Genomic DNA, 57671 nt, shown 5'->3' on the forward strand with positions numbered 1-57671 from the left:
TTGCCCATCCTGATAAAGACATCAACATTAATCTAGGCGTCCAGGAATGGTTTCCTGAATTAAAATTACTATAAGAATAAGTATTAAGATCTCTGGGAGCATTATTCATCAGTTTATATTTTAGCGTAAGGACATGTTCTCCCGGTGCAGAGACCATAACAGCTCCCGACAAATAAGTTTGCCAATCCAGGGATTTGAATACCTTATCTGTAACAACAATCCCCGTTGCAATGCCATCGAGAAAAACTTCCGCTGTTACAAACTGAAAGTTTCGTATTAAAACAAAATCGCTTGTTGTTAATCTCCCGTCTCTTTCCTGTTCATTGGTATTGGGATCTACTCCTAAAGGGATGTCCAGAGCAGAAAGGGAATAAACAAAAGGAACATTTTTATTGGGGGTAGCAGTGGTAAATACAATCTTACTTACGTTATCTATATTTATATCCTGAAGAGTTCCATTGATATTTTCTTTATAACTAACCGAAGGAAAGTCCTGATAAACTGAAGTGGGAGAGCTCAGTAGCTTCGCAGGCCTCTGCACACCAGATGTGCCATAATCTATCCCATTAATACCATTTGAAAACCAAGAAATTGTAGACACCTGCTGGTTAGCAGTTTTAAATCCCTGAGAGGCATAAACATGACCTTCAGGATCTATATAAAGCTGAGCAACAGAGGAACCTGCAGTTCGGGGAACATCGTCCAGCTTCAAAATGTTTGTATCGGGTGTATTTTTTTTTACCTCCAGTATTTCCTGAGGATTTGTAACTCCTATCCCTATCTGAGCAAAAGCAGCTGAACCAAGAGAAAGTAATACTATTGAAATGTTTTTTTTCATAATTTATTTTTTCATTGTATTTTTATTCATGATATATTCCTAAGCTGTAAGACCATGCATGGGTGTCAGCACGCATTCCATCCCATCCCATCTCTAAATTGGGAGCTCCAGTCCCCAACCAATTCTCATCTGAACAATCCATCCTTTCCATTTGGACAATAGTATAATAACCAGGATCTACATTTCTGATAACTCCAGATATGAAATAGTTCCCAGAATGCACTCTGGGCATAGTAGCATTATATGTTTTAAGTGAAATATAAGGTTCATTAGATGATGCTGTATTTACTAGAGTACCCGTACTTGCATTATAACTGGGACTGCTGAGCTTTACCAGACCTAATGATTTTGCACGACAAGTCTGTAAACCGGTTCGTGATGCTGCCGGAGATTCTCTGATAGCCTCATCTGAAAGTGTACTGGTTACAAATACATCCACAGGAGAATCACCCTCTATCATGAATATTTCCGACCATTGTCCCTGCCAACTCTGTACAGGAGCTCCCCTGCTGTCTGAAAATGAATTCAGATTATTGATGGTTATATTAAAGTTTTCTGAAACACTGGAAATGGTAGCTCCTGAAGTATTCTGATAAGGCAAAATCCATCTCCCGCTATTGGTTTCCAATCCTGTGTTTATTCCCTGCGAACCATAACCACCATAACCTACTCCATCTGCGTACCACCATCCAAAATGCGGGTTAAGTTTATTCGTACCTGTAACATTTCCACTGGTAATTGAAGTTTTGGGATCATCATACAAATGATTACCATAAGTTCTGTATCCTAGAGAAAGCTTGGTTGCAATAACTTTAGAATCTTGATTCACTCCAAGAACATTATAAGATTCTCCTTCTGCAAAGGAAACTTCTTCAAGATCATTCAGTTTCATAATATAAGATGCATCAGTTTTACCTGGCCCCCTTATTTCCAACATTACTGCTGGATCTGGTGATACTGTATTAATGCCGACTTGGGCATAATTACAAAGGGAAAAAAAAGTTATCCCTAAAGCATAATAATTTCTTTTCATTAGTGCATAAATTTTAATTTGTATACGATTTCTTTAAGAAATGTGTCATAATCCCCGTGAGAGGGCTGGGAAAATAATATTCCCAGCTATATATTAAGACATTTGTGTTTTGTTTCAGAAAATTCAATTATATCTGATTTTCCAGATGAGTGCAATATTAAATAAAAGGATGTTCCAATGCTAAAAAGTCTCTTTTCATATCTACTTTCTAACCTACTCACATATACTCTAAAATACTAAAGAACTGAATATCAATTAGTTTCAAAAATGGTTTATGATATATAAATTCAGATCAGCTTCTGAAGGAAGATCAATTTTTTTACGGATTCTATGTTTTTTGTTTTCTACGGCACGGATAGTTGCATTAGTTGCAATGGCAATTTCCTTTGTAGTCAGGTTCAGTTTTAACAAAGCACATATTTCCAGTTCTGATGAAATGAGATTTGGGCAAACTTCTAAAATCTTTTCAAAAAATTCAGGAAATTCAGATTTAAAATAGGTAATAAAAAGTGAGTTTTTACTCATCGCTAATTCATATAATTCATTGGAGGAGCTTATCTTGTCCGTTTTCTTTATAAAATCATTAAGCTTTTCCTTTTCTATATAATATTTTATGATCATTTTTTCTTTCCTATGTATGATATACATCCCAACAAAAGTACAAAAGGAAATCTCCATAGCTTTGTAAACCCTTATATACCAAAGCTTTACAGGAGAAAGATTTTGATGAAGAGGTGAAAATATAGAATAATCTGTAATGATATTGATCAAAAAAAATATGATATAAGTGGCTACCAGTATAAAAATAATATACTTATCCTTATCATAATCAAAAAAAAATGCCACAGCGATGGTAAGAGAAATATATGACAAATAATTCATAGCTCCGTTTCCGCTTATTATATCGCAATAAAAAATAATCAATCCCAAAAACCAGAAAAGAAGCATTAAAAGATACCGGTTAAACCTTATCTTATCTGGCCACAACAAGGTGCACAACATAAAAAGAGCCATTCCGAAGAATATACCACTATACACTGGCTGATCTAAAAAGAAAAAATTCAGTATGACATTGCAGGAAAGAATAAATACAAGGACAAGAGTATAAATATCAAAATAAAGACTTTTCTCATATTCAATCTCATCAGTGGCCAATTGCCTTTTCTCTTTTATATAATTTAACATAATAATTTATAAAAATCTAAAATAAGATAATTATTCACCAAAATATTGCTCAATTATTTATTATAATTCAAACTAACGAGAATACACTTACAACACATTAAATACCAGCAACTTAAACCATATCATTAGTTGTAATGATTTCCGAAAATAACAGGTTTTCTTATTAAGAATCTCAATTAAAATCGAGATTAAAGACTTGTAAACAACTGTATTAAGATAAAGTATATTTTTTTTGTAAAAAGCAATTTTACTTTTCCTGTTATTATTTTTAAGCTTCTGTTATAGATACTTAAAACTTGTTTCGCCCTTCTTTCAATAGTTTTTAATATAAATTTCAATAACATTCTCAGAAATTATACCGTGGGAAGTTCGAAAGCGCCATTCTCATCACAGGTGATCCCTATAACTGAACAAACATATAAATGTCTTTGGCAGGCTGGCACTGGCGCCAGGATTCATCAAAAAATGGATAGCTTATCAAGTCGTGAAACATTTTCAAAACAATGAGTTAATCGGCTGTGTAAAAATGTCTCTATCAATAAAAATCCAACGAATAAACAGAATAATCCAAGAATGAGTCCTTTGTAATATTCTTTTACAGTAAATAAAAAAATAAGTACAGAAAGAATAAGCAAAGTACTCCAAACAATTTTTAGAATAATATAGATCTTATGGTCATTTTGAGCTTTACCCAAAGCCATTTTTACTGTTTCTTTTGGGTTATTCCCGTATTGTTCTGTAAGCGTTTTGAGGTGTTTTGTTCTGGAATAGGTAATAAAACTTCCATACCCCAGAGAAGCAGCTGTTAGCAGGCAAATAGGAATGAACATCCCCTTTAACAAAGGATTTTCATATTTGAAGCCCAATAGCAGGCACAGTACTAAAACAAGTCCTATGCCTACCATTATTTTGCCTTGCAACTCATCTCCTTTTGTCCATATACTGAATTCTTGCAAAATTTCCATATTATAACCCCATACTTTGTTTTATCATAGCTAAATAACTCTCGTCATTCAGCTGCTTACGGGCTTCTATAATTTTCTCTGCATCCGCCCCTGCAATGTAACGAAGCTGTTTTTTACCATCTGTGGCTGCTTCATAGATTTTCTCAGCTACTACAATAGGCTCCGAATTCTGGCTTCCTGCCTGCTGCATTCCTTTCATTACCTTTTCCAGGAATGGAGCATACTCAGTCTGGGTAGGATCCACATTCATATTCTGCATTACCGTTTCCTCAAAATTCGTATTGATCATTCCTGGCTCAATCATTTTTACCTGAATACCAATGGCTTCCAATTCAAACGAAAGGGCTTCACTCAACCCTTCCACTGCAAATTTAGAACCGTGGTACAACGTCCCTAATGGGAAAGAAATTTTACCTCCCATTGAAGAAATATTGATAATCGTCCCTTCACCTTGCTTTCTCATGATGGGAATGATATTTTTAGCTACCAGCAGCGTCCCAATTACATTGACATCAAACTGCATTCTGATAGCCTGTTCAGGGGTTGCTTCCAGGATACCATAAGAGCCATATCCTGCATTGTTGAGAAGTACATCAATTTTTCCGAACCGTTCAACGGCTTGTTGTACGGCAGATTGAATGGTATCTTCTTTGGTAACATCCAGTGCTATGACCTGTACATTATCCAGGCTGTTAAGTTCTGTGTCTTGTTCCGGATTAGAGCGGACAGTGGCTGCCACATTCCATCCTTTTTGTTGGAAATATTTGGCAGTCATACGCCCGATACCGCTGCCACATCCTGTAATTAAAATTGTTTTTCTCATTGTATGTATTGAGGTGCTAAATTAAAAATCTTTCTTTCTTAAGCCGTCTATCATTGCTATTCCGGCCATTTTTGTTAAGTTTCTCCAGGTAGGTTCCATGGAATAGCTTGCCATATTTTTTGCAAGATGGTCAAATGCTTTCTGGTTGGTACGAAGCATATGTCCAGGAGATACAAATTTGTCGTAAACAATTGATTTTTCAATATTTTCAAAGCCCAGCAGATTTCCGAAATTACCGGAACCGGATACCATTTCTTTACCCTGCTCATTTCCGCCCCAAGTCAGATAAGGGCTTAAAAATACAATTACAGGAATAGTGTTTACAGCTATCCCTCCATATTTCAGATGGGTTACTGCGGTGTCTAATTCATGCTGATGAGCCTTTTTGGTGTCTTCATCTATAAGAAGCATACATCCCAATGAACCCAATAGTTTATCATTACAGAATGCAGTAGCTTTTGGTAAAAAATCTTTGGCATTGGCTGGTATGTCTAATGCAACTTCATCCATAATTTGGCAGAATGCTTCGTTTTGTGTGGCATAGCTGTCCTCTTCACAGTCTGTAATAAGCATAAAATTGGCATGTTTGAATCTGCCGTTTTCAGGTTTTAAGATTTCTGCATTCGGATAGGCTTTTTTGAAACCTTCCTCTGCTTTATCTGTTCCCGGATAATAGGCCCCGGCAGCCGGAGTATCTTCAGAAAGAGCTTTTCTCAGAGCATTTAAAAATTCATTTCTCTGCTCCCAATGTCTGGAAGTTACCAGAGTTTGCGGGCGGCCACATACAGCACCGCCATTGAGCTTGGCAACAGTAGCAATCTGATTAGCCTGGTGTTCCATTTCTTTTTTCGTCCAGGGTCTGTCTCCGGGAACTATAACGCAAGGGTTATTGCCACCACACTCTGCTACCATAGGGGTATTGGTATTGCTCATAATTGCTTTGGCCGTTCCCGTCCCCCCTGTGAAATAGATGGCCGTTAAACCATTAATTGTTGTAAGTTCACGTCCCTGATCTGCTGAAACAAAGCGTAAGGCATCAAAATCAATAATAGGCTTGAAAATCTTTTCCCAGATCGCATCAGTTTCTTCGTTCAGATGATGTGGTTTGTGGATGACAGCTTTGTTATCGTAAAAAAGGGCTTTTACCATTTCAAGTGATGAACTGTAATTTCCAGCTCCCAAAATGGCAGTTACCCCGGCTGGCTTTTCTAAAGGATTTACTTGCTTCGGAATACCTTTTATACGCAAATGTCCACTTTGTGTTCCACTGAGTACTTTGTCCTTGGCATCCATTGGGAATACATGTACATCATAGGTATCATCATCTACTTTGGTAACATTCAATGGTTTTGGCATTTCACCTTTCGCGATGGATTCGTAAAGCTGGATGCAGGCTGAAACATTTCCTGCCAATGGAACTGCTGTGGCAAATACTGATTCGGCATGCGTGTAAATGTCTTCACCCATGATGGTGTTTTTCATTTTTTGATCAGAGGTGCCCAAATCGTCTGCATACTTTTTCAGATTATTCTGTACTTCTTCCAGTAGATGAAGTTTTTCCACTACTGAAGTTTCTGCCCATTTCTTTGGGTCTAATTGATTAAAAGCTTCTTGTGCTGTCATTGTAAATAATTTTTTTAAATCATTATGAATTAATGATATTCACGTATAAATGAATATTCATTCGGTTTTTGTGTTAAATTTTTTTTATGAAATAGCTTTCCATATCCTTTCAATATTTTGGTCTATCATATGTTCTGTAACTTCAATATTATCCTTGAGCTGTATCTGAACTAATGCAATCACTGCATTATAAATAAATCGGATTAACAATACAATATTAATAGGCCGAAATGATCCGTTCTCAAGCCCCTCAATCATAAGGTCTACAGATTGTTGATAATAGGTTCTTCCCAATTCTGTAATTTCTTTTGATATGTACGGTGAATAATTCAGGGTATTCACAACAAAAAAATGTGTAGGATTGTTTACGTAATAATGATGTACTTTTCTTCCTAAAATAAAAAAACGATCCTTGTAAGGAGCTTTCATTTCTATGTCAGAAAGATCAATCGCTTGACCGAACGATTCTTGAATATACAGAAATAACCCTTCAACTAACTCATCTTTACTTTTAAAATGTAAATACATGGTTCCTACGGCAACTCCCGACTCTTTTGAAAGTTGTGCCATTGATGTCTGCTGGAGACCTTGTTCTGAAAATAGTCTTAATGCTGTCTTAACAATCTGAGTTTTTTTTTCTATTTTCTCTCCCTGCATAATTTAGTTAACTGAATGTTCATTCATGAACAAATGTAACAAAATTTTATGAATACTCAATTTATTTTTTTGTAGCTATTAATACTGCATAAATATTTAATCTTATAGTTTGTTCTTCTTTTTTTACACATGAATTATAGATGGAATTACCATCTTTCTTAGGAAATGATTCTTGTACTCTTTTGACTTGAATGTTATAAAAAAATTAGTTTAGAGTTTAGAAATCTTTTTCATCCTACAAATCTCAGCCTTTCATTATTCCTGAATTGAGTTCATCACCCATTTTCCAAATTCAGCCTAATGCACAAAACCAATATTTATCAAATCATTTAAAATCATAAAAAGAGTTGGTCATTTCTTCAGCAAAAAAACAATTATGACCTTTCATAATGTTGTAATAAATTGGTAGTAAATAATAATTTCTTTATCATCTATATGTAATTTGTGTATTTGAAACTTTTTCGACAGCAGATACTGAAAAATATCAAAGAAGGTTTACACAATATTATAGATATATTAGTTTTAACAACAACAATTTGTATTAATAAATATAGAATTATTGTATAAAATTAACTAGTTTTTCTTGTTTGTTAAAATGTTATATTTTACAAATAAATCGTATTGATAATCAGTATATTAATCATTATTCAAAGTTATCAAATTTGGAAATAATTAATTATAAATATCAGAAAAAAAGAAACAAAGCTTATAAACATTTATATTTGCATCCAAAATAATAAAAAGATTTCATAATACTTTTAGCTCCCACTCACAAAAAGTATCCAAACTAATTAAATAAAATTTTAGGACTTATAATTTCTCTTCCTAGATCTCCAAAAAAAATTTTAAAATAACCACCTGTTATCATTACAAAAACACAACAATGAAAAAACTATTATTATTTTCATTTTGTTTGATTTTTTTTGCCTGCAAACAGCAAAACTCAGAAGCAAAAAAACAAGAAATCGACAAGATGATCATTCTGGCTACAAAACTGTCTTCACCAGCCAACCCGGCAATGGATTTGGATAAGGGAATAGCCCTTTATACAGAAGCTGAAAAAAGATCAGAAGCCATAGGATATAAAGAGGGATTGATGTCCAGTTGTAAATATCTGATGAAAAAGCTTATTGATGGCAATGGAGATAATGAAAAATCCCTTACCTACGGAGAAAAAACAGAAAAACTGGCTCAGGAACTTAATGATGATGAGGCTCTTGCAGAGGTTCATGAATTTAGGGGGTCAGCTTACCGGAATTTAGGGCTGAATAGCGAAGCTTATAATGAATTTCAAATAGCGCTTTCCTATTATAAAAAAAATAATCAGCATCTCAGATCATCAAGTACTTATTTAAAGTTAGCAAGCTATGCCGAGGCTATCAAAGCCCCGCAGGATACACTTCTGTCTTATTTCAAGAAGAGTTTATACGAAATAGAACGACTACCTGATAATGATAAAAATATTCTTAGTATGGATGAAAAATATTATATGCTTTCTTTTATCCATATTCAGATAGGTATGTTTTATACCGGCATTTATAAACCACAGCAGCCTGAATTGGCAGAAAAATACCTTCTGGAAGCTTTACATATTCTGGAAACTAAAAAAATTAAAACATTACCCAGCAAAATAATTCTCCTAAATGCATTAGGAAGCTTTTATGAGTATACACAACAGCCCCAAAAAGCAATCCCTTATTCCACTGAGGTATTGAAGCTGGAAAAGAAAAGTAAGCATGTCAATGAAAGACTAACTGCCTATATGGTACTGGCTAACTCCTATGAAGCCCTTAAGAGTAAAGATTCTACTTTACGATATACCCAGCTGTATTCAGACCTTTCCGACAGTATCTCGGTCACTCAGAAAAAAATAACAGATAACACTCTCAAAGATATAAGTACACAAAAGGACATTTCTTACAATAACAGTATTTTCAAAATTCTTACCAGCGCCATACTAGCAATTTTTGCGGTTATTTTTATCGGGGTATTATATCTGAGGCAAAAAAACAGAAAGATCAGGGAGAATTATGAAAAGCTGGTTGAAAAGCTCAATGTAAATACATCAAATACTGAGAACACTAGTAAAGTAGAGAAAAAAGGACCTACATTTACGCCTATTTCAGACGAAACGCTGGCTTCTATACTTTCCAAACTGAATAAGTTTGAAAGTTCTGACAAATACTTAAAAAAAAATATAAACCTCAGCTCCCTCGCCCATTCATTGAATACAAATCAGAGATACCTTACCGAAATCATCAAAATTCAAAAAGGGAAATCATTCAGTAATTATATTAACGGATTGAAAATTGAATATATAACCCAAAAACTGTATAATGATCCTCAGTACCTGGAATATAAAATAAGCTATCTTGCAGAAGAATGCGGTTTTGCATCCCACCAGGTATTTATAACAGTATTCAAGAAAGAAACCGGGGTCACTCCTTCCTATTTTATAGAAAATCTAAAAAAGAACAAACAAACTCAATTATAAAATTCAGAAAGCAGTATTCATAAAATTTAAATTCTCATTTACAATGAGTTTTTGACAGTTAAAATAAAAACCAGAGCCGAAAATTTCGGTTCTGGTTTTTATTGATGTTTTTATCTTTTGTGGTTTTTAAGACTTGTTTGTGTTTATTTTGAATGATAAGGAAATGATAGAACGAACACAGATGAAAAATCTTAAATCATCTTATCCTTTTGATTCATATTAAACATCTTCTTCCACTTCGTTACCGAATTTCTGCTCAGCATAAAGTAATTTGCCAGTTCTGTATTATTTAAATTATTTTTTATTTGATAATCTAAGATTTCCCGGATTGTAGATGTGTCATAAGAACGATGCTTTTGATTGAAGATATTTTTTTCCTTGTTTTCTTTTTCAAATAGTAGTTTATTTAATTTTATAATATCGAACGTTGATAACTTTTCTTTTCCTAAAATGTTTTGGCATAATTCTTTTTTGTGAGGAAATTGTTCGGTAATGATATCAGTGAAGATCATTTTGTAATCAGGGCTTGATTCTTCCATATTTTATTAATTGTGTTTTTCAGACTAGGTTGTGGTAATTATTTTTCTTCTAATTCCCAATATTTAATGATCCATTCATAGAGGGTTATCTTATGAATTCTATATTCCGTTATGGTCTGTTGCTTCATTTTTCTACTGTTTTATTACTAATTCTAATATAAAATCAAAAATTTTTGTGTGTATTTTTTCTAAAAACAAACAGAGAAGCTGTATTTTATTTTTTACTTTCAGCAGTAATCGATGAAGAAGATAAAAAGAGAATATAATCTGAAAAATCATAGTCCAAGAATTTCGACTACTTCATAAGAACATCTGCAAACACAGCTTTTATCTATTCTTTTTGACATTTAAAAAATTGAGATGCCTTCTCTACCCGTTCTCCCCATTTTTTCTATTGGTCATCCTATGTGAATCTCTTGTCAGGTCTATCATTTAAAACATTTTTTAGTCTTTTGGTGTTTAAGAATAGTACCAGTTCTCGTAACAGTTATTCTACAAAAAACAGGTATTGATACTTTGGATCTATAACCGGATTTTACCATTATTTCTAAAAGTTCTTTTTTACTTTCTCCAACAATCCTGTTATATTTTTTCCATGGCATAAAGCTTCGGCCAAAGCAGAGTTGTAGATAAATATTTCCTATCCAAACTGCCTGGCCGAAGATGGTATCAATTAAAGTCTATGGTTTCCAAAATGTCCATACTTTGCCATTATAAACCGCCAATTGTTTTTTGACAGTATCATAAGCCATCATTCCCGCGCTTGGGTTGATAATATTCAGATGAGGGCTGGCAACTTTGGGAAGTATCATTGCCTTATCTGCATCACCAAGCACAAGAATCCCCTGTAGAGCATCATTTGCACTTGCAGTGGAGTAAATAGTTACTTTAGCGCCCGGCTGCTCTGTTTTTTCACTACCCTGAATGCTTAAATCAGCTGTTCCTGTGGGATCAACACTTAAATCAAACCAGGTGTTGGTATCCTTTAGGTATTTAATTTTAAAATCAGAAGCATCATAAATTATTGTCCCGTTTTCTGTAATCCCGCTTTTGGAGGTAACATAAGGAAGAATTATTCCCTTGTTCTCCGTATCACCAAACTCCAGAGAAACAGAACCATTCGTTACGTTCGCTTTATCTATAGCGACCTGTGACTGTACAGCTATCGCGGTGAACAGAATGATTGTTGTTATTGTTTTTTTCATTGTTGCTTTATAGTTACACAATTAGTTTTTCAGCAATCTCATCGACAGCATATTAATTCCGGCCATACTCTTCAGTTCCTTATCAGCAGCAGTAGTCCCGATACTTAATATATCACCCTTTTTTAGCTCTTTTTGAAAAGACAGAACTCCTGTAGGAGGTGAAGGAACTTCATAGCCTTTCATCACTTCCGTACCGTTGATATATACAACATATTCTTCTTTTTGCTCAAAATTGTCATTTTCCCGCATATTGCCAGAAAAAGAAATCTGATATAATCCGCTTTCCCCGACTACTATTCCTTTATCATTAAGGGAAGCTCTTTTGTTATCAGTACGTTGCAATGAGGCCCCTGAAAGTCTCATCATTTTTGTTCCGGGATGAAAGCCCGTTCCTTCAAAATTTAAAACGCTGTTCGTTAAAGGACTTTTTTCCTGTGCAGAGATAACCGAAAGGCACCCTGCTAAAAATGTCACTATTAAAAATATGACATATTGATGTGTGTATTTCATTTTTTGTTTTTTTAACAGTTAAAATCCATTCCGGAATGGCCATCCAACTTCTGGGTTCCGGAATGAATATTTATTATTAATTAATCAGGACATGTCTGTGTGTTCATACATTGCCAGCTGAATGTAGTTCCACCATCTGTTGAGGTATACACCTTCAGGCATTTAGTTGTTGTATCATACACCATCATCCCTTCTACGAAATTAGCAGCAGGAATTCCCACAGGATTACCTGAAGCATCAAAAGCCAATCGGTTAGGTACAAAACCTTTGGTTTTAGCTTCCAATACAAGCCATGCTCCGCTACGTATTGCAGGCCAGTTATCAGCTTGTGCCATTGATCTGTCTAACGAGGTGATTCCTACCTTGCTAATTAATGTTGCTCCACCAGTCGTAGCACCTGGTTTATAGCATGGTACTCCTGTACAATCATTTATAATAACATCTACCGAAGGTGAGGTTGTACTTCCATTATCATCTGTAATCACTACGTAGTAATAATTTGTTACCGGAACAGAAGATGCTGGCGGTGTATAACTTGCAGATGTAGCCCCAGCTATTATTGTTCCTCCAGTATTGGTGTTAGTTGCGTTACTGTACCATTGATAATTCAATGTTCCTGTTCCTGTTGCAGAAACTGCAATCGCTGCAGGTGTTGTATTTGTACATACCGTTTGGTCATCAGGAGTAAGTTGCTTAATAACAGGCGGCTGCGGCGTAATACTTGCCGAACACATTGCTATTAAGGTACCATTGGCACCGCCTCCACCATTGATCGTTAATGTTGTAAAAGCATTTGGTGCACTGATTTTGAAAACACCACCACCTCCAGTACCCGGAGGCGAACCCTGACCAGAGATTATTTTATTTCCATTAATTGTTGAATAACAAGAATTATTAGAGAAGAGAGATACTGCTCCCCCATTGGAATTGAAAATAAAATCTTCATTATAGGTATTTCCTGAACCTGATAATAGAATTACCAAATCATTAACGGGCTTATCAAAGGTAAAAGTAACAGACCATGCAGAAGCTGGCGTAGCAGTAGTCTGCGAGCCATTACCCACCCATAATGATCCTGGGCTAATAGTATCTCCACTACAACTTCCATAAGCAGGAGTATAATAAGTAACATTACCTGAAGATGAAGAAGTTACCTGTATCCCATTAACTGTTATTGTTCCATTAGCAGGGATATTGGCAGTACCTGAACATGCAATTGGAGAAGTAACATGAAGTCTGTAATCTTCAATCTCTCCACGATATGCATTGGCTGCATAAGCTCCTGTAGTCTGACCATCACCAACAGCTCTTTCGTCATATGAAGCAGTACCCGGATTATCAGTAAGAACCCCGTCTGATAATCTCAGGCGCAGATACACATTTGAAGCTGCTATATCAACAGTATTTGCTGCTGTCCATGTAAGCATAACGGTTCCATTTACAGTATTATTAGGAACTGAAACAGAGGTTGCTTCCTTGCTTTCAAATACTCCGTTATTATTTATATCGATCCAGCCATATAATACTTTTGCTAATCCTATAACGTCCGTTACTTTCACAGGTAAAGAAAATGCTGTTCCTCTTATTACTTCATTTGCACTAGGGTTTACTCCATCTTCGTCCAGTCCATCACCATTCGTTGTGTTGTTATCAGTATCTGCAACTACACTTTGTACAGAAGGTTCTATGTCCGGAGTTGTTCCTATCTGTAATGCTGCACTTGAAATTTGTCTGGCAGGAATCAAGACTGCACCTGGTTTTTCATAACTCACAGGAACATCACCATAATCTAAATCAGTGGTTACCGGAATAGTATAGTCTTCAATCTCACCATTGTATATTACAGGACTAGCAGCATATTCACCTGTACTAAGGCCATCAGCAAGTGCACGTTCATCTACTACAAGTCCCGGAGCGCCAGTTATAAAATCAGTCAATACACCTTCCGATATACGTAAACGCATATATAGTTGGCTTGGATTTCCAACAATACTAGTGGCAGTTGTTGCCCAGTTCAAAACTATATTTCCTTGACTAACTCCTGCAGGAACTGAGGCCATAGTTGCTTCTGAGGCTTCAAAGCTGCCATTGTTATTAAAATCAATCCAGCCATATAGTGTTTTGGCAGCACTTGTACTATTTGTTGCCGTAACATTTAAGCTATAACCACCGCCAGACACTACAGGTCCCGGTACTGTTCCATCTTCATCGTCTTCCCCATTAGTATCATCTCCTAAAGCATTCCCTGCCTGTATTTGTTTTACCGCTTCATAATCTGCCGGATTATTACCAAGATATAATCCCTGACTGGATGCCTGTCTTGCAGGAGCTACCGTATTAGTCCGGCTTGTTTCATAAGAAGCCTGAGCAGTATCTCCATAATCTAAATCAGTAATTACAGGTAAAAGATAATCTTCCACCTCACCACCATAGGCTATATTATAAAGACCTGTATTAAGCCCATCTCCTATAGAGCGTTCATCCACTAATGCACCTGGTACACCTGTCACAAAATCGCTCATAGAAAGATTTTCAGATACACGCAGACGCATATACACCTTAGTGGTACCTGTAGGAATAGTATTGGTACTGGTTCCTGTCCATAAAAGTGTTGCTGTTTGTTGAGATGCAGAAGTTGGTACTGAAACTGAAGCTAACTCAGAAGCTTCAAATCTTCCATTATTATTAATATCAATCCATCCATATAGTGTTTTTGCAACACCTGTATTATTCAGTACACTCACTTTAGAATAGTAATTAATTCCTTTATAAACGGGCATTACTGAAGTAATACCATCTTCATCCGTTCCATCTCCATTGGTTCCGTTATTATCAGCATTAGCTGCCACGGTATTTGGAGCAGATTCAATATCTACTGTGTTACCCAATCTTAAGGTAGAAGAAGAAGCCTGACGTGCGGGCTGGTATACAGGCACTGCGTCTTTGGTATATTCGTACAAATTAACAGGTACATCACCATAGTCATATAAGTTACTCACCTGAAACTGATAATCTTCAATTTCTCCTTCATCAACACCCTGTCCAAAGCTTCGTGTATCTATCAATACAACATTAGCACTGTTGCTATTGGTAAGAGCGGTTCCTGAAAGACGTAGTCTCACATAGGTTTTTCCGGCTGAAATTACAGAAGGTGATGCATTTGTGGAATTCCAGGTTAGAGTAAAGTTACTGGTAGTACCTGCAGTTACTGATACAGAAACTGCTGAAGCTTCATTTCCGTTAAATACGCCATCTCCGTTAAAATCAATCCATGCATACAGATTCTTCGTCCCGGTAACGGTTGTATTAACGGGTACAGTCAGTGTAAACGGAGTACCGCTTGTAATAGTTTGAGGTGTAATCACTCCATCTTCATCTGCACCGTCTCCATTGGTCCCGTTATTATCATCTCCTGAAGCTACCGCATTGTTAATAAGCTCATAGTCTACTGTCGTCCCAATAATAAGTTCAGGAATTATACTGTTGGTATGAGATGCAGGAATTCCATTTTCGTAACTGCCGGGCACATCTCCGTAATCTTTTGTGATGATCAGCTGATAATCCTCTATTTCCCCTAGAGAAGCAGAAGTATACAATCCTGTACTAAGCCCATCTGCAATAGCTCTTTCATCCACTACCATTGCATTAGTGCCTGTAGTAAGATCTGCTATCGTTAATTCGGCATTGGGCTGTACCAATCTTAATCTCATGTATACTTTTCCGGTGGAAGCTGCAATAGTATTCACCTGAGCCGCTGTGAAGCTGACATTCGCAGATACGGCATTATTGGCAACCTGTGCTGTAGCAAACTCACTTGCTTCAAATCTTCCATTGTTATTAAAATCAATCCAGGCATACAATGTAGCCGCAGCTCCTGTAGTATTATTTACTCCTACAGTATATGTATTTATAGCATTGGTACGGATACGCAGTTGATCCAGGGAAAGGCCGTCATCAGAAGCTCCATCGCCATTAGGATTATTATTATCCGTTCCGGAAGCAGCAGAAGATGGACCTGGTTCCAGCGTGTAAGACATTCCTAAAAACAAAGCATCTGTTGCAGAATTCCTTGCAGGTTTTAAGTTCGCAGGATTTCCCATACCGTCCTTATCCATTTCATAGCTTTCCGGAGCATCTCCAAAGTCTAGATTTCTGGTTACCATAAAACGATAATCTTCCACTTCTCCATTAACCGGAATCGTATAGATCCCCGTATTAGCACCATCACTTATGGAACGTTCATCCACAGCTGTTGTAACAGTATTATCTGTACCTGCAGTTTGTGTAAGCCTGATCCTTACATACAGATTATTGATTCCGTCTGGTATTGTATTCGTCTGTGTTCCTCTAAACCAAAATGTTTTTACAGAATTACCAACAGCAGCCGACTGATAACCTGTAACAGAACCAGTTGCCAATGTGTAAGAAGCTTCACTGGCTTCAAACTTTCCGTTATTGTTAAAATCTATCCATGCAATAACCGATGATGCAGTCTGAACTGTAACCGGTACTGAAAAACTAAATGAAGCCGCTTTTGTAATAACAGGAAGGGTTCCAGAAAAGCCGTCTTCATCAATACTGTCACCATTGGTTCCATTATTATCATTACCAACTGTTACACTCTGCACAGCACCCTCGCTATCTATAACAGAGCCAATCTTATACTGAGGAGTAGCAATCTGTCTTGCAGGGTTTGAAACACCTGTATTATTGATCTCATAAGAAGCAGGAACATCTCCGAAATCATATAAATCCACAGGCAGCTGATAGTCTTCCACTTCTCCAAAAGCAGTAATAAGAGCATTAGCCGCATTATTACTGGCCGTAGCTCCATTTCCTATACTTCTTTCATCAATGACAGCACTATTACTCCCTGAATTAAAGTCAAGAAGCGACAAATTGGAAAGTCTCAGCCTTGCGTATACTTTGGAAGTTCCTGCTGGAATCAAAGCCGTTTGAGCCGCTGTCCATGTTAGTGTGGCATTTGTAGCACCCGTTACAGCTATGGTAGCAGTGGTAAATTCTCCTATCTGGAATCGTCCGTCTCCGTTTATATCCAACCATCCATATACGTATTTGGTTCCTGTCAGGGTTCCCGGAACATTCACAGGAACAGTGATACTGTAAGCCACATTACGGCTTACACTCGTTAACGATGTAATACCATCTTCATCTGCTCCGTCTCCATTGGTTCCATTATTATCAGCTCCTGCAGCAGCACTGTTTGGAGAAATTTCTGTATCCAGAAGAGTTCCCATAGTAAATCCTGAAAGCGGAGCATGCAATGCCGGCAAAGGATTTCCATCCTTATCATTCTCAAAGGCAGCAGGTACATCTCCGTAGTCGAACGCATTGGTTACTTCTATCTGATAGTCTTCCACTTCTCCTCCGGCTACTATACCGTTGTCCGCTGCATTACCTGTGGAAACAGCACCGTTTCCAATACTTCTCTCATCAATAACAGCACCCCCACTCGCCGCTGTCGTAAAATCCTGCAATACCCTGTCAGAAGTTCGAAGCCTCATATAAAGCTTAGTAGCTCCTGCTGCAATGGTAGAGGTTTGTGCCGGAAGCCAGGTAAGAACCTGGGTACTGCTTCCTGTAGTACTGAAAGCAACCGTTGCAAATTCTCCGGCTTCAAATTTTCCATTGTTGTTGAAATCGATCCAGCCATATAGATATTTTGTTCCGGATGCATTACTAACCGGTACGTTTAAAGTATAAGGTATTCCTTTCCTGATTTGATTAGTTGCAATATTGATCGCGTCCTCATCGGCACCATCTCCGTTTGCTCCATTGTTATCTGCCCCTGAGGAAACACTGTTAGGAGCAAGCTCAGAATCCGGAAGCACACTTCCTAATGAAAAATTAGGAACAAGGGAATGTGCGGCAGGTGCATAAACTCCGTCCTTGGTGAAATCATAAGAGGAAGGGACATCACCATAATCATAAATAGCTGAAGTAACACTTGCCCATGTTGTACCTACTGTGATCCCATCAACTTCAAGGGTCGGAGCATTAGCCGTCGTTCCCTGCATTAACGCAATATATGAAACTGAGGTCATATCTGCAGCTGTCCCGGTGTGGGAAATATCAGCTGTAGAAGGTTCTATTCCTGATGCGGGATCTGCATATAGCTTAACGATATCATTGGCTGCTCCTGTTACCTGCTCATACTTTAAAACCACCCTGATATTAGTATTGAAAGGTCTTACAGTTGATTCATAAGCAACAGTTCCGGAGGATCTCATCACTCCAAAACTGAACCCTGTGCCATTTGACCGGATATATAACCGGGCAATATCATTCAGGGAGATCATGTAATCTCCGGTAGCCTGTGCAGCAGATACATTCACCACAGCACTGGCATATACCGCCGGTGTTGTGGTATTAAGTGCTACTGCTGTAAAGCTACGGTACACATCCTGCCCGCTGCTTGCCAAAGATACTTTATTCCCAAAATTATTGACAATAGTACCTGTGCTGGGGAGGTTTCCATTGAATACGGCTATTGTAGGTGTTCCTGCCGCAAACTGTAACCAATTGGCATTCGTAAGCAATGTACCAGAAGCATAATTGAAACTCTCTGTCAGCAGATTCTGAGATTTTACAGCAGTCAAACTACTGAAAGCCATCAAAATAATCCATGCCGACCGAAAAGTATATTTTCGGGCATTATAATAGGTTGATTTTAATTTCATAGAAAATAAATATTAAATAATTTTTTTAGTCTGAATTTCAAAAAAAGACAGCCAAGAAACAACTCGCTAATAATGAATATTTTACAAGTTGAATCCCGTTATTTTGAAGTTTAGACCTGCGTTTTTCAATCATGAGATAACCCAAATCAGAAATGTCTATAATATTGATTAATAGACTTCCGTCGTTGAGATATGTGTTTTTCAGGCACTTATTCTTTGTAGGCCTGTAGTTGATTTTAGGGACTTTGTGTATGAATGATACCTGTCCGGATGTTGTCGAGAAATTATAGTAGGTATGTTTTCATCTTTTTGTGTTTTGTATTTTTTAATATGTCTAAAAATTTCTGAAAGGTTTCTTAGAATTCTCAGTAGCCGTGATAGGCGAAAACTATGATTATATCAATATATCCAAAACTACATTGAATTCTACAGGAATAATCAGGGGTATTCGAAACAATAATTTTTGGCAAAGGTACATTGAACCCTATCAAAATCATAAATATATACTGAATGATTTCGGAAATAACAAAATACTAATCAAACATCAACATACTGATTATGTGACAAATACAATACAAATTCCTTTTACTTTTATTACATCAATCAATTTTTATATAATTACTTTTTCAATCCTTGATTGGAATAAAAAATAACATAGTAAAATTGATTTACAAATGAAATTAATAACTATGTAAAACAGATTTATTTAATGATCAGATTTCAGAAAAAAGAAAAAATACTGAAAACCCTTTAAAATATCAATCAACATTTTCCAGATTCTACCCTATTTCCTTTTTCAATTTTATATGATTGGGGTTTTCTTGTGTTAAAATGGCATCGTAAAAAGTATTAAATGGATTAATACAATTTAAGATATTCCGAATTTCTTACTCTATTTAATGTTTTTTCTATTTAAAATTTCCTCATCAATATTGACATTTCAAGAAATATTAATATTAAATTTCAATTTTATGTGAAATAAAACACAATTATAACACAATACGATTGTATATTAGTGTGAGAACAAAACCAATAATCATCACAATATGAATACTGAAAATTTTAATACCCTTGAACTGCTTCGAAAACAGTTCAGGTATCCGTTCCCTACCTTAAAAAACCCTAATGCCGAGCAATTACAACAGCTCACTGAAAATCAGTGGATCGATGGAGAATATCTCTGGCTGTATGAACAAAACCCCGATCTTCGAAAAAAGTACAAAAAAACCAAAACGGCGCATATTGCGGCGCAATGGTTTCCAACAGCATCACCTGAACGGTTCAAGCCCATCTGCAGACTGATGTTGTGGACCTTGTACAATGATGATCTGTATGAAGAAAGTGAACCTGAAGATATAGGATATGTACACGCCCAATCTGTTGCCATACTAAAGGGCGAGATCAATGCTGAGGACTCAGGAATACCTTTAGGCCCTATGTTGGCTTCATTAAGAGCTGAACTGTTGGAGTTTATTCCGCAGGAATCAGTGGCCCGCTTCACCCAAATGATCAGCAGGTATTTTACAGGATTAGAAACCGAATTAAGATACAAGAAAAATAAAGCTTATCCCAGTGTGAGCGAATGCATTGCTTTACGTGAAAATTCTATTTGTTTGTATCCTTTTCTACAGCTTACAGAACTAGAAACAGGAATTGTACTTCCACAAGAGATCCACGAGCATCCCGTGATCATTCGTTTACAAACACTGGCATGCCACCTAGTTACTTTTTTCAATGAAGTACAATCTGTATTGAAAGATGAAGCAACCGACAGTATCTATTACAATATTGTAAAGGTGATTCAGCATGAACGCCAGATGTCCCTAAAGGAGGCCTGTCTTGAGGATTTGCGTCTTCACAACGAAGACCTGAAAGAATTTGTAGAATTACAAACCTCTCTCCCTGATTTTGGAATATGGCAGGATGCAGTGGTCAACTGGGTTCATTATATGAGCATGGTACTTAGTGGATGGAAAAATGTATCTACAAAGCTGGACCGCTACAATGCCATGGAATTTCCAGAAGCAAGCGAGCTAAAGGAAAAGTTGAACCAAGTTCGATAAGACTTTAAGCAAAAATATTTTTTAATCTAAAATACACAATAATGAAACAATTGGACATACCTGTTTTACAATATTCCTGGGCTTATAAAGTTGCACCTTTTGCAGAATCATTCTATGAAGAACAGAATGACTGGATTGATAGAGACTACCAATTCATGCCTGAAGCAACGAGAATTAAATACAAAAGAAATAATCTGGTACAAGCAGCCTCATATATGTTTCCTGCCACCAAAACAATGGAACAGATGAGACCCATTGCAAGATTTATGGTTTGGCTAACACTGTATGAGGATTATTATGAGCTTTGTCCTGTAAAAGAGTTAGCTTCCGTCAGAGATGACATTATGAATGTAATGCTGGGCGATAATCCCAGACCAGGTGGCATCGGGCTACTGAGACAGGTTGCATTGAGCAGGGATGAGTTCCGTCCTTACGTTAATGATAATTGGTTTCAACGTTGGGCAGAGTCTTTCCATGACTACACCACTTACGGAATTATGGAGGAAACCCCCTACAAATTAAAACAGGAATTTCCAACATTAAGCCACCTGCTCCTCATGCGAGAGTATTCAATCTCTATGTATCCTTATGCTGACCCGGTTGAACCATCTATGGGCTTTATTGCACCTGATTCTGTTTCAAAACACCCTGTTATTAAACGACTGAAGACACTGATGTCCCGTATTATGGTCATCCAGAATAGTTTTGCATCCATAGAAAAGAAATTGGTAATGAGCCCGGATGTGCTCAATATTATATTTGTGATGAAACAACAATACAAAATTTCATTGGAAGAAGCCTGTATGGAAGCTATGCAGATGCATAATGACTATGTAAGAGAATTTATGGAATTAAAGGTTAATCTCCCTGAATTTGGTCCTCTCCAAAAGGATGTAGAAAACTTTGTACATCATATAACGTTGATGATTTCAGGATTGGGTGCCTGGTATCATTTGGGGAAATCACCTCGCTACGAAGTCCCGGGAGAATATCCTAGACCGGAATATGCTCAACAGGGATAAATTTTTAATTAAAATAAATATGAAACAATCAGATGCCCCTGTTTTATAATACCCTTGGGATTATAAAATTGCTCCTTTTGCAGAATTATTTTTATGAAGAACAGAATGACTGGATTGATAAAGACTACCTGTTTATGTCCGAAATACTATACCAATGCTGAGGTGAAGGATAAACGAGAAAAATATAATAACCTCAGTAATATGATCCATAATTAATCAAACAATAAAAATTTAAAACTGAAAAAACTCAATCATGCAAAACATCATTCACATCCCGAAGCCTTCTTATCCCTGGCCTACAGTATACAGTCCGATCAGTGAAACTTTTTATAAAGAAGAAAGTATCTGGTATGACACGGATTATGGTTTCATGAGCCCGGAATCTATAAAAAGATACAAAAAACAAAGACTTGTTCAGGTAGGAGCTTTTATGTCCCCTACCACTTCCGACCGGGATATTTTCCGTCCCATTGGCAGATTTGCTGTCTATGTAACTACCTTCGATGATTATGTTGAACTTATGCCTCTGGAAGAGTTAAAAGTTTTCAGAGACCGGATTTTTGAAGTAATGACCAGGGAAGATCCCCACCCTGAAGAAAGGGGGATACTCCGCCAGATGGCAGCAGCAAGAAAGGAATTTATGGACAACGGAATGCCACAGTTCTGGATCGACCGAATTGCCACCAATTTTCATCGTTTCATTACGTATGGTATCATGGAAGAAACTCCTTTTAAATTCAACAAAACCTATCCATCACTTGCCCGCTATCTGATGATCCGTGCCTATTCTATAGGTATGGTAACCTATGGAGACCTGATAGAGCCGGCTACCGGCTTTGCACTTCCTGTTGACATCTATAATCATCCGGTTATTCAGCGTCTGATAATACTTCTTGCCACTATTATTGCCATTCAGAATGATTACGCGTCGATAAGAAAGGAAATGACTATAGAATCGGAAAGATTCAATATCATGTTTATCTTACAGAATGAACAGAACATATCATTCGAAGAAGCTTGTATTGAAGGATTGAGAATACATGATGAATTTGTAAAAGAAATGGAGTCTTTATCTATATGCCTACCCGATTTCAGCCCTTATCAGAAAGAAGTGGAAAATTATGTCTATCACATGAAACTGATGGTAACTGGTTGCAATGCATGGTATTATGAAGGAGGGACGCAAAGGTACTTCCCTGATGGCTTTGCAGTAACCCCCGACGGGCAAGCCCCAATACCTTTGGATTTTGAGGTAAAACATATCTCCCGGGAATAGAAATGCTATAAGTCTTAGAACAAATAATTAAAACACACCATAATACTATAATTAAGTTTTTAATAATGTAAAATAATAGATATGAAAGAAGAATTAATCCTTCCACAATGCCGTTATCCGTGGCCAACTATTCCCAGCCCAATTGCCAATGCTTTTGACGATGAAGAAAAAGCATGGTACGATAATGACTATACCTTTATTTCTGAAGAGGGAATAAAAAGATGTAAACCTCAGTTTCTATCCAGGGTCGCTACTTATATGAACCCAACATGCGACAGCATGGACCGCATGCGTCCCTGTGCCAGATTAATGATCTATATTACAATATTTGATGATTTTTTTGGAATGACCCCTGCAAATGAATTGAAAATAATGGCAGACCGTGTATATGAAGTGATGATGGGTCAAGATCCACACGAAGATGAAATTGGCATTTTGCGCCAGATGGCACAAGCCAGAAAAGAATGGGAAACATTTATGCCTCGTTTTTGGATAGACCGTGTCTCCATTAACTTTTATGAATTTATAATGTATGGTATGATGGAAGAAATCCCCTTCAAACAAGCTGAAAATAGAACATATCCCTTACTTGCCCACTATCTTAGTTTCCGAAAATATTCTATAGGAATGTGGCCTTACGGAGATCTGATAGATCCTTCAGTTAATTATGCATTACCTGTCCATATTTACAATCATCCTATTATACAGCGTTGCAGAGAACTATTATCTCTGATTATTGTGATCCAGAATGACTTCGCCTCTATTAAAAAAGAACTTGAAATAGAAAATGAATCTTTAAATATTATTTTTATTCTAAGAAATCAATATAAAATTTCTTATCAGGAAGCCTGTACAGAGGCTATGAAACTACATGACGCATATGCTCAGGAACTGGATGATTTGCATCAATCTCTTCCAGACTTTGGCTCTTTTCAAGAAGAAGCATATAATCATGTTTATCATATTAAATTGCAAATAAGCGGCTGCGCTGACTGGTATTATAATTCAGGTACAAGCAGATACGAGCATAAGGCATTTATTGTACCTCAGTATGGTAGAGAAGGTGATGATATTATTATTCCACACAGTATTTTTATAAAGGAATAGCAAAAAAATGATTCTCTTATACAATCCGTTAAATTGATAAAGACCTTAAGTTTATACAATTGCAAGCCTCTCTTCCTGATTTTGGTATTTGGCAGGAAGCTGTGGTTAATTGGGTACATTATATGTATATGATGCTAAGTGATTGGAAGAATATTTTTACCAAACTTGATCCTTATAATACCAAGTTTCCCCACCTTTCAGAATTAAAAGAAACTTTCGGGCACAATCACCTTTGATAACCAAGGAAATACGATTGTTAATAATAGAATAACTAAAAATAAAACCAATTAAAATGGAACCTGAAGTTAAACATTTCGAACAACCTTATGCATTAATTTTTGAATATCCATGGCCAGATTTGGTAAATCCTCATTTTGATCAAATGAAGGAAGATTTAGAAAGCTGGTTGGATACTGACTTTACCTTTTTATCTGCGAAAACCCGTGAAAGTTATAAACGCATGGGCCTACACGGGGCCACCGCAAGGATGCTTGCTATAGCACCAACTTATGAGCATGCAAGTGCCTGTAATCGCTTCATGATCTGGATTACCACTTTCGATGATTATTGCGGATTATGTACTGTTGATGAGGTAGATGATATACATAAAAGAATAATTGGTATCCTCAAAGGTAATCAGCCACTGCCTGATGCGCATCCTCATGATAAAATAATGGCACAGATCAGGGATGAATATCTTGCAGTTACCTCTCCCGAATGGCTGGAGACATTCACCTTTTTTATGGATCGTTATATAAAATACGGAATGCGTGCTGAAGCCCCTTATAAGACAACAGGAACATTTCCTCCGCGGAACTATTATATGATATTCCGGGAATATAGCATTGCCATGTATGCCTATGAACCCTGGGCTGAACTTGGGCTTGGATTTGTTTTGCCTAAAGAGATTTCTGCCCATCCTGTAATCCAGCGAATTCAGGCATTAACGAGTAGAATAATGAGCTGGCAAAATGATGTGTATTCATTGAAAAAAGAAATTGCTAGAAAAGGAGAGGTGATTAATTTGGTACTTATTATACAGCATGAAGAAAATATTTCATTGGAGAAGGCGACACAAAAAGTAGTATCCATTCATAATGAAGATGTAGCTGAATTTGTTGCTCTGCATGAAAACCTGCCAGATTTTGGTGATTGGAACGACAAAGTATATCAATATGTACTTTATCAGGGAATGATGATTCAAGGATTGAATACCTGGTACATAAAGGATACTTTGCGTTATCATTCCAGTGATCAATATGCTGAAAAGGAATACACTCGGCTGAACAAATAGTCTTAAGGAAGTACTAACGGGCAAGACACAATACCTTTAGATTTTGAGGTAAAATTGAGGTAAAACATATTTCCAGGGAGTGGAAATGCCACAAAATTTCTTGGAACAAATAATTAAAACATACGATTTACTATAATTTAATTTTTAATAATATATACAATAACCATGAGAGAAGAATTAATTGTTCCTAAATGCCATTACCCCTGGCCTACAGTGAATAGCCCTATTGCCAATGCTTTTGATGATGAAGAAAAAGACTGGTATGATAATGACTATACTTTTATTTCCGAAGAAGGGATAAGAAGATGTGAACCTCAGTTTCTATCGAGAGTTGCCACCTATATGAATCCTACCTGCGACAGCATAGAACGTATGCGTCCCTGTGCCAGAATGATGATCTATATCACCCTTTTTGATGACTATTTCGGGATGACTCCTGCAAAAGAACTGGAAGTCATTGCAGATCGGGTGTATGAAGTAATGATGGGTGAAGATCCTCGTGAAGATGAAATTGGCATTTTGCGCCAAATGGCGGCGGCAAGAAAGGAATGGCTGGCTAATGGCATGCCACAGTTTTGGATAGAGCGCATTTCCATCAATTTTTATGAATTCATCATGTATGGTATCGCAGAAGAGATACCTTTTAAGCAAGCTGAAAACAGAACATATCCTTTGCTTGCCCACTATCTTAGTTTCCGAAGATATTCAATCGGGATGATGCCTTATGGTGATCTGACAGATCCTGCTATTAATTATGCACTACCCGTTCATGTTTATAATCATCCCATTATGCAGCGTTGCAGAGAACTTCTATGCCTGCTTATTGCGGTGCAGAATGACTTTGCCTCTCTGAAAAAAGAAATTGAAATAGATCATGAATGTCTGAATATTATCTTCGTTCTAAGAAATCAATATAAACTTTCTTACCAGGAAGCCTGTACAGAGGCAATGAGAATACATAATGCCCATGCCCAGGAACTTGATCACCTGCATAATAATCTTCCTGATTTCGGTGAGTTTCAAGAGGCGGCATACGATCATGTTTATCATATTAAACTGCATGTTAGCGGCTGTGCCAACTGGTATTATAACTCCGGTACCAGCCGATATGAACATAAAGCATTTATTATCCCGCAATATGGTAAAGAGGGTGATGATCTTATTATTCCACACAGCATTTTTGTAAAGGAATAATAAAATACTTCAACCGGTTATACAATACAGGATTCAGGAAGCTACAGGACCTATTGTGAGCAACAAGGATCTGCAGGCTTTATTCACTATGAATGATCATACACCATGATAACCCGTTTGACAAATTTATTTTAAAAAAATCTATTCATCAAACCTATGAAAACAGAGAGAAAATTAACAATTAACCCCAAGGATTTTTTCCCTCCGGGATACTATCCCTGGGCCGATGGTATTTCAGCCCCTACAGAGCTTATGAAAAAAGCTGCTGATGACTGGTATGATAACGCTTACACTTTTTTGACTGAAGAGGTAAGAAAAAGATACAAACTGCAAATGCTTCATATGGCTGCTGCAAGAATGACTCCTGAAGCATTATCAATTCCCAACGAACATATTATACCCTGCAACCGCTGGATGATCTGGATCGCCGTCTTTGATGACACCTATGGACTTTGTCCTATAAAAGAGTTGGAAAAAATAAGAATACAAATGCTTTCTGTACTACAGGGAAGAAATCCGTCTGCCCATGAGAACGGACTGTTTCATGAGACGGCTATTATGCGGAATGAATTCATGTCTTTTCTTCCCGATGAATGGATACAACGATTTGTAGAGCGAATGAGTACTTATATGAAGTATGGCCTTATGGAGGAATGCCAGTATTCAAGACTCGGGAAAACACCTCCTCCTTACTTGTTTTAATTTCATTCTCACGATATCTATAATAGTATGTATATGTGCACCATTCACAGACTAGCTTTATTTAGAAAAAATTGAGAATCAAACAGCCTAAGGCTTTGTATCAGAAATAAAATCTAATACAAGATATTCTAGTAATATTTTTATGTCCGCCATAGATTAAGAATGATGAAAACAAAAATAAGATCTTCAAAGTATTATAAGTAATGTTTTCAGAAATATTAACGGGGAAAAGAGTGGAAAATGACTTTATTATCGGTAAATTCGACAATAAATAAAATTCTTTTAATTCTTCAGTTTTATAGAAACCAAATGGATTAATAACTTTCGATCTAATGAAAATATTTCAAAAAAAATCAACAAAAATAACATAATCTTATTCCCTAGTTAAAACAAATACAGCACTACATTTATAATTTTATCATATATTATTGATGTGAGTATCCTATATGTAAAACTAACAATGATGACAACAAAAAAGGAAGTTGTTATTAAAAGAGCTTTCCTTACATTGTTTTTCTGTAAGTAATTCATATCAATAATTATGGTAGAAGCCTGCGGCCAACTGTTGGCTGACTTTCGTTATCTCTGCATATCAATCTGTTTAAGATATTTTTTCCAAAATTGAATTCGATTGCAATAGTACTAAAGCATAGGTAAGGTAAGCATTAGTTTTAATATTAGTATTTATAGAAAAATAGTTTTTTTGATCATTAAGATACATGAAATATTATCATTATCGTCTAGTTAATATTTTCTTTGACAAACAGAAAAAAAACTATACACATAAAAAGTCTACTGTCATTTATTAAAAAATTAATGTTATAAATTCAAAAAAAAACACGATAAAAAAAGACAGCCTCTTCTCCTATACCTACTTCAATATACTTACAGAAATACACAGTAAAGTATATTCCATTTACAACAATTCAAAACTTCAACACTTATATATTACACAAAGTAAAATATCAACATATTTCAAAAAACTGAAGCAATAATACAACATTACTAACATATTATTATTGTCTACACCATGCTGTCTTATGATTCAAAAATTCTAAAATAAGTACCAAAGAAAAATTACTTTTTTTCAGAAATTATAACACAATACCCATATAGCTATAGCAGTAAATTTATAATTTCGCAGAGATCTTACCACAGATAATTCAAATTTCGATGATGTATTAAAATAAAATTTAATTCCAAATAACAATCCCTCTTTAAAACACAAACAAATGTTAAAAATTAACCCGCTTATTTTCCAATACTTCCCGGTAGATAAATCAAGAGATATAGTAATCTTTTCTAGATAGAAAAATCAAAATCAGATTAATCATTTACATACTCTGACTTTAAAATTAAGGTCAGGAGTGATAATATATACTCTATGAATACATCAAGGAATATCATTAAAAATTTATTGTTATATAATAATGAAAACCAGATCCTCTATGATCTTAACAGCCTATCGGGAAAAGAAATAGCCGAAAAAATAATAACCGTTGCCACCAGCCTAAGATCTACAGGAAAATTTGGTTGCGGAGATAGGGTGATTCTGATTATGAATGATTCACCGGAATTTATTTATTCATTCTTATCTTTAATATCCATCGGGTGCATTCCCGTTCCCCTTAACCCTTTAATTCAGGATTCGGAATTAGAATATATCTTACTGGACTCTAAAGCAACAGGGGTTATTATAGATAATCACCAATATCTTAGGCTTTATCATACTATACATAGCTCATACCACATTATAAATGATTGCATCATAGTAAATAATCCTTCAGTAAAAGAATATGGCTCAATAAATTATTTACAGAAATTTTTATCTCCTCAAAATTTTCCTGCCGTTTCTTTGGAATTGGAATTTGAATATGCAGAAACTAATCCGGTTGCTTTCTGGCAATATACATCCGGAACTACCGGTAATCCAAAGGCAGTACAGCACAGGCACCTTACTATGCTTACAAATACAGAGCTATTTGCACAAAAGACATTGGAAATTGCTAAAGAAGACATCATACTATCCGTTTCCAAAATGTTTTTCGGTTACGGATTAGGAAACAGTCTGTTTTTTCCGTTGCTCACAGGAGCTTCTGTGATAATTGATGAAAAATGGTTCACAGTTGATTATCTGAAAAAAAACATAAGGCTTTATAAACCCACCATTTTATTTGGGACCCCAAAAGTATATTCGGAAATTCTTCATCAGCACGAGAACTTTTCAAAAAATGAATTCAATAGCATAAGATTATTTATATCCGCAGGTTCTTCCCTTCCTGAATCTATCATCAGAGAATGGAAAGCAGTATTTGATAAAACGATTATCAACGGAATCGGCTCTACAGAAATAGGACATATTTTCATGTGCAACCACCAATTGAAAGAACAAAGTAAAAATTCATCACTAGGTCTTCCCGTTCCCGGCTACCATATAAAAATAAGCAGGATCGACACGCCCGATGAAACAATAGAAAACTATGGAGAGATAGGTGAACTGTGCATTTATCCTCCAAAAAGCACACTCAGTTCATATTGGGAAAAAGAAGAAACCAATAAAATAAAATATAAAGAAGGTTGGTATTTTTCAGGAGACCTGTGTTCTCAAAATGAAGATGGCTCCTACATCTATCACGGCAGAAAAGACGATCTGTTTAAGGTAAATGGGCGCTGGGTAAATCCTATTGAAATAGAAAATTATATATTACAGAACTTCAGGCAGGTAGATGAATGTGCCATCAGCTATTATCTGGATGATGATGGTCTTGCCAAGCCAGTATTATATCTGGTAGAAAAAAACAGAACAGCCACTGATGTTCTTTCTGAAGAAATTCAAAAAAAACTGTCAGAAAACTTCCCCTCCTATAAACGTCCTTCCAGAATTTATTTCATAAAAGAATTAACCAGAAATAGCAATGGAAAAGTAATCAGAAAAAGACTGGAAAACAATTTAACATAACACAAATTATTAATATTAAAATATGCAGATAATAGATGCAATAAGCGAAGTTCCCGGAATGAATATCATTGGTATTCGTGGTAAAATGCAGAACGGCTTCAAATGCCAGATTTATGAAACCGAAAAAGAAAAATCCTTATCCGCCTGGGCTTCAGAATTAAGCAGACAGTTATTGGATAAAAATGCTGTTTCGCAAGATGAGCTAGGCATAATTATCAACGCTTCTATTTCGCTATACGATACTACTGCTCTTAGAAATACCTCAGCTCCCGGCGTAGGACATGAAGTACAAAAGCATTTGAATGCAAAAAATGCATTCGTTTTCGAAATGTTTCATAATGACTTAGGAAATATGATTAAAATCGCATCTGATTTTTTATCAAACTCTGAGCATAAATATGCATTGATCATTCAATCAAATAAATTCTCGGATTTCCTTAAGGATGATAAAAACGGATTCTGTATTCCTGACGGGGTAAATGCATTGCTCCTTAAATCAAGCAGCAACAAAATAGAATTGGAAAATATCCATATTCTTTCCTCAGAAATATCAAAAGCGGGTTTAAGCTTTAATGCAGGAAATGAAGAAGCCCTGAAAAAAAAGTATATTTTCAGACTGAACTGGAATTACAGTTCATCCTTTGTAAAAGCTATCAACTCTGAATTGAAAAATATATTCTTAAAACTAAAAGAACAACAGACCCCGGTGATCACAGAAAAATGGTTTTCAGAACACCTCTCATCCCATGAAACTGAAAATACACTAGCCATGAATACTATTCCATGGTACTTACAAGAAAACAAACAACTAAAAAAACACCCCCTCACCATAGTATCATACAATCCGTTTCTTGCCCAATATTCGGTTCTAAAAATTACAAATGATGAAATATAACTCCTCCATAAAAAGTGTAGCCATAGGACTTCCAGAGACATATTACACCAATGACATGCCTCCGTTTTCCGAAATTCCCAATCTTCCAAAAAACTGGTGGAGAAACTGGGGAATGGAAGGAAGATATATGGTAAACAAAGAAAAAGGAGAATCCTGCTCTCAACTTGCCAGAAAAGCATCTTTGGGAGCCATAGAAAAAGCGGGGCTTTCCGCACAGGACATAGATCTCATCATAGGAACCACATGCACCATTACGGGTTGGTCTGATAAAGAAGATGACAGAATTTTCCCGGGAATTTCAGAATATTTAAAAACAGAGCTGAACTGTAAAAACTCAGCTATGACCATGGAAGTCAACCAGGCATGTATATCATTCCTGGTAGCCCTGCAAATAGCATCTGATTACATAAAAACAGGAATGTACAAAAACGTTCTGATCTGTTCCGCAGAAACATTTACGCAAATTGCAGACTTCTCCTTACCCTCTTCTACCCTTTTTGGAGATGGTGCGGCAGCAATAGTCATGGGAAAATCAGAAAAAGATGGAAAATTGGTTTCTTCCCACTATAAAAGCATTCCCACCTATAATGATATTGCAACATTACAATGGAAAAACCCAGTAGATAAACCAGGAAAAGAATTTATCCGTCCTTACTTTACATTAGGAGAAGATGCCCCCACTCAAATGCAGACATTTGTGCCTCAAAATGTTCCTGAGGTTGTCTTTAAAGCTTTAGAAAAGGCAGACGCATCCCTTGAGGATATACATCATTTTGTCTTTCATCAGCCATCAAAAATGCTTATCAGAATGTGGGCAATGGGAATAGGAATAAAGAAAGAAAAATATACAACCACCGTAGAAAAATACAGTTGCCTGAGCTCTGCCTCTATTCCCATGACGCTCTACTTTGCATTAAAAAACGGGAGAATAAAACCCAATAATACAGTTGTACTTGCCGGAGCAGGAATCGGATGGGGTTTTGGAGCACAGGTATGGAATACAGAAAATATTAACTATTAAAAATTACAATAGAATGGAAAACCAAGAATTATTCAACAAAGTGTATGCTATTTTAGCAGATATTGCAGAATGCGATATTAATATGATTAAACCTGATACAGACCTGTTAAATGAAATAGGAGTTACTTCTCTTATGGGATTGGAAGTTTTGGTTGAGCTGGAAAGAGAATTCGACATCAGCTTAGATGAAGGAATCCTGATCAAAATGAAGACGCCGAAAGATATCGTAGACGTTCTGGAAGAAGAATTGGCCGTTTAAGAATACAAAACACAATCTTTGGGTTTTTACCAGCGTGTCGGGCCCAAAGATTTTAATAGATTTTGACTTTTCACCAATATTAATACAGCCCATTAATGTTGGTTCATAACAGACATCCGTAATTAAAAATACTCACTTAAAAAAAGTGAGGGTTATTTCTTTTGGAAAAAATAAAACAAAATAATCTAATAATGATTGAAAATTTAGAAGTCGATGAATTAGTAATAGGTGCAGGACTTTGTGGCCTTATGTACGGTATTTCTGCAGTTACCGAAGGAAGTTCGGTTGCCATCAGCGAAGCCCATCATAAAGTAGGAGGTTATGCTACCAATTTTTATCGGAACAAAAGAAAATTTGTTTTTGACTGCAGTCAACATAAAGTAAGCGGACTCAAAGAAAATGTTGGAAACCTATGGAATACCCTTAAAAGACTCGAACTACAGTCATTACTGGACGAATTCGAATTGCATGAAGAAATTGGAACAGTAGTGTATAAAAACCAATTCATCAAACTTCCCTCTGAGCCGGAAGACATAAAAAAAACACTCATTACCCATTTCCCGGATGAATTGGCAGGAATAGAAAAACTATTTCAGGATATAGAATCTCACGGATATCAGCATTATATGTTTTTTAGAAAACTGATGAATGAATATACCATAAACAGGGATATTTTGAGAGAAAGCAGAGGCTTATCAAAAATTACAGCCCGTGATTACTTTCAATCCATTTTCAAAGGACCGGACATTGTAGAAGTACTCAGTCCCATTGCTATTTATTCAGGTTCCATTTCCAATGAAGTCAATGCCTTTTATTTTCTTCATTGCCTGTATGCCATGTTCTATGGCGGCCCCGCATTTATGAAAGGAACCGGACAGCGTATTTCGGATCTGCTGTTAAAAGAATTTGTAGACCGCGGCGGAATTCTTCTGAAGAAAAACCAGGTGCACGAGATGGAAGATATGGGCGACCATATGCTGGTAACCACCCGGAAAAATATAGTAAAGACCAAAAGAGTCATCGCAACCTGCCCTCCCGAAGATGTAGTAAGAATGCTGAAAAAAGATGAAAAGTCTCAGGAATTTAAAGAAGTTCTCGAAAACTTTACCGTTGGATGGGGACATTTTTGTGTATTTGCTGTACTTTCTGTTCCACCCGATGAACTGGGAATTAGCTCACCAGAATACCTTTTGGTGTCCGACACGGGTGATGACTTTACAGAAGAAGATTTTGAGAACGACCGGTATTATGACCTTTTTACCCTGAGTGTCAGCAACTATCACCGGGTAGACCCGGAAGGCGGCTATATTCTCCAGTTTATAGTTCTGGATCATGGAGACCGCTGGTTCCACCTGTCCGAAGAAGAATATAATCAGAGAAAAGATGAAATTCAGGAAAAACTGATCAAAAGAGTTCTTAAAACCTTTCCTCAGATAGAAGACAAGCTGATGTATACAGAATCTTCAACTCCGAAGACCAATTACAAATTTACACTGGCTACCAAAGGTTCGGCTTTCGCCTACAAAATGCTTCCAAAAACCAATTTAGGGCTATTGAGCAACTTCCCAAATGACAAAGTAAAACTGGTAAGCACATGGTCCGGAGGTCCCGGCTATGAAACCGCAATGTGTTTCGGATTTACACAAGGAAAACTATTAAATATGGAAAAAACACAAAATATATGAGCAATCTAAAGAAAAAAACACTAAGCCCAAAGTTTACCCTCTTATTAGAAAAACTGAATAAAGCTTCCGAAAAAAAACAGATGAGCCTCCTTCTGGATCATCCTTGGGACGAACCTGTAGAAAGCGCCTGGTTGAAAAAAAGAGAAAATATTGCGATCTACGGAACACCTTATTATGACCTTGCTACAGAAGAAGAAAGAAGACTTTTATCCGTCTATGAAACAGGTTCATGGTGGTACACTTTCATCGTATTCGAAAACCTTGTGTCAGAATACTATATGAAAATCGTCAATCATGGCTCCCTTAAAAAATTTCCCGAAGTCGTAAAATACATACATCATTTCTGCAAAGAAGAAATAGTGCATGCAATGGTTTTCAAAAAGGCAATGGCCCATTTTCAGATTACCCCCTTCCCCAGCCCTTTAAACCTTAGAGAAATATACAGCCACAATGCCTCAATGTCCGAATTTCCCCTAAAGGCCATCTACCTTACCATTCTTATTGAATGGCTGGCAGAAAACAATGCAATGGAAGACTGCAACAGCAAGGAAATTTCCCCCTTATCAAGAGCTGTAGCGGTAGAACATCATAAAGAAGAAGCAAGACATATAGAATGGGGCAAAAATATGATCCGTGAGTTTATAGATATGGTTCCTGAATTTTTGAAAGAAGCACAGGAAAGTACAGCTCCAATGCTCAGAAGCATGCTTGATATGTCGGTCTGTAGTATTGTGGTGTATTCCCGCGTCGGCTTTCAGAATCCTGCATTCAGAGATTATAAAAAACTGATTCCTGCCGTGTTGGAAAGTGAAAACCGTCAGAAAATCAATTCCAGAATTATGGCTCCCCTGATGAGATACTTCCTGGAACTTGGAATCTGCGATCCTAATGATGATGAAAACATGAAAGTATGGAGAGACAACAGATTTGAAAAAGATGTGGAAGATGCTGTAGAATATTTCAGAAAAAAATCTGCCGCAACAGAGGATATAGATAATGTAATGAACAAAAACTACGACTAATGAATACTGTCATATCCGGATTTGGTCATGCTCTGCCCTCTGTAACCATAGACAACAAAACAATTGTTGAATGGATGAATACCACGGAAGAATTCATAGAAACCCGTACAGGCGTGCTCACCAGACAACATATTTCTGAAAATGAAAGCACTGGCGTATTAATGGTAGAAGCCTGCAAAAAAGCAATTGAAAAAGCCAATCTCTTACCGGAAGATATCGATATGCTGATTGTAAATACATTGAGTCCTGATTACCATGATCCATCTCAGGCCTGCCTGATTCAGCCAATGCTTTCTCTGAAAAATACAATTCCCGTATTTGATATCCGGGCGCAGTGTAGTGGGCTTATTTATGGAATGGACATCGCAAGACAATTTATAGCAACCGGAACTCATCAGAATATATTAGTCTGCTGCGGAGAAGCTTTATCAAAAAGAATGGACTATTCTGATGAGGGCAGAAACCTCTCTATATTACTTGGTGACGGCGCCGGAGCTGTTGTGCTAAGTGCTTCAAAGGATCAGAACAAAGGAATTCTTGATGCTGCAATACACGCTGATGGAAGTTATTTTGAACTGCTTTGGACAGAAAGTCCCGGTACATCAGGCAAAACCTTCAACGGAGATGAAAGCAAATGTTCCTATTTCCGGATGAACGGCAAAGCCATGTTTAAACATGCAGTAGAGAAATTCACTGAAGTAACAGTACAGACATTGAAAAAGCACAATCTTTCCATGGAAGATATAGATGTTATTATTCCCCACCAGCCCAATATGAGAATTTTGGATGCAGTGATAAATAATCTGGGAATTCCAAGAAATAAGGTACAGATCAATGTACATAAATATGGAAATATTGCTTCCGGTTCTTTACCCATCACTTTGAGTGAATATATGGAGAATACTCCTCCGGAAGAAAGAGAAGGAAAGCTGGGACTTATAGTGGGATATGGCTCCGGAGCAACATGGGGAAGTGTTTTATATAAATTCTAATTCATAATACCATGTGGATCAATAAAACAGGAAATATAAACAATTCTTTAGCCATCTTGGGAACAATCTCCAACCCGGTTTATCTGGTAAAAGAAGATCAGGAATACATACTGGTAGAAGGAGGATTAACCCGGGATGCCAAAACTCTGCTGGCACAATTGAAAGAACATGTTTCTGATCTGTCATTAGTCAGACACTGGTTTATTACACACTCCCATTATGACCATTGCGGAGCTATAGAATCTCTTTATCCTTATCTGAAGCATGTAAAACTATATGCCTCGGAACATGCGGTGAAAAACTTCCGTAATGAAAAATATGTAAAAAGGATTCGTCAGCTGAATGCCCTGATCTCAGATAAAAAGATTAAAAAATTTCCGGCGGACTTACAACAGATTCCTTTCATCATTCTGAAAGATAAAGAACAAATAGAAACGAAATCTGGAATCTGGGAAGTAATCTATACTCCGGGCCATAGTCCATGTTCTGTGAGTATTCATTATAAAGAAAAAGACATTTTGTTTGTATCGGATTCTTTAGGGGAAATTATCAATACAAAAAAATGGTTTCCGTTGGCTTTTGATCATGTAAGGCAATTTATAGACAGCATCAATAGATTGGGAGATTTATGTGCCGAGACCGTTGCTTTAGGACACAATGGTATCCTTACAAGTGTGGAGGCCCTATCTGCCCCAGCCTGCAGCCTTCTTGGGTGTAACGAATTGATAGAGTTTGTGGCCCTACGTAAAGATTATTTATCAGAAGATGAATTGGTAGATCACGTATGCAAAAAATATAAAGTAATGGATCATTCCTTCATTCCGGATAAAGTATACAGAAAAAGTATAGAACTATTAATCTCTCATTTAAAAACAGAATCATTCGTATGAATCAAAATCCAAAATATACAGAATATGACGCTTGCATTGTAGGAGCAGGAATTGCCGGTATTTTCCTGGCCTGGCTGCTTGGTTTACAAGGCAAAAAAATCCTGATTTTAGAAAAAAACGCTAAAGTCAATATGAATGGTGCCGATATTTTGAAGCCTTCCGGAATCAATGTCCTTGAAAAACACGGACTGCTACAGGAACTTATGAATAAGGAGTGTAGAGTGAGAGATCAGCTCAGTGTTTTTCATAATGGCATTCAGGTCGATCACATCAATTATAAGGCAGAAAACGAAAGAGGATATTTCATGGTTTGTCCATACAGCGTTTTACTGGAAACGATTTATGATAAAATTCAGGCCATCAAAACCATAGAACTTTTGGTCAATCAATCCGTTTCAAAAATTAATGAAGTGGAAAACGGGGTCTATGTAACCCTTAATTCAGGAGAAGAGATTTTCAGCAATATCCTTATCGGAGCGGACGGAACCCAATCCATTGTAAGAGAATATGCGGGAATAAAAGCCCATTTCGACTATTACGATCATGTGATGTATTTCAACAAATACCCTATTACATCAAGTGTAGAAGAGCTCAACCGATTATATGTAGACAAAAGCGGAGGGCTCGCCTATTTCTACCCGATCAACAATACAGAAGCCCGATGTGTTTTAGGGTTTAATATGGAAGAAGGGAAAAACCTGAAAGAATCCGGAAACAAAGAAACTTTGATCAACCGACTGAAAACATTTGTTACCCAAAGTGATGACATATTAAACCAGATCAATTCACTGGACAATTTCCTAACTTTTCCCTTATGCAGAATGCATTCTGAACAATATTTTAAAGGAAGGATACTTCTTTTAGGAAATGCGGCCCATTCCATCCATCCCATTACGGGACAGGGAATGAACCTGGCTATTGAAGATACAGGAGAACTGTTCATCTGGCTTTCAAAATATTTTAACGGTGAAATTTCTTTGGAAGAAGCATTGGCAGGCTATCAGGAGCAGCGTTTTGAACTTAACCGTAAAGTTCTTGCTTATGGTCATCGCCTGGCAGGCAGTTTTGGAAGCGCAGAAGATTTTATGAACAGCCTTAATTCCAAAATACAGACCAGCAGCAGAGACCTTTCCATACTCAATAAGATTTAAAAATAATTATGCAAATAGATTTATCAGACAAACATTTTTTAGTAACAGGAGGCGGAAGAGGAATCGGCAGAGCCATTGTTCAGCAGCTGCTTTCATCGGGAGCATCCGTATCATTTACCTATAATCATGGGAAAGAAACAGCAGAAGCTTTTTTGGACAAACTTTCAGTTGAATTTCCGGGTAAGGCTATGCTTTATCAGGCTGACATAAAAGATGAAGAACAATCAAATTCTTTAATCACCGAAATTGAAAAATCTGCATTAGGTCCGCTATACGGATTAGTAAACAATGCAGGAATCACAATGGACGCCCCTTTTTTCAGCATGACCACCGATATGTGGACCAGCGTACTGGAAACCAACCTGAATGGTACCTATTACCTCACAAAAGCAGTGATAAAATCTTTCATCCGAAAGAAAAATTCAAAAATCATCAACATATCATCTGTTTCAGGAGTAAGAGGAGCAGTGGGACAGGCCAATTACGGAGCAACTAAAGCAGCTGTTATCTCTTTAACCAAAACACTGGCTCTGGAATTTGCAAAATTCAACTTACAGGTAAATGCTGTTGCCCCGGGATTTATTGATACCGAAATGGTAGCCAAAATGAATGAACAGGACAAAAAGAAAATAGATCAGATGATCCCCATGAAAAGGATGGGAAAAACGGAAGAAGTTGCTGAGCTGGTAACCTTTCTGTGCTCGGACAAAAGCAGCTATATCACTGGGCAGACATTCATCATCGATGGGGGATTAACTTTATAAAAAACACAAAACAGATGAAAAGAATCGTAATTACAGGGATGGGTGTAGTAAGCCCTTTAGCCTGTGAAAAAGGAGCCTTTTGGGAAAAAATCCTGAATGGAGAATCAGGAGTCGGAGACCTTACAAAACTGGAGCCCTCCAACTATAAAGGAGTTACCCGCGCTGCTGAAGTAGACTTGGAAAAAGATTATAAGAATACTGAATTGCTGGAGCATTTTAAGCCTTATGGTAAAGCCGTTACTTATGCTGCCGCCGCGATAGACATGGGTCTGAAAGATGCCGGTTTTGAAAAATTCACTAAAAAAAATAATTACGGAGTTATTCTGGGTACTACAAACGGCAACCAGGATATTGTAGAAAGAATTGTAGATCAGTGGAATCTGGAAATGAAACATGAAGACCTTTCCTCTGAAGCTGCAAAAACACTTACTTATTTCAGGCCGGTTGAATTAAGTGCCAGTATAGCAAAATATTACAATCTCGGCGGAACAAATATGGTAATTCCTACAGCCTGTGCAGCAGGAAATTATGCTATCGGCACCGCCTATTCTATGATTCGTGAAGGCAGATCTTCCCTGATTATTGCAGGAGGAGCTGACCCTTTTACACGGTCCTGCTACACCGTTTTTTACAGATTGGGGGCCATGTCAAAAGACAGCTGCAAACCTTTTGATCAGAACAGGAACGGAATGATTGTAGGAGAAGGAGCTGCTATTTTAGTATTGGAAGAACTGGAACATGCACTAGAAAGAGGAGCTAAAATATATGGCGAAATCAAAGGATACGGCTTAGCCTGTGATGCCTATGATCCTACAGCCCCTGATCCTGAAGGTTCCGGTGCTACCCTGTCTATGAACAATGCAATAAAATCAAGCAATATTGATAGAGAGAACATCACTTATGTAAGTGCCCACGGAACAGGAACAAAAGCCAATGATTCCCATGAGGTAAATGCAATGCGCAATGTTTTCGGAGAAGAAATAGATTCTTTATATGTCAATGGAATCAAATCCATGTTAGGACACTGCATGGGAGCAGCCAGTGCATTGGAAGCAGTAACGGCAACCCTTTCCCTACATCATCAAAAAATTCCCAGAAACCGCAATACAGAAAAAATTGATGAAGCTTTCAATACTCATTTTCATATCCAGCCATCCTCAGAAATCGAAAATAAAGTAGATCATGTTCTTAGTAATTCTTTCGCTTTTGGCGGAAATATATGCAGCGTAATATTCAGTAAATATGATAGCAAATAACACTTCAAATAACGATATAGTAATTTCCATAATAGGCTTCAACAGTCCATACGGAACGGAGATTGACAATTATTTCTTCCGAAAAGAATCGGAAACGAAAGCTTTAATCATTGAAGATCATGATCCCCAGAAGTTTTTAAAACCAAAAGGACAGAGATTCCTTAACAAAGCAACATTGCTGTACTGTAATGCAGCATTTCATGCCATACATAACAGGAGTTTAAGTTCGATAATCAATGAAGCTCCTGAAAGAATCGGGCTTTATGACGGCACTGAACTTTCCAACCTTGAAGACTGTTTTATCTTTGATTTAACCGCAAAAAATCAAGGTCCGGACCGTGTAAGCCCAATGAAAGCTCCAAGCACCATTGCCAATGCAGCAGCCAGTCAGATGGCTATTCAGGCAGGAATAAAAGGTCCCAATTTCAGTGTATGTGCAGGGATGGCAGGAAGCCTTCAGGCTTTAGATATTGCTTCCCTCCATCTAAAACAGGGAATCACAGATTACGGAGTTATTGCTTCTACAGAAGTCCGAAATGAATATCAGGAGTCTATCCGCAGGGGAAATGAAACCCTGCACAGACCAGTCTCCACCGAACTTGGAATTGCAATGGTTTTAGAACGTAGGGAAACTTTATCTGAAGCAGGCAGAAAACCTTTAGCCACAATAAAAAAGATACATTCTGAGACCCATACTGAGGGGCTGCCAATAGAAGCATTTCTGTATCAGAATATTTCAGGTATGGCAGCACTATTCAGTTTTGATACCATTATTTTTTCCGGAGGCACTTCGGTAATTGATGAAACTATTTTTGAAGAAGTGTTAAGAAAAAATGGGCTGAGCACATCTGTCATTTATCCTGAAAACCTTTTTGGAGATAATGACAATGCCGGAGGTATGCTGGGAATAGCCTATGCTGTTTCGGTATTCGAAGGAAAAAGCATTCACAAAACAGATCAGGAAAACATTCTGGTCCTTTCAGCAGACAAGGCAGGAACTGTAATTCTCACCATAATAGAAAAAACAAAATAAATGGAAGCATTGTTAGAATCCTATCAGATCACTCAAATTTTAAAATACAGACATCCGTTTCTTCTGATAGATAAAGTGACGGGTTATATTCCCGGAAAAGAACTTACTGCTGTAAAAGCCGTCTCTATGGGTGAGCCCTATTTCGCAGGTCATTTTCCCGATTTCCCCATTATGCCCGGAGTTCTTATTACGGAAGCTTTAGCACAGGCTTCATCGCTCATGCTGGCTTTAGATGATCTGGAATGGGAAAAAGGAGGGCCTCTTCCTCCGACAGAAAGACCCATAATAGGGGTTTTAGGAAATGTCCAGATTAATTTTCTAAAGTCGGTATTACCAGGATGCTTGCTGCAGCTGGAGGTAAGTATAGACTGGAGAAAAGGGCCCGCCTGCTCTATTTATGTAAAAGCATCGGCAGAAGGTTCTGTCTGTGCAAAAGGAAAAGTAACCGTAATGTTTATAGATAAAAGTAAATTATCTGTTTAGATGGAATACAAAACACTATTGTTCTGTATTCCTTATGCGGGCGGCTCATCTTCCTCAATGTCTAATGTATCCAATGTACTGAATACGGAAGATGTGGAGGTACATTATGTAGAACTGCCGGGAAGGGGAATGAGAAGTACGGAACCTTTTCATTCAACATTAGAAGAAACTATAGAAGATATTTCGGATAAAATCAGAAGCAGGCTGCTAAGTAAAGACCAGCCTTTCATATTGTGGGGACATAGTATGGGAGCTGTTTTAGCCCTTCTTATCTTATTTAATCTACAGGAAGATTATAGGCCAAAAGGATTGATCGTTTCAGGGATGCGGGCTCCCCTGTTTCAGTCTACAGAACTGCCGATGCCGAGAGAAAAGCGGAATGCCCTGCTGCTTGATATTCTTCCAACGAAATATGAAAGAAGCAAAAATGCCCCGATTTTTCAGAGAGTACAGCAGAAACGGATAGAGATTATGGAAAAAGATACAGCACTTTTAGAAGAAAATCCTGTTGAAGACTGGTCGTCCATTATCATCGAAACTCCTTTGGCAGTAATCATAGCAGAAAATGATGAGCTGTATAATAATAAAGACTGCTATAAAGATTGGAACTGTCATACATCCAATACTACAAGCTATTTTCCTGTAGAGGGAGGACATTTTTTTATGTTCCAGTATCCGAAGCAGACCTCTGCCCTGCTAAGTAAAATAATAAATGATTTAATACACTAAATCCATGAAAGAAACTAAGATCTTTTCTTCTCATATAAGTTCAGATTACCCCGAAAACTTTGATATGAAGAGTTTTTATAACTCTCTGAGGCAGAAAGCCACAAGTTCTATTTGGTTTGAAGTTTCTGAAGCTGTAAACAATGACAACCACAGGCTGGTTTTTATTGCGGCAGAATCTATTGCCTCATTACAGTCAAATAATGTGAATGAGCTTCAATACAGATCAGGTGAAAAGACAGAAACCATAGAAACTGACGAGCTGAATTTTTGGGATAAAACAGCTGAATGGCAGAAAAAAAACACCCCAGAAAATATTTCTCATCCGTATAATGGTCTTTTAGGTTTCAGCAGCTATGATTCTATACAGCTTATAGAAAATATTTCTCTGAAAAAATATGCTGACGAAAGAGAAAGCAGCCAGTTACCACTCTTTAAATTTTCTCTATACCGATATATTTATGTTTTCAATATCACCCTCTCACAAGTTGTCTGCATCAATAACTATTATAATGGAGAAAGTGATGAGATCACAGAAATGAAAGAACAACTGAAAGACACCTTAAATACTGGATTAAAAGGATTTTCAGTATCCGACGCAGAAGAAAAAGACTGCACGGAGGAAGAGTTTTTAGAAAAAGTGAACAAAGCAAAACATCACTGCCAGATAGGGAATGTATTCCAGCTGGTTGTTTCCCGAAGATTTTCCAGAAACTATGCAGGCGATCCGTGGACATTTTTTGTGGAGCTGAAAAACAACAGTGCCCAATATTATTTCTTCCTGGAAGAAGAAAACTATACAATAGCAGGAGCATCACCAGAGACCCATTTCAGTTCGTTAGATGGTTTGGCAATAGTAAAACCCATCGCAGGAACCTATAAAAAAACAATGGATAAAGAAAAAGATGCATTACTGGAAAAAGAGCTGCTAGCAGACCCTAAAGAAAATGCAGAACACAATATGCTTATTGATTTGGCAAGGAACGACCTTAGCAGATATGCAAAAAATGTACACATCAGTAAACTGAAGACCATAGAACATTATAATAATGTTATCCATATGGTAAGCCAGGTGCAGGGAAAACTAAATACAAAGCTTAATACGATCCGCCTGGTCAAAGAGTTTCTACCCGCAGGAACATTAAGCGGAGCGCCTAAATACAAGGCGGTACAGCTTATTGATGATATAGAAAGCAGCAGTCGTTCATACTATGGAGGATTACTTGGCTGGATAGGATTTAATAATGATATCAATACCTGCATTCTTATAAGAAGTGCTTTATTCGAAAACGGAATGATGACTTACCGTGCCGGAGCAGGCGTTGTCATATCGTCTGATCCTCAAAAAGAGCTGGAAGAAGTAAACAATAAAATCACCTTAATTCTGAACACGTTAAAAGAATTTACATCATATGCCTTATGAAAAAAATACTGCTAGTAGACAATTATGATTCATTTACCTACAACCTTAAACAGCTAATTTCCGAATGTGGTAACTATAAGATTGACGTTTACAGGAATGATGCCTTCCAGCTGGAAATAGCACAGGATTATGATGCTGTAGTCCTCTCTCCCGGTCCCGGAATACCGCAAGATGCCGGGCTATGCATTCCTTTGATTGAGACTTATAAGCATTCAAAAAAAATATTGGGTATCTGTTTAGGGCATCAGGCCATAGGAGTCGCTTTTGGAGCTCACCTTATCAATACTTCTCAAGTTTATCACGGAGTCAGTTCCATAATTTCACTTAACAAAAATGAGAAAATCTATACAGAATTGCCTGATTATATTGAAGTCGCAAGATATCACAGCTGGGTGGTGGAAAACTGTAATCTGCCTCAAAACCTGGTCATAACATCTACTGATGATCAGGACACAATCATGTCTCTGAGGCATGAAAAATATGATATCACGGGACTGCAATATCATCCTGAGAGTTTTCTTACCCCAAAGGGAAAATATATTATACAAAACTGGCTTAAATCTTAAAAATCAAGGAAAACATTATATGAATATAACCGGGTATATTTTATTGATTATTATTCTGTCAATATCATTTCTGCACATCTATTGGGGATTAGGAGGGACATGGGGTAAGGATTTGGCAGTTCCCACAACAGAAAACGAAATTCCGCTTTTTGAACCGGGTGCTTTCGTTTGTCTCATTACGGGCTTTTGTTTTTTGCCACCAGCATCAGCAATTGTCTTTCCCAGCAGATTTTCGCTGCCTATTTTATGGATAACCACTTTCCTGTTTTTTATAAGAGCAGTAGGAGATTTTAGATACATCGGTTTTTTTAGGAAAATAAAAAACACTCCCTTTTCCCAAAGAGACACATTTATCTACACGCCATTATGCGTGCTGATTAGCTTTTTGACATTATTACTAATTAACACATTTTAAATACTTTTATATGAGAAACAAAAAATTATTCCTTATGCCCTTCATAATGCTGGGCATAGTATCATGTCAAAACGATGCTCTTTATGACCCTATTTCCGAAACAGATCCTGAAGTTTCAGCTTTGTCCCACTACAAAAGGTCCAGTGCTTTAACAGCTACGTTTGGAAATAACATTGATCTGAATAATTTGGCAAACTATTCAGATCAGGAGATTCCTTCGTATATAATTCAAGACAACGCTCCCTTTCTAAACCCGATAACAGATGCAGGAGCCACCTTGGGAAGGGTTTTATTTTATGATAAGAAGCTTTCCTCTAACAATACGGTGTCATGTGCCAGTTGCCATAAACAAGAACTGGCATTCGGAGACAACAGCATTGCAAGCCAAGGGGTGAACGGACAGACAGGAAGACATTCCATGAGACTGGTCAATACAAGATTTTCCCTTGAATCCCGTTTTTTCTGGGATGAAAGAGCTTCCTCTTTAGAAACCCAAACCACAATGCCGATTAAAGATCATATAGAAATGGGATTTAGTGGCAGTAATGGTGACCTTTCAGTGAATGATCTCATTACCAGACTTAAAGGTCTACCTTACTATCAGGAATTATTTACCAAAGCATATGGAAGTTCTGATATTACTGAACGTAAAATACAGAATGCGTTGGCTCAGTTTGTAAGAAGTATTACCTCATTTGATTCTAAATATGATCAGGGCAGAGCTAAGTCTTTTTCAGATTTTTCTTCATTCTCGAATTTTACAGCAGAAGAAAACTTAGGCAAAAAGCTTTTCCTTGAGATCCCTGTGCTGAGTTTACTGATCGGGGGTGATCGTATAGCTGGTGGGCTTGGATGCGCCGGATGCCATGGAGCTCCTGAATTCAGTATAGCTCCTATTTCCAGTAATAACGGAGTTATCAATATAATCAACAGTAACGGGATTGATATTAACGTTACGAAATCTCCTTCCTTACGGGATCTTGTAAACAGCAATGGGGTATCCAACGGACCGATGATGCATTCGGGGCTTATTACCACTTTAGAAGGTGTTGTAGATCATTATAATAAAGTGCCAAAAAGCAGCAAGAATCCTAAGCTGGATATACGTTTGGCACTTGCCGATAACCTAAGAGTCACAGAAAAAGAAAAAAAAGCACTTGTAGCATTTCTTAAAACCCTTTCCGGAAAAAATATATATACGGATAAAAAATGGTCAAATCCTTTTATTAATCAATAGTACATTTCAAATTTATGCTTAATGAAAAGAAGCCGTCTCACAACTGAGGCGGTTTTTTCTTGTTAAAAAGTAAATAATTTTGTATATTTTATTTTAAATCAATTTTGTTTGCAATGATTTGAAAAAACTTTAAGCTACTGCATTATACAAACAACTATCTTTTCCGCTTTTTCTTCTCTTTACACTATAAAATTCAAGAATCATGATGAATTTTTACTTGCATATCGAACTCTTCTATCTGAGTTAAGAATTAATCCATGGTCAGCTTTTCTATTTTTGACAGCCATTTTCCATGCGGCTAAACTTGCCTAATCATTACTCATCCCCTAACTTAAACTCCAGCCAATTATTTTTCTGTCGTACAAATTTATATTCCTGTTAGCTATAAAAAAACATCTTTGGTTTGGGAATAAGTTATCACAGCCCCAAGCTTGTGATGGACTGCCAATCAAAAAGTTTCTATTCAGTATGTTCTCTGCGATCAAATGACTGGCAAAAAAAATGTTTAAATATAAAAAATCAGTCTTTCCGGGCATTTCTGTATATTTTAGAAAAATATGTAAAATAATTACCCTCTCATTTTGATAACAGAGGGTATCATTTTGCTATGGTTATTATAATGCAGCCCCAATGATTTGGTGTATACTGTTTTATACTTTATACTCAAATCATAGTAACTTTTGACAAATCTGCTCCAATCCCTTTGAGTGCTGCATATGTTAATTTATCCATCATTGCACCATCAAAACGTATAGTCTTAATAGCACGATAATATCTATTCGTCAAAGCAAATGTCGAACGGAATGAAACATTTTTAAGGGTCGCGCCAATAAATGTGACTTCATTCAATGCTCCATTATGAAATTTAACGCCTAAAAAGGTTTGCCCATCAAAAGATACTCCCCTCAAATCGGAATAGTCAAAATCTACCCCTTCAAAAACACAGTTTTCAAACATTGTTTTAGTAAGATCGGTCTTAATTAGCTTTACATTGGTAAGTTTTGCATTATTGAACTTTGCCTGGGTTAGTCCCGACTTATTGAATTCGGTGCGTACGAGAATAGTTTCATTAAAACTTGACTCTGAAAGGTCACTGACAGACAGAACACAATCAGTCAGGTTTGCGCCGTCAAAATTAGCTTTACGCATATCATTCCCCGTAAAAGTACTGCCAACTAAATCTGCACCCGAAAAATCAGATTCGCTTAAAGAGCTTCCATAAAATTTTCTTTTATGGGCTATAACACCTGCAAAATCACTTTTTGCTAAATTGCTACCACTGAAGTTGATCAATAATTCTGGTTCCCGAATGCCAGATGCATCAGTACTTCTCTGAATAATCTGATCTGCCTCTGTGGTCGCGTTACCATCTATTTTATGTACTGCCTCATCTCTAGATTGAAGATATTCTGAAAAATAATTTAGATCAACATCCAGGATTTTTGTCAGCTGATTTAAAGTAATAATATCTGGCAATGATTCCCCACGCTCCCATTTCCCAACTGCCTGCGGACTTACAAATACATGTTTAGCAAGCTCGGCTTGTGACATACTTAATTTTTTTCGTGCTTCAGTAATTTTACTGCCAATCATTTTGGTATTCATATTATTTTTTATTTTAGTTTTTCTACAGGGCAAATGTAAAACACATTATAGTCAGTTTTATCATAAAGCCGGATCGCAGTAGTTGTAATTACACTACTTACTGTTGTTTTTTGACAACTTATAGTGGTATAAACAGTCATTTCATCAAAAAGACGAATAAAAGTATACAATGATGATACTTATTCTCACTAAAATATTATAATATAAATTTCTGCTCCTATTTTCCCTTTTTCTGACAACGATCGATACATTTTTTAGAAATTTCAGAAATTCTTTCCAAATCTTCTACCAAATGTTTCGATATCTCTTCGGTTTATGGGTACAAGAACGAAACAGCCAAATAAACAGTTATTATTCCAACAGTAATTTCTACAAGTGTTGAAAACTTAATTGCATTAAACAAAAGTATAATAGAATTTGTTTGATAAATTGGAGGGATATAATTCATTTTTAATTTGACTTAATCTAACCAACTCATCGATAAAAGTGTTTGAAGATATACTCGTCTTGGTCACCAAAAAGCCAAATAGCGCCAACTAGAGACAGTTGACACTATTTTTTTAAATATTTGTAAAATTCGACTTCTTGAACTTACTAAATCTTAATTACTGGCTTAAAATGCTCAGGTCTTAATTTTGAATTATTCTATCTTTTCTTTTTCGAAGGCGGCAATATAATCTACAACGAGTTGAAGAGTGCATCAGAGTAAATTTAAGTGAATTGAACAATATCATTCCTATCTCAACACACCACTTCCATATCTTTTATCAGAATTTTAACAGGTATTTTCAAATCTGTTTGAATTTTAACTCGTAATGCTTCCTGGGCAGAGGGTTCACCGTGAACAAGCATGATCTGTTGTGGAGAATTTTTAAATTTCCTTATCCATTCCATCAGTTCAGATTGATCAGCATGTGCAGATAATCCTGTCAATTCAATAACATTTGCATTTACAGGATAATATTTTCCGTGAATTTTTAACTCATGAGATTCATTAAGCAATGCTCTTCCCCTAGTACCTTCTGCCTGAAACCCAACAATTAATATGGTATTCCGGCTGTTTCCTATATCATGCTTTAAGTACTCAAGAACACGCCCTCCTGTCATCATACCACTGCCGGCAATTATTATTTTACTTTGTTTATTATGAACTATTTCTTCAGTATTCGTATATTCTTTATTGATATTCACCTGTTCAATAATTTCCAGCCATTTTTCTTTATTAACAATTGTGTGTTCAGCATATTCAACCATAATATCCGTAGCAGAAGCAGCCATTGGGCTATCCATAATTACAGGAAGATTGTAAGGGATTCTGTTCTGTTCCTTGAGCTGATAAAGAATATAAATAAGCTCCTGTGCCCTGCCTACAGCAAAACTGGGAATAATTATATTACCATGGTTTTTAACAGTGAGATTGATCCAGTGTTCCAATTTATCATATAAATTGGTATTGTTATGAAGTCTGTCTCCGTATGTCGATTCCATCACTATAAAATCCGCTTCGGTGAAAAAATCAGGAGGAGGTAAAATAGTGCTGTGAGCCCGTCCGATATCTCCTGAAAAAATGATCGTTTTCTCAAAACATTTGATCTCCACAGAACAGGCTCCAATAATATGCCCGCAGGGTTTAAACCTGCATTGAATATGATCACTAAGTTTGATCGCAGTGTTTTCACTAACCGTAAAAAATTGTTTAAAAGATCTTTCAGCATCATTTATCGTATACAACGGTTTTGCAGGATTATGTTTGGTATAATGATGAAAATTCGCTTTCTCCGCATCTTCTTCCTGCAGCTTTGCACTATCGAGTAAAATCAATTTTGCTAATTCTTTGGTAGGCTCAGTCATGTAAATTTTACCTTTAAATCCATTTTTTACAAGAAGAGGAATATAACCGCAATGATCAAGATGAGCATGTGTAAGAATGACAATATCTATTTCAGCAACATCGACATTTAATGATTCCCAGTTTTGTTCACGCAAAGATTTAATGCCCTGAAACATTCCACAATCTACTAATATAGTAAGTTCCGAGGTCTTTAATAAATGCTTGGATCCGGTAACTGTTTCGGCTCCTCCAAGAGATTTTAAAATAATAGTATCCATTTTTTTAGTTTTATAAATCTGTTGCGCAACGGCCTATTCTGGCTCTGATACTTGAATAATTCCCTGAATGCGCAATAGGTTTTTATGAATTAATACTGAAAAATTTTAGCGTATTTTGATCTCTTTTACTTCTTTTTTATCCAGATTAGATTTATTAATGGTAATATTTAATAATCCCCCTTTATAATTGGCTTTTATATGGCCTAAACTAATACTATCCGGTAAGCGGAAACTGCGGACAAACGAGGAAGCTGAAAACTCTTTTCTGACATAATTTTCTTTTTCTTCTTTTTTCTCTGCACTGGTTGCAGCACTAATGATCAATGTTCCGTCCTCAACTGCAACTTTGAAATCCTTTTTCTTAAATCCCGGAGCTGATACTTTAAGCTTATAAACACCATTTTTATCAATAATGTTAACTGTTGGCTCCGTTTTAGCCAACTGATTAACAAGATCATCATTCTTCCAAAAATCTTCTACCAGAGATTCTAATGATTGAGATCCATTTGATGGATTGGTTTTTTCCAAAGTTTTCATAACACAATTATTTTAAGGTTTATACTTCAAAGGTATAAGAGAAATAATTTTTAAATTATGACGATCGTTGCGTTTTGAAATGATGCTAATCACTTTTTTCCCAGGCATCGAGAATTTTAATTATTGAGGAAATACTCAATGTTGAATCTGTAATGATAATGTATTTCAATCCGGCATCCTGAATTATTGGTACATCCACAGGAACCTGTTCCTGGAATCTGAATATAAAATACCTAATTCCAAAGGATATAAGTTTAAAAATAAGACTGTTTGAAACTAGGTTTTCCTGATCAATGATTATGGCAGTATCTTTTGCTTCTGCAAAATGAACGGTAGCTTCATTTAAAGGATCTACTATAATCGTAATTTTATGTTTTTTACGATTAGCCAAAGCCAGAAGCTTTTTATCTTCCTGGCTGATATGATAAACGATGACTTTCATACTGTCTTTTGAATCATCAAATGTATAGATCCCATTATCACTATTCAATGTATAAAATCATTATAAAAAGTGACAGAGATTAGTTTTTTAATTTTTGAAGACGTGAAACGTCCAGTATCGTAATCCTGCCTGCATTTCTATCTATTAAATTTTCTTCTTTAAAATCACTCAGAATTCTGCTTACCGTTTCAATAGCCATTCCAGCCATAGAAGCAAGGTTTTCTCTTGAAATTTCAAAATTTTCAGTGTGAGGATGTTTTGTATGGAGCTTAAGTAAGACTTCCGCCATTCTTTTTCTCACAGAAAAATAAGCAAGCTGCAATAGCTGCTCTTCGTGGGTAATAACATTCTGGGCAAGAATTTTGATGAATTTTTCCGCTATGTCCGGATATTTATACAGTAGTTGATCAATAACTTCTCTGGGAACTGAGCATAAGGTAGTATCCTCCAATACTTCAGCCGTCTCTTTATATTCTTTTCCTGCAAATAATGAAGTGATTCCAAAATATTCTTCCGGACTGTAGACTGCTGTCATGAATTCTTTTCCGTCTTCTGTCATTTTTGTTGTTTTCACTGAGCCTGATATAATAAGATAAACAGCATTTGCAGTATCACCCTCATAATAGATAATCTGCTTCTTTTTAAAAGATTTGACTTTTCGTTCATCAAAAGCTTTCTTTAATTCATCAAGTCCGTGCGAACCATGAAATAAATTGGTCATTTGACTAAGAATATTGCTATAAAGGCTTTTCTGACGTTCTTTCTTTTTCAATCGGCTTTCAATAGCACTGAGGAGTTCTATATCATCAAATGGCTTAGTAAGATAGTCATCCGCCCCCATTTCTATTCCTTTTCGGATTTCTATCCGATCCGTTTTTGCCGTTATAAAAATGAAAGGGATAAGCGCAGTATCCTCTCTTTTGCTTAAAAGATGTAAAACCCCATACCCGTCAAGCTCCGGCATCATAATATCACATAATATCACATCCGGTATATGCTTAATGGCCAGATCTACTCCCTGTTTACCATTAGAAGCCTGAAATACTTCATAACTGGCAAGCTGAAGAATCTCCGCAGTGCTTTCGCGGATATCATCATTATCTTCGATTATCAGTAGGCGTGTCTTTTCCATTGGTACTAAATTGGAGTGTTGTTAGCTGAATTTTTATGAAATGATAAGGTAAACTCAGTACCCTTATCTGATTTACTTTCAAAATGAACCCGACCATCCATGAGATCTACATACCGCTGAACAATATTGAGACCTAAACCTGTTCCGGGAATATTTCCTATATTATGCGCCCTGAAAAATGGCTGAAAAAGACCGGACTGGTCTCCTTCGGGTATTCCTATTCCATTATCCTTTACTGAAAACACATACCTATCTTCATTTATTTCTGTAGAGAATTCAATCAACGTATGTTCTCCTGAATATTTTATAGCATTGCTCATTAAGTTCATTAAACAATTTCTTAATAAGTTTTGATCCAAATTGATTTCACTCTCTGATCCTGTGTGCTGGTAAATTATAATTTGATTTTCTTTGGTGATAAGCTGCATTTCTTCTGTAAGTTCTTCTGAAAACTTAACAATATCAAATGAATCATAATGGGGTTTTACAATTCCGGTATCCAATTTTTCTAAGGAAAGAAAATCATTGAGGATGGAATTCAAACTGGCAATTGCATTTTTTATCTTATGGAGATGTTTTAATATTTGGATATTGTCTGAAGTTTGAAGATATTTTTCAATAAGTACGGCAGAAAGCTGCATAGAACTTAAAGGGGTTCGAAACTCGTGTGATGCCATTGATACGAACCGGCTTTTCATTTTGTTAAGATCTTTTTCTTTTTCCAGCGATGTATTAGCTTCTTCCTTGGCCACCTCCAATTCATGAAGCATTTCTTTTAGTGATTTTGTACGGTTTTCGACTAATTCTTCCAGCTCACCAGCATACCTTTTAAGAGATTCTTCCGCTTCTTTTTCTTTGGAAAGATCGTGGATAAAACCTGTATAAATCATCCTATCCTGATATTGTACTTCGCTTACAGCAAGCCTAAAAGGAAATTGTGTCCCATCCTTTCTTAATCCTCTGACTTCCCTTCCTTTTCCAATGATTTTCTTTTCTCCGGTAGTCTGATAATTGAGTAGATAACCATCATGCCGGCTCTTGTCTGGTTCCGGCATTAATACTGAGATATTTTTCCCGATTAATTCTTGTTCTTTGTAACCAAATATTTTTAGTGCAGAGGGATTCAGGCTTTCTATCCTTCCCTTGTCATCAATGGTTATAATACCGTCAATAGCCGTTTCAATAATGGCTTGCAACAGTTTGGCACTTTCCATAGTTATTCTATTATGCAGCCATATAAAGTTATACATTTTAGCATAATGAACATATATGAACTATGAAAATGTTTTCGTATTCAATATTATTTTTATTATAAACAATTATATGTAATAATTAATTCAAATATTCAAAAATGAATATGACAATTTTCAGGAATCGTTAATAGTGGAATTTCCAATTCTACAGCCTGTCTTGCGGCATGACTTCCCAAAAATAGTCTTTTGAAAAAACTTTTGTCATGATGGCCCATCACTAACATATCGATGTCTTTGTATTTTAATATTTCCAAGCCATAATCTATATTTTCACTATATATACAGTTATAGCAAATTTTACCATTAAGGTTCTTTAGAAATGCCTCTTTCTTATGTTCATAATCAACATCCTGGATCACATCATTATCACTCTGAATAATATGGGTAATTAAAAGCTCAGCATCAAAGTATTTGGCAAATTCAATTAATAATTGGGCTGTTTTTATGTCTTTTTTATTCAGATCTGTAGCGAAAGCAATCTTCTTAAGCCCATTATATTTATGGTTTAAGGGAACTAAAAGAAGCGGATACTTTGTGTTTTCAATCATCTGTATGCTGTTGCTTCCGAAAATAAAACGGGTAAGCATCCCTGCTCCTTGCATACCCATGACGATAAGAAGCGGTTTTTTCTCGGCTGCCATATTGTTAATCACATGAACGGCGTCGCCTCCCTCACTTCCATAATGTATTGAAGGATGAAATGGGAAAGCTTCATCTCCCCATACAACTTTTTCTCTGTCTTCCAGTGCCTTTACCAACTTTTTAAGCTCTTTTGTATTTTCTTCATATAAATCTGGATATTCGTATACAGACCACGCGATCTGCCCAAGCATTGGACTTTCAATCGGTAACCCAAAGGCATGGCATAAATCGATGTTGGTCTTCAGGGCATTGGCTAAATGCAGAGCATAAAAGGCAGCATTTCGCGCTGACTTTGAGTAGTCTGTAGCGACTAAAATCGTTCTCATAATCTGATTATTTATTTTGGTTAAACATATTTTCTAATGAATCATCTAAATGGTAAATATCCTTATATAATACAGGCTTTCCATCCGTTATAAGACAGGTCAGATAGGTTATAATAATCGGAACAGGTTGCTTTAGAACAAAATCTTTTCTTTTATATTCTGACATTGCATTTTCCAAAACAGGAATCTTGTTTCCTAAACCATCGTTTTTTAATAGGAGAGCTGCCAGCTCTTTAGCATTCTCAACACGAATACACCCGTGACTCAAAGCTCTTTCATCTTTACTAAACAATTGTTTTTGAGAAGTATCATGGAGATATACTCCATAAGAGTTGTCAAATCTAAAAACCACCGCTCCCAATGCATTATCACATCCGGATGATTGTCTTATACTATATCGGTAAGGGTTTTGACGGATCTCTTTTAGTTTTGATGAACTTATTTCAACTTGATTTCCATTTTTATCATAAACTGAATAATGATGGTTCTCTAAATACTGAGGACTTTTTAAGATTTTAGGCAGCATTTCTTTTATGAAAATACTTTGGGGAACCTTCCAGTCAGGCGCTGTTGTAAAATAATGAATACTGCTGCTCAAAACTGGCGTTTTGGTGGTTGGCTTTCCTACAATCACTTTAAAATCAAATACATCATCCTGGTGATAAAGTTTCAATGTATAGGAAGGAATATTGACCAGGATATAGGAAGTATCATGGGTATCAATCCACCGTAAGCGCTCCATATTGATGATGATTTTTTCAGATTCCCTTTGTGGAGCTATACAGTCATCTTCCTCATAGAGAGTATTTAAATAGTTCTGGAAGTCCGTGTATTCTTTTATTTTAGGCTGAACCTCAAGGATTGTCTTAAGAAAATCTGTCTGCTGTCTTGCATTCAGCAGTATATGGTCGGATCGAAATCCATTTATATCATTGGAATCAATATATGATGATTTATACAAAGGGTTGTATTTCCCTAAATGCATGTTATTGATGAATGTGATAAGGGCGTCCGTCATCAGAATATCGAACTCAGCTTTTTCCTTTTGATTCTCTTCAACAGGAGTATCTCGCAATTTTCTTAATTTCTGAAGAGAAATGGCATCCCAATGATAATCAGATAAAGAAAGACCAAATCGATAGGAATATTCCAACAGTAACATTGCAGTTTCAGGCTGATCTGATTTCTCCGGAGTTATCCACGCATATTCAGAATTATTTCCGGTATAAAACTTAATAACCGATTGCGGATAATGCAGCTTTGAGAGCGTACCATTGTCTTTAAGTAAAGAAGTAATCTCGTTTGTTGTTTTCAAATCCTGAGCTTGTGTAATTATTGTAAAGCAAAGAATAATGGTGAATGTTAAAAAAGCTTTCATAATCTGAAGTTTATACCACAAATTTCCAAATTACCATACTGTCAAATAATGACTGCCATCACTAAAAATAATGATATCGCTATACTTTAATCTGTTTTTTTCAACGCTTTCCAAATACTTACTAAATGCAAATCGATTTAAAATTTTATGCGTTTAAAGGATTGAAGTGTTGAACTGATCAGTATCATTTTTTGCAGTGATACCTGTCATATTATTTCTCATGCAGGTTCGTGACCTTTGGGATGAATTAACATACAGCATTGACTTAAGCAAAAAGTACTCTAAGAATTAGATGCAACTATAAAATTCTTGCAATGAGCAAACTTTAAACATTTATTAATCCAAAAAAAAATTGAAATGAAAACAAATGCAAAATTACAAAGAGATGTTCAAAATGCCATTAAATGGGAGCCATTACTGCATGCTGCAGAAATTGGCGTTATTGCAAAAGACGGTGTGATTTCCCTGACCGGCATAGTTGACAATTATGCAAAAAAAGCTGAGGCCGAAAATGCTGCAAAAAAAGTTGCTGGTGTTAAGGCTTTAGTTGAAAATATTGAAGTAAAATTTCCAAGCTCATTGAAAAAGGCTGATGCTGAAATAGCCAAGGAAGTACTGGATGCCTTACAGTCTAATTACTCTGTTCCCGATGATAAAATAATGGTAAAAGTTGAAGATGGATGGGTAACCTTAGAAGGTGAATTACCATGGCATTACCAAAAAGAGGAAGCAGCAAGTGTAGTAAAATATCTTACCGGTGTAAAAGGTTTGATCAATAAAATTACAATTAAATCAGAATTAGACGATGTGATACAAAAAAAAGACATTCAGGACGCATTGAAAAGAAGCTCAATTTATGATAATGATATTAAAGTATCTGTTTTGGGAACAACGGTAACTTTAACGGGAACTGCAAATTCATTGTATCAGAAAGAAGAAGCCGGTCGTATTGCCTGGAAAACTCCGGGTATATGGAATGTAAAGAATGAACTGGAAGTTAATTATGAGTATGATTTTTATTAATCCCGGATTTAATCTTTGACCTGTGGAAGATAACTTTTTCTGCAGTTCAATTTCAGTTCAATATAGATTACCATTAAAAAATTACCAAAATCTATTCATTAAATAAATCTGAACTCATGAGCAAATTAGAAAATAAAGTAGCCATTATAACAGGCGGCTCCGGAAGCATTGGCAAAATTACAGCTAAACTATTTTTAGAAGAGGGAGCAAAAGTAATGCTCGTCGACCTCTCTGAAAAAGAATTACAAGAAGCTGCCTACGAATTAAATAGCGAACATATAAGATATGCAGTTGCTGATGTTTCAAAAGCTGCTGATGTTGAACACTATGTTGCGGAAACCATAAAACTATTTGGAAAAATAGATGTGTTTTTCAACAATGCCGGTATTGAAGGAGTTGTGAAGCCAATTGAAAATTATCCTGAAGACGTTTTTGATACAATTATGTCCGTCAATGTCAAAGGGGTATGGCTGGGCAATAAATATGTTTTGCCTCAAATGAATGATGGTGGAAGCATCATTATAACTTCATCTGTGGCCGGAATATTGGGGTTTGCAGAGTTAAGTGCTTATGTCACCAGTAAACATGCCGTAGTTGGCATTATGAGAACTACAGCCCTTGAAGCATCTTCGCGAAAAATCAGAGTGAATACAATTCACCCTTCTCCGGTAAATAACAGAATGATGCGTTCTATAGAAGAAAGCTCATCATCTGCAGGACATGGTGAAGAGGTTAAGAAGCAATTTGAGGCGGCAATACCATTAGGACGTTATGCTGAACCTATTGAAATTGCAAAACTGGCTTTATTTCTTGCAAGCGAAGACAGTCAGTTCATTACAGGAACAACTCAGATCATTGATGGTGGAATGTCTGCAAAATAGTAATATGTATTTCTCTGGGATACTAAAAAACAATAAAACCAATTAAAATGAAAATACAAATAGGAATAGCAGACAATCATCGTCAGGCAATCGCGGATCAGCTCATAAAAATATTGGCAGATGAAAACGTTTTATATATAAAAACAAAAAATGCCCATTGGAATGTTGAGGGAGCTGACTATCATGACAAACGTACTTTTTTTGATACTCAATGCAAACAATTGGATGATATCATCAACAGTATTGCAGAAAGAATACGTTCTCTCGGTCAGTATGTACCGGCAACTCTAAAATCGTACGTAAGTTCAACCCATTTTACAGAACAAAATGGGGAG

General features: G+C 36.5%; 48 protein-coding genes (2 of these 48 only partly in view). 29 read left to right on the forward strand and 19 right to left on the reverse strand.

Annotated features, from left to right (window positions below):
• The 7 genes from ACPF63_RS10380 to ACPF63_RS10410 form a co-directional block, all read right to left on the reverse strand.
• Nucleotides 1–838 carry the 5' portion of a hypothetical protein gene (locus ACPF63_RS10380; protein WP_209918022.1) on the reverse strand. It extends 8 nt beyond the left edge of the window, so only the first 838 of its 846 coding nucleotides appear in the window; the start codon lies at nt 836–838; its stop codon lies beyond the left edge, outside the window.
• Between the two features lie 22 nt (nt 839–860).
• On the reverse strand, nt 861–1775 hold the full coding sequence (locus tag ACPF63_RS10385) for a hypothetical protein (RefSeq protein WP_426482947.1): 915 nt from the start codon (nt 1773–1775) through the stop codon (nt 861–863).
• 357 nt (nt 1776–2132) lie between these two features.
• Nucleotides 2133–2753, reverse strand: coding sequence for a helix-turn-helix transcriptional regulator (locus tag ACPF63_RS10390; protein WP_426482948.1), 621 nt, complete (start codon nt 2751–2753; stop codon nt 2133–2135).
• A gap of 761 nt (nt 2754–3514) precedes the next feature.
• Complete coding sequence (locus ACPF63_RS10395; protein WP_426482949.1) at nt 3515–4021, reverse strand: hypothetical protein; 507 nt, start codon at nt 4019–4021, stop codon at nt 3515–3517.
• 1 nt (nt 4022) lies between these two features.
• Nucleotides 4023–4844, reverse strand: a complete 822-nt coding sequence (locus ACPF63_RS10400; protein ID WP_426482950.1) for an SDR family oxidoreductase — start codon at nt 4842–4844, stop codon at nt 4023–4025.
• Between the two features lie 21 nt (nt 4845–4865).
• Nucleotides 4866–6467, reverse strand: coding sequence for an aldehyde dehydrogenase family protein (locus ACPF63_RS10405; protein WP_426482951.1), 1602 nt, complete (start codon nt 6465–6467; stop codon nt 4866–4868).
• 84 nt (nt 6468–6551) lie between these two features.
• Nucleotides 6552–7124, reverse strand: coding sequence for a TetR/AcrR family transcriptional regulator (locus ACPF63_RS10410; RefSeq protein WP_426482952.1), 573 nt, complete (start codon nt 7122–7124; stop codon nt 6552–6554).
• Nucleotides 7125–8007: 883 nt separating this feature from the next.
• On the opposite strand from ACPF63_RS10410, the gene ACPF63_RS10415 reads away from it, so the two are divergent.
• The gene (locus ACPF63_RS10415; protein WP_426482953.1) at nt 8008–9618 is read left to right on the forward strand and encodes an AraC family transcriptional regulator; all 1611 of its coding nucleotides are present in this window, start codon (nt 8008–8010) and stop codon (nt 9616–9618) included.
• Nucleotides 9619–9809: 191 nt separating this feature from the next.
• Here the strand turns inward: ACPF63_RS10415 and ACPF63_RS10420 are convergent, their stop codons facing one another.
• The 4 genes from ACPF63_RS10420 to ACPF63_RS10435 form a co-directional block, all read right to left on the reverse strand.
• Nucleotides 9810–10157: a helix-turn-helix domain-containing protein gene (locus tag ACPF63_RS10420; protein WP_426482954.1), complete on the reverse strand. Its 348-nt coding sequence runs from the start codon at nt 10155–10157 to the stop codon at nt 9810–9812.
• 680 nt (nt 10158–10837) lie between these two features.
• On the reverse strand, nt 10838–11362 hold the full coding sequence (locus tag ACPF63_RS10425; RefSeq protein ID WP_426482955.1) for a hypothetical protein: 525 nt from the start codon (nt 11360–11362) through the stop codon (nt 10838–10840).
• A gap of 21 nt (nt 11363–11383) precedes the next feature.
• A complete protein-coding gene (locus ACPF63_RS10430) occupies nt 11384–11872 on the reverse strand; it encodes a hypothetical protein (protein ID WP_426482956.1) in 489 nt (162 codons plus the stop codon).
• Between the two features lie 80 nt (nt 11873–11952).
• Nucleotides 11953–18573, reverse strand: a complete 6621-nt coding sequence (locus ACPF63_RS10435; protein ID WP_426482957.1) for a beta strand repeat-containing protein — start codon at nt 18571–18573, stop codon at nt 11953–11955.
• 1301 nt (nt 18574–19874) lie between these two features.
• Here ACPF63_RS10435 and ACPF63_RS10440 point away from each other — a divergent pair.
• The 25 genes from ACPF63_RS10440 (at nt 19875) to ACPF63_RS10560 (ending at nt 46008) form a co-directional block, all read left to right on the forward strand.
• On the forward strand, nt 19875–20636 hold the full coding sequence (locus ACPF63_RS10440; RefSeq protein ID WP_426482958.1) for a terpene synthase family protein: 762 nt from the start codon (nt 19875–19877) through the stop codon (nt 20634–20636).
• A gap of 41 nt (nt 20637–20677) precedes the next feature.
• Nucleotides 20678–21658: a terpene synthase family protein gene (locus ACPF63_RS10445; RefSeq protein WP_426482959.1), complete on the forward strand. Its 981-nt coding sequence runs from the start codon at nt 20678–20680 to the stop codon at nt 21656–21658.
• A gap of 253 nt (nt 21659–21911) precedes the next feature.
• The gene (locus tag ACPF63_RS10450) at nt 21912–22934 is read left to right on the forward strand and encodes a terpene synthase family protein (protein WP_426482960.1); all 1023 of its coding nucleotides are present in this window, start codon (nt 21912–21914) and stop codon (nt 22932–22934) included.
• Nucleotides 22935–23015: 81 nt separating this feature from the next.
• Entirely contained in the window at nt 23016–24041 is a 1026-nt protein-coding gene (locus tag ACPF63_RS10455) for a terpene synthase family protein (RefSeq protein WP_426482961.1), read from the forward strand.
• 292 nt (nt 24042–24333) lie between these two features.
• Nucleotides 24334–25335: a terpene synthase family protein gene (locus tag ACPF63_RS10460; RefSeq protein ID WP_426482962.1), complete on the forward strand. Its 1002-nt coding sequence runs from the start codon at nt 24334–24336 to the stop codon at nt 25333–25335.
• 165 nt (nt 25336–25500) lie between these two features.
• Nucleotides 25501–26529, forward strand: a complete 1029-nt coding sequence (locus tag ACPF63_RS10465) for a terpene synthase family protein (protein WP_426482963.1) — start codon at nt 25501–25503, stop codon at nt 26527–26529.
• A 156-nt stretch (nt 26530–26685) separates the two neighbouring features.
• Nucleotides 26686–27231: a terpene synthase family protein gene (locus ACPF63_RS10470; protein ID WP_426482964.1), complete on the forward strand. Its 546-nt coding sequence runs from the start codon at nt 26686–26688 to the stop codon at nt 27229–27231.
• A 1384-nt stretch (nt 27232–28615) separates the two neighbouring features.
• Nucleotides 28616–30190, forward strand: coding sequence for an AMP-binding protein (locus ACPF63_RS10475; protein WP_426482965.1), 1575 nt, complete (start codon nt 28616–28618; stop codon nt 30188–30190).
• A gap of 22 nt (nt 30191–30212) precedes the next feature.
• On the forward strand, nt 30213–31085 hold the full coding sequence (locus ACPF63_RS10480; protein WP_426482966.1) for a hypothetical protein: 873 nt from the start codon (nt 30213–30215) through the stop codon (nt 31083–31085).
• Nucleotides 31072–32106, forward strand: a complete 1035-nt coding sequence (locus tag ACPF63_RS10485; RefSeq protein WP_426482967.1) for a 3-oxoacyl-ACP synthase III family protein — start codon at nt 31072–31074, stop codon at nt 32104–32106. The genes ACPF63_RS10480 and ACPF63_RS10485 overlap by 14 nt, the downstream gene beginning before the upstream one ends.
• A gap of 13 nt (nt 32107–32119) precedes the next feature.
• Nucleotides 32120–32365: an acyl carrier protein gene (locus ACPF63_RS10490; RefSeq protein ID WP_045495542.1), complete on the forward strand. Its 246-nt coding sequence runs from the start codon at nt 32120–32122 to the stop codon at nt 32363–32365.
• A 191-nt stretch (nt 32366–32556) separates the two neighbouring features.
• Entirely contained in the window at nt 32557–34050 is a 1494-nt protein-coding gene (locus tag ACPF63_RS10495) for a phytoene desaturase family protein (protein ID WP_426482968.1), read from the forward strand.
• Complete coding sequence (locus tag ACPF63_RS10500) at nt 34047–35072, forward strand: diiron oxygenase (protein ID WP_149388619.1); 1026 nt, start codon at nt 34047–34049, stop codon at nt 35070–35072. Before ACPF63_RS10495 ends, ACPF63_RS10500 begins: the two co-directional genes overlap by 4 nt.
• Nucleotides 35072–36064 carry a 3-oxoacyl-ACP synthase III family protein gene (locus ACPF63_RS10505; RefSeq protein WP_426482969.1) on the forward strand — a complete coding sequence of 331 codons (993 nt, stop codon included), beginning with the start codon at nt 35072–35074 and terminating at the stop codon, nt 36062–36064. The genes ACPF63_RS10500 and ACPF63_RS10505 overlap by 1 nt, the downstream gene beginning before the upstream one ends.
• An 11-nt stretch (nt 36065–36075) precedes the next feature.
• Nucleotides 36076–36954, forward strand: a complete 879-nt coding sequence (locus ACPF63_RS10510; RefSeq protein WP_426482970.1) for an MBL fold metallo-hydrolase — start codon at nt 36076–36078, stop codon at nt 36952–36954.
• Nucleotides 36951–38105 (forward strand): FAD-dependent monooxygenase, encoded by a 1155-nt coding sequence (locus tag ACPF63_RS10515; protein ID WP_426482971.1) that lies wholly within the window; start codon nt 36951–36953, stop codon nt 38103–38105. The genes ACPF63_RS10510 and ACPF63_RS10515 overlap by 4 nt, the downstream gene beginning before the upstream one ends.
• 8 nt (nt 38106–38113) lie before the next feature.
• Nucleotides 38114–38869, forward strand: coding sequence for a 3-oxoacyl-ACP reductase FabG (gene fabG / locus ACPF63_RS10520; protein ID WP_426482972.1), 756 nt, complete (start codon nt 38114–38116; stop codon nt 38867–38869).
• Nucleotides 38870–38883: 14 nt separating this feature from the next.
• Entirely contained in the window at nt 38884–40125 is a 1242-nt protein-coding gene (locus ACPF63_RS10525; protein WP_426482973.1) for a beta-ketoacyl-[acyl-carrier-protein] synthase family protein, read from the forward strand.
• Nucleotides 40112–41158: a beta-ketoacyl synthase N-terminal-like domain-containing protein gene (locus ACPF63_RS10530; RefSeq protein ID WP_426482974.1), complete on the forward strand. Its 1047-nt coding sequence runs from the start codon at nt 40112–40114 to the stop codon at nt 41156–41158. Before ACPF63_RS10525 ends, ACPF63_RS10530 begins: the two co-directional genes overlap by 14 nt.
• Entirely contained in the window at nt 41159–41641 is a 483-nt protein-coding gene (locus tag ACPF63_RS10535) for a 3-hydroxyacyl-ACP dehydratase FabZ family protein (RefSeq protein ID WP_149388626.1), read from the forward strand.
• Nucleotides 41642–42370, forward strand: coding sequence for a thioesterase II family protein (locus tag ACPF63_RS10540; RefSeq protein ID WP_426482975.1), 729 nt, complete (start codon nt 41642–41644; stop codon nt 42368–42370).
• Nucleotides 42371–42374: 4 nt separating this feature from the next.
• On the forward strand, nt 42375–43790 hold the full coding sequence (locus ACPF63_RS10545; RefSeq protein WP_426482976.1) for an anthranilate synthase component I family protein: 1416 nt from the start codon (nt 42375–42377) through the stop codon (nt 43788–43790).
• Nucleotides 43787–44356: an anthranilate synthase component II gene (locus tag ACPF63_RS10550; RefSeq protein WP_426482977.1), complete on the forward strand. Its 570-nt coding sequence runs from the start codon at nt 43787–43789 to the stop codon at nt 44354–44356. The genes ACPF63_RS10545 and ACPF63_RS10550 overlap by 4 nt, the downstream gene beginning before the upstream one ends.
• Before the next feature lie 19 nt (nt 44357–44375).
• A complete protein-coding gene (locus tag ACPF63_RS10555) occupies nt 44376–44771 on the forward strand; it encodes a DUF3995 domain-containing protein (RefSeq protein WP_426482978.1) in 396 nt (131 codons plus the stop codon).
• Between the two features lie 10 nt (nt 44772–44781).
• On the forward strand, nt 44782–46008 hold the full coding sequence (locus ACPF63_RS10560) for a cytochrome-c peroxidase (protein WP_426482979.1): 1227 nt from the start codon (nt 44782–44784) through the stop codon (nt 46006–46008).
• 663 nt (nt 46009–46671) lie between these two features.
• On the opposite strand, the gene ACPF63_RS10565 is transcribed toward ACPF63_RS10560, so the two are convergent.
• From ACPF63_RS10565 to ACPF63_RS10600, 8 genes are all read right to left on the reverse strand, one after another.
• On the reverse strand, nt 46672–47613 hold the full coding sequence (locus ACPF63_RS10565; protein WP_426482980.1) for a pentapeptide repeat-containing protein: 942 nt from the start codon (nt 47611–47613) through the stop codon (nt 46672–46674).
• Between the two features lie 741 nt (nt 47614–48354).
• Nucleotides 48355–49722, reverse strand: coding sequence for an MBL fold metallo-hydrolase RNA specificity domain-containing protein (locus ACPF63_RS10570; RefSeq protein ID WP_426482981.1), 1368 nt, complete (start codon nt 49720–49722; stop codon nt 48355–48357).
• A 105-nt stretch (nt 49723–49827) separates the two neighbouring features.
• Nucleotides 49828–50259 (reverse strand): Hsp20/alpha crystallin family protein, encoded by a 432-nt coding sequence (locus tag ACPF63_RS10575; protein WP_426482982.1) that lies wholly within the window; start codon nt 50257–50259, stop codon nt 49828–49830.
• Between the two features lie 85 nt (nt 50260–50344).
• Nucleotides 50345–50749, reverse strand: coding sequence for a hypothetical protein (locus ACPF63_RS10580; protein WP_426482983.1), 405 nt, complete (start codon nt 50747–50749; stop codon nt 50345–50347).
• A gap of 31 nt (nt 50750–50780) precedes the next feature.
• On the reverse strand, nt 50781–51833 hold the full coding sequence (locus ACPF63_RS10585; protein WP_426482984.1) for a response regulator: 1053 nt from the start codon (nt 51831–51833) through the stop codon (nt 50781–50783).
• Nucleotides 51834–51838: 5 nt separating this feature from the next.
• A complete protein-coding gene (locus tag ACPF63_RS10590) occupies nt 51839–53047 on the reverse strand; it encodes a PAS domain-containing sensor histidine kinase (protein WP_426482985.1) in 1209 nt (402 codons plus the stop codon).
• A 131-nt stretch (nt 53048–53178) separates the two neighbouring features.
• The gene (locus ACPF63_RS10595; protein ID WP_426482986.1) at nt 53179–54054 is read right to left on the reverse strand and encodes a universal stress protein; all 876 of its coding nucleotides are present in this window, start codon (nt 54052–54054) and stop codon (nt 53179–53181) included.
• Nucleotides 54055–54061: 7 nt separating this feature from the next.
• A complete protein-coding gene (locus ACPF63_RS10600; protein WP_426482987.1) occupies nt 54062–55432 on the reverse strand; it encodes a L,D-transpeptidase family protein in 1371 nt (456 codons plus the stop codon).
• Between the two features lie 357 nt (nt 55433–55789).
• Between ACPF63_RS10600 and ACPF63_RS10605 the strand changes: the two genes are divergently transcribed.
• The 3 genes from ACPF63_RS10605 to ACPF63_RS10615 all read left to right on the forward strand — a co-directional run.
• Entirely contained in the window at nt 55790–56455 is a 666-nt protein-coding gene (locus ACPF63_RS10605) for a BON domain-containing protein (RefSeq protein WP_426482988.1), read from the forward strand.
• A 116-nt stretch (nt 56456–56571) separates the two neighbouring features.
• Complete coding sequence (locus ACPF63_RS10610) at nt 56572–57336, forward strand: SDR family NAD(P)-dependent oxidoreductase (protein ID WP_426482989.1); 765 nt, start codon at nt 56572–56574, stop codon at nt 57334–57336.
• Nucleotides 57337–57383: 47 nt separating this feature from the next.
• Nucleotides 57384–57671: the 5' portion of a Dps family protein gene (locus ACPF63_RS10615; protein WP_426482990.1), read on the forward strand. Its footprint extends 189 nt past the window's final position; the window shows 288 of its 477 coding nt (coding positions 1–288); it begins with the start codon at nt 57384–57386; its stop codon lies off the right edge, out of view.

Origin of the sequence: Chryseobacterium sp. R2ACT005 (assembly GCF_049949215.1) — a bacterium.
GTDB lineage: Bacteria > Bacteroidota > Bacteroidia > Flavobacteriales > Weeksellaceae > Chryseobacterium.

Coding starts and splice junctions, on each gene's coding strand:
- ACPF63_RS10385 (WP_426482947.1), bottom strand. CDS start 1,775: ATGTTGGAAATAAGGGGGCCAGGTAAAACTGATGCATCTTATATTATG.
- ACPF63_RS10390 (WP_426482948.1), bottom strand. CDS start 2,753: ATGAATTATTTGTCATATATTTCTCTTACCATCGCTGTGGCATTTTTT.
- ACPF63_RS10395 (WP_426482949.1), bottom strand. CDS start 4,021: ATGGAAATTTTGCAAGAATTCAGTATATGGACAAAAGGAGATGAGTTG.
- ACPF63_RS10400 (WP_426482950.1), bottom strand. CDS start 4,844: ATGAGAAAAACAATTTTAATTACAGGATGTGGCAGCGGTATCGGGCGT.
- ACPF63_RS10405 (WP_426482951.1), bottom strand. CDS start 6,467: ATGACAGCACAAGAAGCTTTTAATCAATTAGACCCAAAGAAATGGGCA.
- ACPF63_RS10410 (WP_426482952.1), bottom strand. CDS start 7,124: ATGCAGGGAGAGAAAATAGAAAAAAAAACTCAGATTGTTAAGACAGCA.
- ACPF63_RS10415 (WP_426482953.1), top strand. CDS start 8,008: ATGAAAAAACTATTATTATTTTCATTTTGTTTGATTTTTTTTGCCTGC.
- ACPF63_RS10420 (WP_426482954.1), bottom strand. CDS start 10,157: ATGGAAGAATCAAGCCCTGATTACAAAATGATCTTCACTGATATCATT.
- ACPF63_RS10425 (WP_426482955.1), bottom strand. CDS start 11,362: ATGAAAAAAACAATAACAACAATCATTCTGTTCACCGCGATAGCTGTA.
- ACPF63_RS10430 (WP_426482956.1), bottom strand. CDS start 11,872: ATGAAATACACACATCAATATGTCATATTTTTAATAGTGACATTTTTA.
- ACPF63_RS10435 (WP_426482957.1), bottom strand. CDS start 18,573: ATGAAATTAAAATCAACCTATTATAATGCCCGAAAATATACTTTTCGG.
- ACPF63_RS10440 (WP_426482958.1), top strand. CDS start 19,875: ATGTTGTGGACCTTGTACAATGATGATCTGTATGAAGAAAGTGAACCT.
- ACPF63_RS10445 (WP_426482959.1), top strand. CDS start 20,678: ATGAAACAATTGGACATACCTGTTTTACAATATTCCTGGGCTTATAAA.
- ACPF63_RS10450 (WP_426482960.1), top strand. CDS start 21,912: ATGCAAAACATCATTCACATCCCGAAGCCTTCTTATCCCTGGCCTACA.
- ACPF63_RS10455 (WP_426482961.1), top strand. CDS start 23,016: ATGAAAGAAGAATTAATCCTTCCACAATGCCGTTATCCGTGGCCAACT.
- ACPF63_RS10460 (WP_426482962.1), top strand. CDS start 24,334: ATGGAACCTGAAGTTAAACATTTCGAACAACCTTATGCATTAATTTTT.
- ACPF63_RS10465 (WP_426482963.1), top strand. CDS start 25,501: ATGAGAGAAGAATTAATTGTTCCTAAATGCCATTACCCCTGGCCTACA.
- ACPF63_RS10470 (WP_426482964.1), top strand. CDS start 26,686: ATGAAAACAGAGAGAAAATTAACAATTAACCCCAAGGATTTTTTCCCT.
- ACPF63_RS10475 (WP_426482965.1), top strand. CDS start 28,616: ATGAATACATCAAGGAATATCATTAAAAATTTATTGTTATATAATAAT.
- ACPF63_RS10480 (WP_426482966.1), top strand. CDS start 30,213: ATGCAGATAATAGATGCAATAAGCGAAGTTCCCGGAATGAATATCATT.
- ACPF63_RS10485 (WP_426482967.1), top strand. CDS start 31,072: ATGATGAAATATAACTCCTCCATAAAAAGTGTAGCCATAGGACTTCCA.
- ACPF63_RS10490 (WP_045495542.1), top strand. CDS start 32,120: ATGGAAAACCAAGAATTATTCAACAAAGTGTATGCTATTTTAGCAGAT.
- ACPF63_RS10495 (WP_426482968.1), top strand. CDS start 32,557: ATGATTGAAAATTTAGAAGTCGATGAATTAGTAATAGGTGCAGGACTT.
- ACPF63_RS10500 (WP_149388619.1), top strand. CDS start 34,047: ATGAGCAATCTAAAGAAAAAAACACTAAGCCCAAAGTTTACCCTCTTA.
- ACPF63_RS10505 (WP_426482969.1), top strand. CDS start 35,072: ATGAATACTGTCATATCCGGATTTGGTCATGCTCTGCCCTCTGTAACC.
- ACPF63_RS10510 (WP_426482970.1), top strand. CDS start 36,076: ATGTGGATCAATAAAACAGGAAATATAAACAATTCTTTAGCCATCTTG.
- ACPF63_RS10515 (WP_426482971.1), top strand. CDS start 36,951: ATGAATCAAAATCCAAAATATACAGAATATGACGCTTGCATTGTAGGA.
- fabG (WP_426482972.1), top strand. CDS start 38,114: ATGCAAATAGATTTATCAGACAAACATTTTTTAGTAACAGGAGGCGGA.
- ACPF63_RS10525 (WP_426482973.1), top strand. CDS start 38,884: ATGAAAAGAATCGTAATTACAGGGATGGGTGTAGTAAGCCCTTTAGCC.
- ACPF63_RS10530 (WP_426482974.1), top strand. CDS start 40,112: ATGATAGCAAATAACACTTCAAATAACGATATAGTAATTTCCATAATA.
- ACPF63_RS10535 (WP_149388626.1), top strand. CDS start 41,159: ATGGAAGCATTGTTAGAATCCTATCAGATCACTCAAATTTTAAAATAC.
- ACPF63_RS10540 (WP_426482975.1), top strand. CDS start 41,642: ATGGAATACAAAACACTATTGTTCTGTATTCCTTATGCGGGCGGCTCA.
- ACPF63_RS10545 (WP_426482976.1), top strand. CDS start 42,375: ATGAAAGAAACTAAGATCTTTTCTTCTCATATAAGTTCAGATTACCCC.
- ACPF63_RS10550 (WP_426482977.1), top strand. CDS start 43,787: ATGAAAAAAATACTGCTAGTAGACAATTATGATTCATTTACCTACAAC.
- ACPF63_RS10555 (WP_426482978.1), top strand. CDS start 44,376: ATGAATATAACCGGGTATATTTTATTGATTATTATTCTGTCAATATCA.
- ACPF63_RS10560 (WP_426482979.1), top strand. CDS start 44,782: ATGAGAAACAAAAAATTATTCCTTATGCCCTTCATAATGCTGGGCATA.
- ACPF63_RS10565 (WP_426482980.1), bottom strand. CDS start 47,613: ATGAATACCAAAATGATTGGCAGTAAAATTACTGAAGCACGAAAAAAA.
- ACPF63_RS10570 (WP_426482981.1), bottom strand. CDS start 49,722: ATGGATACTATTATTTTAAAATCTCTTGGAGGAGCCGAAACAGTTACC.
- ACPF63_RS10575 (WP_426482982.1), bottom strand. CDS start 50,259: ATGAAAACTTTGGAAAAAACCAATCCATCAAATGGATCTCAATCATTA.
- ACPF63_RS10585 (WP_426482984.1), bottom strand. CDS start 51,833: ATGGAAAAGACACGCCTACTGATAATCGAAGATAATGATGATATCCGC.
- ACPF63_RS10590 (WP_426482985.1), bottom strand. CDS start 53,047: ATGGAAAGTGCCAAACTGTTGCAAGCCATTATTGAAACGGCTATTGAC.
- ACPF63_RS10595 (WP_426482986.1), bottom strand. CDS start 54,054: ATGAGAACGATTTTAGTCGCTACAGACTACTCAAAGTCAGCGCGAAAT.
- ACPF63_RS10600 (WP_426482987.1), bottom strand. CDS start 55,432: ATGAAAGCTTTTTTAACATTCACCATTATTCTTTGCTTTACAATAATT.
- ACPF63_RS10605 (WP_426482988.1), top strand. CDS start 55,790: ATGAAAACAAATGCAAAATTACAAAGAGATGTTCAAAATGCCATTAAA.
- ACPF63_RS10610 (WP_426482989.1), top strand. CDS start 56,572: ATGAGCAAATTAGAAAATAAAGTAGCCATTATAACAGGCGGCTCCGGA.